The 57,671-nt window shown below is 74.2% G+C and carries 52 protein-coding genes and 1 tRNA gene (1 of these 53 running past the window's edge); 19 read left to right on the top strand and 34 right to left on the bottom strand.

The window, feature by feature from the left end:
• Both V6U79_RS00265 and V6U79_RS00260 read right to left on the bottom strand, forming a co-directional pair.
• Window positions 1-757: the 5' end (the start) of an acetoacetate--CoA ligase gene (locus V6U79_RS00265; protein ID WP_334613026.1), read on the bottom strand. Its footprint begins 1,235 nt before the window's first position; 757 of the gene's 1,992 nt are visible here — the first part of the coding sequence; it begins with the start codon at window positions 755-757; the stop codon falls past the left edge of the window.
• Between the two features lie 155 nt (window positions 758-912).
• The gene (locus V6U79_RS00260) at window positions 913-1,431 is read right to left on the bottom strand and encodes an acyl-CoA thioesterase (protein WP_334519843.1); all 519 of its coding nucleotides are present in this window, start codon (window positions 1,429-1,431) and stop codon (window positions 913-915) included.
• Window positions 1,432-1,454: 23 nt separating this feature from the next.
• Here V6U79_RS00260 and V6U79_RS00255 point away from each other — a divergent pair, with 23 nt between their 5' ends.
• Window positions 1,455-2,114 (top strand): hypothetical protein, encoded by a 660-nt coding sequence (locus V6U79_RS00255; RefSeq protein ID WP_334519846.1) that lies wholly within the window; start codon window positions 1,455-1,457, stop codon window positions 2,112-2,114.
• A gap of 52 nt (window positions 2,115-2,166) precedes the next feature.
• On the opposite strand, the gene V6U79_RS00250 is transcribed toward V6U79_RS00255, so the two are convergent.
• Both V6U79_RS00250 and V6U79_RS00245 read right to left on the bottom strand, forming a co-directional pair.
• Window positions 2,167-2,355: a hypothetical protein gene (locus V6U79_RS00250; RefSeq protein ID WP_334613025.1), complete on the bottom strand. Its 189-nt coding sequence runs from the start codon at window positions 2,353-2,355 to the stop codon at window positions 2,167-2,169.
• Window positions 2,356-2,622: 267 nt separating this feature from the next.
• Complete coding sequence (locus V6U79_RS00245; RefSeq protein WP_334519861.1) at window positions 2,623-3,786, bottom strand: acyl-CoA dehydrogenase family protein; 1,164 nt, start codon at window positions 3,784-3,786, stop codon at window positions 2,623-2,625.
• 248 nt (window positions 3,787-4,034) lie between these two features.
• On the opposite strand from V6U79_RS00245, the gene V6U79_RS00240 reads away from it, so the two are divergent.
• Window positions 4,035-5,462, top strand: coding sequence for a UDP-glucose dehydrogenase family protein (locus V6U79_RS00240; RefSeq protein ID WP_334613024.1), 1,428 nt, complete (start codon window positions 4,035-4,037; stop codon window positions 5,460-5,462).
• A gap of 156 nt (window positions 5,463-5,618) precedes the next feature.
• Window positions 5,619-10,529, top strand: coding sequence for an SCO7613 C-terminal domain-containing membrane protein (locus V6U79_RS00235; RefSeq protein ID WP_334613023.1), 4,911 nt, complete (start codon window positions 5,619-5,621; stop codon window positions 10,527-10,529).
• A gap of 28 nt (window positions 10,530-10,557) precedes the next feature.
• Here V6U79_RS00235 and purE read toward each other — a convergent pair whose 3' ends face one another.
• The 3 genes from purE to V6U79_RS00220 all read right to left on the bottom strand — a co-directional run bounded on the left by purE (window position 10,558) and on the right by V6U79_RS00220 (window position 14,566).
• Entirely contained in the window at window positions 10,558-11,049 is a 492-nt protein-coding gene (gene purE / locus V6U79_RS00230; protein WP_334519869.1) for a 5-(carboxyamino)imidazole ribonucleotide mutase, read from the bottom strand.
• A 95-nt stretch (window positions 11,050-11,144) separates the two neighbouring features.
• On the bottom strand, window positions 11,145-12,317 hold the full coding sequence (locus V6U79_RS00225) for a 5-(carboxyamino)imidazole ribonucleotide synthase (protein ID WP_334519872.1): 1,173 nt from the start codon (window positions 12,315-12,317) through the stop codon (window positions 11,145-11,147).
• A gap of 155 nt (window positions 12,318-12,472) precedes the next feature.
• Window positions 12,473-14,566: a thioredoxin domain-containing protein gene (locus tag V6U79_RS00220; protein ID WP_334613022.1), complete on the bottom strand. Its 2,094-nt coding sequence runs from the start codon at window positions 14,564-14,566 to the stop codon at window positions 12,473-12,475.
• A 133-nt stretch (window positions 14,567-14,699) separates the two neighbouring features.
• Between V6U79_RS00220 and V6U79_RS00215 the strand changes: the two genes are divergently transcribed.
• Window positions 14,700-15,731: a phosphatidylinositol-specific phospholipase C domain-containing protein gene (locus V6U79_RS00215; RefSeq protein WP_334613021.1), complete on the top strand. Its 1,032-nt coding sequence runs from the start codon at window positions 14,700-14,702 to the stop codon at window positions 15,729-15,731.
• 234 nt (window positions 15,732-15,965) lie between these two features.
• Here V6U79_RS00215 and V6U79_RS00210 read toward each other — a convergent pair whose 3' ends face one another.
• The 3 genes from V6U79_RS00210 to mca form a co-directional block, all read right to left on the bottom strand.
• Entirely contained in the window at window positions 15,966-18,434 is a 2,469-nt protein-coding gene (locus tag V6U79_RS00210) for a putative bifunctional diguanylate cyclase/phosphodiesterase (protein ID WP_442933736.1), read from the bottom strand.
• A gap of 238 nt (window positions 18,435-18,672) precedes the next feature.
• Window positions 18,673-18,966 carry a hypothetical protein gene (locus V6U79_RS00205; RefSeq protein WP_334519882.1) on the bottom strand — a complete coding sequence of 98 codons (294 nt, stop codon included), beginning with the start codon at window positions 18,964-18,966 and terminating at the stop codon, window positions 18,673-18,675.
• A gap of 48 nt (window positions 18,967-19,014) precedes the next feature.
• On the bottom strand, window positions 19,015-19,896 hold the full coding sequence (mca, locus tag V6U79_RS00200) for a mycothiol conjugate amidase Mca (RefSeq protein WP_334519885.1): 882 nt from the start codon (window positions 19,894-19,896) through the stop codon (window positions 19,015-19,017).
• Window positions 19,897-20,099: 203 nt separating this feature from the next.
• Here mca and V6U79_RS00195 point away from each other — a divergent pair, with 203 nt between their 5' ends.
• Window positions 20,100-20,534, top strand: a complete 435-nt coding sequence (locus V6U79_RS00195; protein ID WP_334519888.1) for a DUF4307 domain-containing protein — start codon at window positions 20,100-20,102, stop codon at window positions 20,532-20,534.
• A gap of 142 nt (window positions 20,535-20,676) precedes the next feature.
• A complete protein-coding gene (gene greA, locus V6U79_RS00190; protein WP_334519891.1) occupies window positions 20,677-21,177 on the top strand; it encodes a transcription elongation factor GreA in 501 nt (166 codons plus the stop codon).
• Between the two features lie 71 nt (window positions 21,178-21,248).
• Here greA and ilvA read toward each other — a convergent pair whose 3' ends face one another.
• From ilvA to V6U79_RS00175, 3 genes are all read right to left on the bottom strand, one after another.
• Window positions 21,249-22,469, bottom strand: coding sequence for a threonine ammonia-lyase (gene ilvA / locus V6U79_RS00185; protein ID WP_334519894.1), 1,221 nt, complete (start codon window positions 22,467-22,469; stop codon window positions 21,249-21,251).
• Window positions 22,470-22,572: 103 nt separating this feature from the next.
• Window positions 22,573-23,982: an amidase gene (locus V6U79_RS00180; RefSeq protein WP_334519897.1), complete on the bottom strand. Its 1,410-nt coding sequence runs from the start codon at window positions 23,980-23,982 to the stop codon at window positions 22,573-22,575.
• 16 nt (window positions 23,983-23,998) lie between these two features.
• A complete protein-coding gene (locus V6U79_RS00175) occupies window positions 23,999-25,141 on the bottom strand; it encodes a cystathionine gamma-synthase (protein WP_334519899.1) in 1,143 nt (380 codons plus the stop codon).
• A gap of 95 nt (window positions 25,142-25,236) precedes the next feature.
• Here V6U79_RS00175 and V6U79_RS00170 point away from each other — a divergent pair, with 95 nt between their 5' ends.
• From V6U79_RS00170 to V6U79_RS00135, 8 genes are all read left to right on the top strand, one after another.
• Window positions 25,237-25,413 carry a hypothetical protein gene (locus tag V6U79_RS00170; protein ID WP_334613020.1) on the top strand — a complete coding sequence of 59 codons (177 nt, stop codon included), beginning with the start codon at window positions 25,237-25,239 and terminating at the stop codon, window positions 25,411-25,413.
• A 108-nt stretch (window positions 25,414-25,521) separates the two neighbouring features.
• On the top strand, window positions 25,522-25,944 hold the full coding sequence (locus tag V6U79_RS00165) for an HIT family protein (protein WP_334519902.1): 423 nt from the start codon (window positions 25,522-25,524) through the stop codon (window positions 25,942-25,944).
• A gap of 74 nt (window positions 25,945-26,018) precedes the next feature.
• Window positions 26,019-26,681 (top strand): peptide-methionine (S)-S-oxide reductase MsrA, encoded by a 663-nt coding sequence (gene msrA / locus V6U79_RS00160; protein WP_334613019.1) that lies wholly within the window; start codon window positions 26,019-26,021, stop codon window positions 26,679-26,681.
• A gap of 203 nt (window positions 26,682-26,884) precedes the next feature.
• Window positions 26,885-28,669 carry an N-acetylglutaminylglutamine amidotransferase gene (locus tag V6U79_RS00155; protein WP_334613018.1) on the top strand — a complete coding sequence of 595 codons (1,785 nt, stop codon included), beginning with the start codon at window positions 26,885-26,887 and terminating at the stop codon, window positions 28,667-28,669.
• A gap of 2 nt (window positions 28,670-28,671) precedes the next feature.
• Window positions 28,672-30,507: an N-acetylglutaminylglutamine synthetase gene (gene ngg, locus V6U79_RS00150; protein ID WP_334613017.1), complete on the top strand. Its 1,836-nt coding sequence runs from the start codon at window positions 28,672-28,674 to the stop codon at window positions 30,505-30,507.
• Window positions 30,504-31,688 (top strand): osmoprotectant NAGGN system M42 family peptidase, encoded by a 1,185-nt coding sequence (locus V6U79_RS00145; RefSeq protein ID WP_334519912.1) that lies wholly within the window; start codon window positions 30,504-30,506, stop codon window positions 31,686-31,688. The genes ngg and V6U79_RS00145 overlap by 4 nt, the downstream gene beginning before the upstream one ends.
• Window positions 31,689-32,017: 329 nt before the next feature.
• Window positions 32,018-32,947, top strand: a complete 930-nt coding sequence (locus V6U79_RS00140; RefSeq protein WP_334613016.1) for a ribonuclease Z — start codon at window positions 32,018-32,020, stop codon at window positions 32,945-32,947.
• Window positions 32,944-33,453: a GNAT family N-acetyltransferase gene (locus V6U79_RS00135; protein ID WP_334613015.1), complete on the top strand. Its 510-nt coding sequence runs from the start codon at window positions 32,944-32,946 to the stop codon at window positions 33,451-33,453. The genes V6U79_RS00140 and V6U79_RS00135 overlap by 4 nt, the downstream gene beginning before the upstream one ends.
• 134 nt (window positions 33,454-33,587) lie before the next feature.
• Here the strand turns inward: V6U79_RS00135 and V6U79_RS00130 are convergent, their stop codons facing one another.
• Together V6U79_RS00130 and V6U79_RS00125 are read right to left on the bottom strand one after the other, a co-directional pair.
• A complete protein-coding gene (locus V6U79_RS00130; protein ID WP_334519921.1) occupies window positions 33,588-34,958 on the bottom strand; it encodes a cystathionine beta-synthase in 1,371 nt (456 codons plus the stop codon).
• 80 nt (window positions 34,959-35,038) lie between these two features.
• A complete protein-coding gene (locus V6U79_RS00125; RefSeq protein WP_334519924.1) occupies window positions 35,039-35,395 on the bottom strand; it encodes a YkvA family protein in 357 nt (118 codons plus the stop codon).
• Between the two features lie 195 nt (window positions 35,396-35,590).
• Between V6U79_RS00125 and V6U79_RS00120 the strand changes: the two genes are divergently transcribed.
• The 4 genes from V6U79_RS00120 to V6U79_RS00105 all read left to right on the top strand — a co-directional run bounded on the left by V6U79_RS00120 (window position 35,591) and on the right by V6U79_RS00105 (window position 40,947).
• Window positions 35,591-36,622: an SGNH/GDSL hydrolase family protein gene (locus V6U79_RS00120; RefSeq protein WP_442933255.1), complete on the top strand. Its 1,032-nt coding sequence runs from the start codon at window positions 35,591-35,593 to the stop codon at window positions 36,620-36,622.
• Window positions 36,619-37,422, top strand: a complete 804-nt coding sequence (locus V6U79_RS00115; protein ID WP_334613014.1) for an SGNH/GDSL hydrolase family protein — start codon at window positions 36,619-36,621, stop codon at window positions 37,420-37,422. The genes V6U79_RS00120 and V6U79_RS00115 overlap by 4 nt, the downstream gene beginning before the upstream one ends.
• 722 nt (window positions 37,423-38,144) lie before the next feature.
• Complete coding sequence (locus V6U79_RS00110; RefSeq protein WP_334613013.1) at window positions 38,145-39,407, top strand: acetyl-CoA C-acetyltransferase; 1,263 nt, start codon at window positions 38,145-38,147, stop codon at window positions 39,405-39,407.
• Between the two features lie 40 nt (window positions 39,408-39,447).
• Window positions 39,448-40,947 (top strand): CYTH and CHAD domain-containing protein, encoded by a 1,500-nt coding sequence (locus tag V6U79_RS00105; protein WP_334613012.1) that lies wholly within the window; start codon window positions 39,448-39,450, stop codon window positions 40,945-40,947.
• An 11-nt stretch (window positions 40,948-40,958) separates the two neighbouring features.
• On the opposite strand, the gene V6U79_RS00100 is transcribed toward V6U79_RS00105, so the two are convergent.
• The 4 genes from V6U79_RS00100 to V6U79_RS00085 form a co-directional block, all read right to left on the bottom strand.
• The gene (locus V6U79_RS00100; protein WP_334534088.1) at window positions 40,959-41,279 is read right to left on the bottom strand and encodes a hypothetical protein; all 321 of its coding nucleotides are present in this window, start codon (window positions 41,277-41,279) and stop codon (window positions 40,959-40,961) included.
• Between the two features lie 29 nt (window positions 41,280-41,308).
• On the bottom strand, window positions 41,309-42,064 hold the full coding sequence (locus V6U79_RS00095) for a Bax inhibitor-1/YccA family protein (RefSeq protein ID WP_334534086.1): 756 nt from the start codon (window positions 42,062-42,064) through the stop codon (window positions 41,309-41,311).
• Window positions 42,065-42,207: 143 nt separating this feature from the next.
• The gene (locus V6U79_RS00090) at window positions 42,208-43,029 is read right to left on the bottom strand and encodes a Bax inhibitor-1/YccA family protein (protein WP_334613011.1); all 822 of its coding nucleotides are present in this window, start codon (window positions 43,027-43,029) and stop codon (window positions 42,208-42,210) included.
• A 109-nt stretch (window positions 43,030-43,138) separates the two neighbouring features.
• Window positions 43,139-43,219: transfer RNA gene (locus tag V6U79_RS00085), tRNA-Leu, on the bottom strand.
• A gap of 102 nt (window positions 43,220-43,321) precedes the next feature.
• On the opposite strand from V6U79_RS00085, the gene V6U79_RS00080 reads away from it, so the two are divergent.
• The gene (locus tag V6U79_RS00080) at window positions 43,322-45,157 is read left to right on the top strand and encodes a hypothetical protein (RefSeq protein WP_334613010.1); all 1,836 of its coding nucleotides are present in this window, start codon (window positions 43,322-43,324) and stop codon (window positions 45,155-45,157) included.
• Between the two features lie 86 nt (window positions 45,158-45,243).
• On the opposite strand, the gene V6U79_RS00075 is transcribed toward V6U79_RS00080, so the two are convergent.
• The 15 genes from V6U79_RS00075 to V6U79_RS00005 all read right to left on the bottom strand — a co-directional run.
• On the bottom strand, window positions 45,244-46,572 hold the full coding sequence (locus tag V6U79_RS00075; protein ID WP_334534079.1) for an NAD(P)/FAD-dependent oxidoreductase: 1,329 nt from the start codon (window positions 46,570-46,572) through the stop codon (window positions 45,244-45,246).
• 102 nt (window positions 46,573-46,674) lie between these two features.
• Window positions 46,675-47,238 carry a hypothetical protein gene (locus tag V6U79_RS00070; protein WP_334613380.1) on the bottom strand — a complete coding sequence of 188 codons (564 nt, stop codon included), beginning with the start codon at window positions 47,236-47,238 and terminating at the stop codon, window positions 46,675-46,677.
• Window positions 47,239-47,302: 64 nt separating this feature from the next.
• Entirely contained in the window at window positions 47,303-48,676 is a 1,374-nt protein-coding gene (locus V6U79_RS00065) for a DUF58 domain-containing protein (RefSeq protein WP_334613378.1), read from the bottom strand.
• Complete coding sequence (locus V6U79_RS00060; protein WP_334613009.1) at window positions 48,673-49,680, bottom strand: AAA family ATPase; 1,008 nt, start codon at window positions 49,678-49,680, stop codon at window positions 48,673-48,675. Before V6U79_RS00060 ends, V6U79_RS00065 begins: the two co-directional genes overlap by 4 nt.
• A complete protein-coding gene (locus V6U79_RS00055) occupies window positions 49,680-50,267 on the bottom strand; it encodes a hypothetical protein (protein ID WP_334613008.1) in 588 nt (195 codons plus the stop codon). Before V6U79_RS00055 ends, V6U79_RS00060 begins: the two co-directional genes overlap by 1 nt.
• On the bottom strand, window positions 50,264-51,007 hold the full coding sequence (locus V6U79_RS00050; protein WP_334613377.1) for a DUF4129 domain-containing protein: 744 nt from the start codon (window positions 51,005-51,007) through the stop codon (window positions 50,264-50,266). Before V6U79_RS00050 ends, V6U79_RS00055 begins: the two co-directional genes overlap by 4 nt.
• Before the next feature lie 20 nt (window positions 51,008-51,027).
• Window positions 51,028-51,795, bottom strand: coding sequence for a uracil-DNA glycosylase (locus V6U79_RS00045; protein WP_442933400.1), 768 nt, complete (start codon window positions 51,793-51,795; stop codon window positions 51,028-51,030).
• A 19-nt stretch (window positions 51,796-51,814) separates the two neighbouring features.
• The gene (locus V6U79_RS00040; RefSeq protein WP_334534071.1) at window positions 51,815-52,501 is read right to left on the bottom strand and encodes a dienelactone hydrolase family protein; all 687 of its coding nucleotides are present in this window, start codon (window positions 52,499-52,501) and stop codon (window positions 51,815-51,817) included.
• Between the two features lie 202 nt (window positions 52,502-52,703).
• Window positions 52,704-53,315, bottom strand: a complete 612-nt coding sequence (locus V6U79_RS00035) for an LppU/SCO3897 family protein (protein ID WP_334534068.1) — start codon at window positions 53,313-53,315, stop codon at window positions 52,704-52,706.
• 108 nt (window positions 53,316-53,423) lie between these two features.
• Window positions 53,424-54,488: an HAAS signaling domain-containing protein gene (locus V6U79_RS00030; protein ID WP_334534065.1), complete on the bottom strand. Its 1,065-nt coding sequence runs from the start codon at window positions 54,486-54,488 to the stop codon at window positions 53,424-53,426.
• A complete protein-coding gene (locus V6U79_RS00025) occupies window positions 54,485-54,817 on the bottom strand; it encodes a PadR family transcriptional regulator (RefSeq protein WP_334534062.1) in 333 nt (110 codons plus the stop codon). The genes V6U79_RS00030 and V6U79_RS00025 overlap by 4 nt, the downstream gene beginning before the upstream one ends.
• A 194-nt stretch (window positions 54,818-55,011) precedes the next feature.
• Window positions 55,012-55,941 carry a Ppx/GppA phosphatase family protein gene (locus tag V6U79_RS00020; protein ID WP_334534095.1) on the bottom strand — a complete coding sequence of 310 codons (930 nt, stop codon included), beginning with the start codon at window positions 55,939-55,941 and terminating at the stop codon, window positions 55,012-55,014.
• Window positions 55,942-56,026: 85 nt separating this feature from the next.
• The gene (locus V6U79_RS00015) at window positions 56,027-56,539 is read right to left on the bottom strand and encodes an amino-acid N-acetyltransferase (RefSeq protein WP_334534059.1); all 513 of its coding nucleotides are present in this window, start codon (window positions 56,537-56,539) and stop codon (window positions 56,027-56,029) included.
• Between the two features lie 2 nt (window positions 56,540-56,541).
• Window positions 56,542-57,099: a DUF501 domain-containing protein gene (locus V6U79_RS00010; RefSeq protein ID WP_334534056.1), complete on the bottom strand. Its 558-nt coding sequence runs from the start codon at window positions 57,097-57,099 to the stop codon at window positions 56,542-56,544.
• Window positions 57,100-57,133: 34 nt separating this feature from the next.
• Window positions 57,134-57,671 (bottom strand): FtsB family cell division protein (locus V6U79_RS00005; protein ID WP_334613007.1); only part of this gene is annotated, 538 nt, incomplete at its 5' end.

Here is a 57,671-nt window from a genome sequence, read left to right as displayed (position 1 = left end):
GCTCGTCGGTCGCCGCGGCCAGCTCGTCCCAGGCCAGCGCGCCCGCCGGTGGGGCGCCGGCCGGGTCGAGGTACGCGATGCCGACGGTGTGCGTCAGCGAGGGCAGGGCGGCCCGGATGGCGGCCACCTCGGCCCGCCGGTCCACCGGCTTGTCGCCGTACCGGTAGCCGTCGACGGCGACCAGGACCTTGGGCTCGATCTGCTGCCAGCGGTCGGTCACGCTGCGGGTACCGAACTCCGGCGCGCAGGACGAGAAGATCGCGCCGAGGCTGCTCGTGGCGAGCAGCAGCACGTACGTCTCGGGGATGTTCGGGGCGTACGCCGCCACCCGGTCCCCGGCGGTCACGCCGAGCCGGCGCAGCCCGGCCGCCACCCGGCGGACCTGCTCGCGCAGCTGCGCGGCGGTCAGGGTGACCGGCGGGCGGGTCTGGCCGTGCGCGACCACCACCGGGTCGTCGTCGGCCCGGCCGGGCATCCGCAGCACGTTCTCGGCGTAGTTGAGGGTGGCGTCGGGGAACCAGCGGGCGCCGGGCATCGCCGGGTCGTCCAGGGTCGCCGTCGGCGGGGTGTGCGCGACCACCTCGAAGTGGTCCCAGATCGACCGCCAGAACGCGTCCAGGTCGGTGACCGACCAGCGCCACAGCGCGTCGTAGTCGGTGAAGTCCAGCCCCCGGTGCTCCCGCAGCCAGCGCAGGTAGCTCCCGATCCGGGACCGCTCGCGTACGTCCGCCGGCGGCGTCCACAGCACGTCACCCACTGCTCCACCCCTCCCTGAGGCCCGCACGACACTGTGCATGGGCCGTGGCGCCATCTTGCCCTACCTCGAAGCGCCATTCTCCGCACCGGCCGCCGGTGACGGGGCGTGGCCGGCCCACACGCCCGACCCGTCGGCTGTGTGGGCCGGCGTACATCTCAGCCGGCGCGGTGGGCCTGGATCGCGCGACGCCGGGCGAGCCGGTGCGCCCGGCGGATCTCCGCCTCGCGGAACCGGCGCTCGTCGTCCGGGGTCTCCGGCAGCACCGGCCGGACCGGGCGGGGCGCCCCGCCCAGGTCGACGGAGACGAAGACCAGGTACGCGGTGGCCACCCGGACCGGCTCCTCCTCGGCGGAGTCCCAGCGCTCGGCGACCACCCGCACCCCGATCTCCATCGAGGTGTGTCCGGTCCAGTTCACCTGCGCGTGCGCGTGCACCAGGTCACCGACCCGCACCGGCTCGGAGAACACGATCTCGTCGATCGACGCGGTGACCGCCGTGCCACCGCTGTGCCGGGCCGCGGCCGCTCCGGCCACGTCGTCGACGAACTTCATCAGCACCCCGCCGTGCACGGTCCCGTACAGGTTGACATCGACGGCGGTCATGATGCGGCTCAGCGTGACCCGGGAGTACGAGGTCGGCTTGCCCGGCAGTGCGGTGGAGGGGTGCTCGGTCATGACGGAAACGGTACGGTGCGCGGATGCGACATCTCTGGAGCTTCCTCGCCGGGTTGGTGGTGGCGCCGATCACCTGGGTGCTGGTCACCCTCGGGCAGGACGGGTCGGGCCGGACCGTGAACCGCTGGGTGGAGATCGGCACGTACAGCACGCCCAACCTGATCGAGCCGGCCGTCTACCTCGGCGTCGCCGGCATCCTGCTCGGCCTGCTCGGCACGCTGCGCATCTCCCCGCTCGGCCCCCTCGTCGCGGGGCTGCTGCTGATCACCCCGTACGTCGGGATGTTCATCGCCCCGTTCACCGTGCTCGACCGGATCCCGAACGGGTGGAAGGTGCTCGGGGACCCGCTGCCGCTGCGTGAGCCGGTGCAGGACGGCACCCTGTTCCTGATCGGCCTGCTGCTGCTGATGGCGGTCTTCAGCGTGCAACGGTGGCGGCCCTGGCCGGCACCCGCGACGACCGGGGCGGAGCTGACCCCGGCCGACGACACCACGCAGGAGAACAGCTTCACCCTCGGTGACTGGCCGCCGGCCGGCGGGCGGAGCGAGCAGGACACCGCTCCGCTCAGCCTCGGCTATCCGGAGCCCGCCACCGAGCCGCTGCCCCGCCGCACCGAGTCGGAGTCGCCGTGGTCGGCGCCGCCGCGCTACGGGGCCAAGCCGGAGAGCACCGAGAACCGTTGACGGTCGCGGGCGGGCCGGGAGACCGGCCCGCCCGCCCTATCCGTACGCCAGGTCAGCCCCTGGCCGCGGCGACCAACTCCGACGCGACCTCCCACAGCCGCTCGGCGTTGCCGGGGTCGATGGCGTACGGTGCGACACCGGCCCACTCAGCCGTACGCTCGGTGACGACCGCAGCCTCGGCGCAGTCCTCGAAGTAGCGGCCGCCCACGCCCTCTAGAAGTGGGGACGCGGCGAGCAGCACGGAGGTGGGCGGCAGCCTGCTGCGGGGTCTTGTGCTTCCCCCGGGGGCTGCGCAGACCGCCGGTGCCTCGAGACGCCGGCGCCACGACCCGCAGATCAGCGCATTGCCGCAGGTACCTGGTCGCCGAGAATCAGGCTCGTCCGAGCCCACGGTGACCGATCCGCGTGACCGCCAAGCCGCCGTCAACCGCCGAGTGGGCGCACAGCCACGGAATGGCCGGGCCGACCGGCCCGGCCACATCCGCGACGAACTGAGAAACAGCCCCGATCAACCCTTCAGGAGCTGACGGGCCATGACGATCCGCTGCACCTGGTTCGTGCCCTCGTAGATCTGGGTGATCTTGGCGTCCCGCATCATCCGCTCGACCGGGTAGTCGCGGGTGTAGCCGTAGCCCCCGAGCAGCTGCACCGCGTCGGTGGTGATCTCCATGGCGGCGTCCGAGGCGAAGCACTTGGCCGCCGCCCCGAAGTAGGTCAAGTCGGCGTCGCCGCGCTCGGACCGGCCGGCGGCGGCGTAGGTCAGCTGCCGGGCCGCCTCCAGCTTCATGCCCATGTCGGCGAGCATGAACTGGATGCCCTGGAACTCCGCGATCGCCTTGCCGAACTGCTTGCGCTCGGCCGCGTACCCCTTGGCGTAGTCGAGCGCGCCCTGCGCGATGCCGACGGCCTGCGCGGCGATGGTGACCCGGGTGTGGTCCAGGGTCTTCATCGCGGTGGCGAAGCCGGTGCCCTCGGCGCCGATCATCCGGTCCGCCGGGATCCGGACGTTGTCCAGGTAGACCTCGCGGGTCGGGGAGCCCTTGATGCCGAGCTTCTTCTCCGGGGCGCCGAAGCTGACCCCGGCGTCGCCCTTCTCCACCACGAAGGCGGAGATGCCGCGCGAGCGCGCTGTGGGGTCGGTCACAGCGAAGACGGTGTAGTACTCCGAGACGCCCGCGTTGGTGATCCAGCGCTTGACGCCGTTGAGCACCCAGTGGTCGCCGTCCCGGACCGCCCTGGTGGTCATCGACGCGGCGTCGCTGCCGGCCTCCGGCTCGGAGAGGCAGTAGGAGAACATCGCGTCACCGGCGGCGACCCGGCTCAGGTACTTCCGCTTGAGCTCCTCGGAGCCGGCCAGGATCAGCGGCATGGTGCCGAGCTTGTTGACCGCCGGGATCAGTGAGGACGAGGCGCACGCCCGCGCCACCTCCTCGATCACGATGGCCGTGGCCAGCGCGTCCGCGCCCGCGCCGCCGTACTCGACGGGAATGTGCGGTGCGTGGAAGTCCGCGGCCCGCAGGGCGTCGTACGACGCCTTGGGGAACTCGCCGGTCTCGTCCGCCTCGGCGGCGTTGGGGGCCACCTTCGCGGCACAGACCTCACGGACCGCCTCGCGGATCGCCTCGTGTTCCTCAGGCAACCGGTAGACGTCGAACGACTGCTCTGCGGCCATGTCGGCCCTCCCCTTCCACCGCTATCATGCGCAGTCTGTGGCGCCCGGAGGCCGCCGACTGCCGCAGACTTGAGGATAGCGACCACGGTCAGAGCGGACCCTACCGGCGGGTAGGCTCGCGCCCGACAGCCGCCGACCCGGCACAACTACCCTCACACCAGACGACGAAGTTCCCTCGGTGCCCGGCCATGGCGCCCCAGCGATTGCGACGCAACGAAGCGACGCCAGTGCGAGCGGAGAAGACAGGCGTGACGATCCCGTACCCGAACATCCAGCCGGTGCCGGCCATCACCCCGGTGACGCCCCCGTCGGGTGCGCCCCGCCCCCGGGTGACCTTCCTGGGCACCGGTTACCTCGGCGCGACCTACGCCATCTGCTACGCCGAGCTGGGCTACGAGGTTCTCGGGTTCGACGTCGACGTCGAAAAGATCGCCAAGCTCAACGCCGGCGAGGTGCCGATCCACGAGCCCGGCCTCGACGAGCTGCTCAAGCGCAACCTGGCCGCCGGCCGGCTGCGGTTCAGCACCGACATCGCCGAGACCGCCGAGTTCGGCGACGTGCACTTCATCTGCGTGGGCACCCCGCAGCGCGCCGACGGCATGGGCGCCGACCTGTCGTACGTCGAGGCGTCGGTGACCGCCCTGGCCCAGCAGCTGACCCGCAAGGCGCTGATCGTCGGCAAGTCCACCGTCCCGGTCGGCACCGCCGAGTGGGTGGAGCAGCTGGTCGGCAAGCACACCCCGGCCGACCTGGGCGTCGAGGTGGCCTGGAGCCCGGAGTTCCTCCAGGAGGGCTTCGCCGTCGACGACGTGCTGCGCCCCAACCGGATCGTGGTGGGCGTCAAGAGCGAGTGGGCCAACGGCATGCTCTACGCCGCCCACAAGGGCGTCTTCGACCTGGCCGCCACCGAGGACCGCGAGGTCCCGCTGGTGGTCACCGACTTCGCCACCGCCGAGCTGGTCAAGGTCGCCGCGAACGCCTTCCTGGCCACCAAGATCTCGTTCATCAACGCGATGGCCGAGGTCTGCGAGGTCGCCGGCGGCGACGTCACCCAGCTGGCCCGGGCCATCGGGTACGACCCGCGCATCGGCAACCGGTTCCTCCAGGCCGGTCTCGGCTTCGGCGGCGCCTGCCTGCCCAAGGACATCCGCGCCTTCCAGGCGCGCGCGCAGGAGCTGGGCGCCGGTGAGGCGCTGCGCTTCCTGCACGAGGTCGACCTGATCAACCTGCGCCGCCGTACCCGGGTCCTCCAGCTCGCCGCCGACCTGCTCGGCCGCCGCTCCGGCCCGGCCGGCCCGGACTTCTCCGGCACCCGGATCGCCGTGCTGGGCGCCACCTTCAAGCCCAACACCGACGACGTCCGCGACGCCCCGGCGCTCGCCGTCGCCGCGCTGCTGGCCAAGGCCGGTGCCGACGTGCGGGTGTACGACCCGCAGGGCACCGAGAACGCCCGCCGGGTGGCCCCCGAGCTGACCTACGAGGCCAGCATGAACGACGCGGTGACCGGCGCCGACCTGGTCTGCGTGCTCACCGAGTGGGCCGACTTCCGCAACGCCGACCCGATCGCCCTCGGCGAGCTGGCCGCCGGCCGCAAGGTGGTCGACGGGCGCAACTGCCTCGACTCGGCACTGTGGACGCAGGCCGGCTGGGAGTACCGGGGCATGGGCCGCCCCTGACGACGACGCGCTGCGGCGCCGGCCGGGAAGCACCGCTTCCCGGCCGGCGCTTTTTTGTTGCCCCGACGGAGCGCCAGGTGTCGAAATCCGCGCCGGCTCAGGGCATGCTGCCAGGAGTGGGAGTCCACAGTGCGGGCGGCCGGGTGGAGGGGTGTCGTGCAGACCTTTCAGTGCTCCTCGTGCGGCCAGGAGATCAAGCCGGCCGTACGGTGCCCGCACTGCGGCGCCGAGCAGCCGCAGTGGCGCGAGCACCTCGCGGAGATCGAGCGCTCCATCGCGGACATGAAGGCCCGCGACGCCGAGATCGCCCGCGAGCAGCGGCAGATCGCCGCCAAGATGCAGGCCGCCCTCTTCCAGCGGGACATCCTCGCCCACGCCGGTGAGGAACGGGTCCGGCAGGCCACCCGCCCCCGCCGGGTGCTGCGCCGGCGGCCCGGCCGCCGGCCGCCGACCGCGACCACCGGCGCCCCACCCCGGGTGCCCCGGCAGGGCACCCCGCCATCCGGGCCCGCCGACCCGCCGCCGCCCCGGGCCACCGCCACCTGGCTGGACGCGGACGACCCGGAGCATCCGCCGGAGGCGTCCTCCCGGGAGGTGCAGAACATCCCGCTCGGGCTGGGCGCGCTGCTGCTGGCCGTTGCCGCGGTGGTCTTCGCCGCGGTGGCGACCAGCTCGATGGACGCCCTGGCCCGGCTGGGCATCCTGCTGGTCGCCACCGTGCTGCTGCTGCTCGCCCCGCCGGTGCTGGCCCGGCGCGGGCTCACCTCGACGGCCGAGACGATCGCCACGGTCGGCCTCCTGCTCGTGCCGCTGGCCGGCTACGCCCTCTGGGCGGTGGACACCATCGGCGACGGTGGGGCCTCCGGTGCGCTCTTCTCCGCCGCGATCTTCGCGATCACCACCGCCGTGGCGCTGGGCTACGCCCGCGGCACGGGGCTGCGCGCACCCCGCTTCGCCGCCGTGCTCGCCGCCCAGCCGGTGGTGCCGCTGCTCGCCTACGAGCGGGTCACCGGCCCCGGCGGCTGGGCGCTCGCGCTCACCGTGGTCGCTGTGCTCGACCTCTGGCTGGTCCGCTCCACGGTGGTCCTGGAACGTCCGGTCCGGGAGGACCTCCCCCCGAGCCCGCCCGGCCCGCCGAGCGCGCCCCGGCAGCGTACGGCCACCGAGAGCCGCCCCGAGGCGGCGCCGGAGGAGTCCGGCGAGGTGGTCGACGCCGCCCCGACCGCCCCGACGCCCACCGACGTCGTACGCCCGGTGCCGTGGCTGCCCCAGCTGGCCTGGCTGCTGCACGGGGCGTCGGTGGCGCTGGCCCTGGCGTACGCGGTCACCGCGCTGCTGCGCGCGAGCACCGTACCGGCGGCCGTCGGGGCGGGCGCGGTGCTGCTGCTGGCCGCCGCCGTGGCGCTGGCCGGGACGCTGGTGCTGCGCCGCCCGCCGCTGCCCGACGTGGGCGCCGGCATCTTCACCCTGGCGTTGATCGGCGCGCTGGGACGGATCGCCTCGGTCGCCCTTCCCGGCCGGGCGCTGCTGCTGATCGCGGCGGTCATCGCGCTGACCGGGCTGGCCGTGCGGGCCGTACCCGAGGCGGCCCGGCGCGGGCCGCAGTTCGCCTCGGCGGCGGCGCTGACGGTCAGCGGTTTGGTGGTGGCCGGCGGCGCGCTCCGCGCCGGCCTGGCCCCAGCCCAGGCGGCGCTGCCGGCCTGGTCGGCCGACCTGAGCCGGTTCCCCGCCGAACTCGCCGCGGCGGCCGGCCCGGCGGGCTGGCAGCTCGCGGCCAGCGCCCTGCTGCTCACCGTCGCGGCGGTGCTGGCCCTGCCCCCGGAGATCCGGCGGGAGTTCGCGGTGGTCGGCGCCGGGCTGACCGCGCTCGCCGTACCGGCCTCCCTCGGCCTGGGCTGGGCGGCGGCGCCCTGGCCGATGGTGCTGGCGGCGGTCGGCATCGGGGTGCTCGGCCTCGCCGCGCCCATCGCCCGCACCGCGCTGGTGCACGCCGTCACCGCGACGGTCGTCGGCGTGATCGGTGCCGGGGCGGCGCTGAGCCGGCCCGCGCTGACCGCCGCCGCGCTGATCACGCTGACCGTGGCGGGGGCGTTGGCGGCGTTCGCGCCCCGGGTGCGGATCGCCCCGGCGGCGGCCGACACGCTCTCCGCCTGGGCGGCCGGCGGGGCGGCGTTCGCGCTGCCCGGGGCGGTGGCGGCCTTCGTCGCCGCCACCGAGCCGGCCGGCCCGGCGCCGACCCCGGCGGTGCTGCGGGAGCTGACCGTCCCGATCCTCGCGGCGAGCTTCCTCGCCGTCTGCGTCACCCTCGGCTACGCCGCCCTGGTGCAGGTCTCCCAACGGCATCTCACCCTGCCGCACGCGGTCGGCACCGGGCTCGGCGCGCTCGCCGTCGTCGGCGCCGCCTTCTTCGCGCCGGGCCGGACCGCCGCCGACGCCTGGGTGGGCGCGCTGCTGCTGGTCGCCACCCTGCTGGTGGTCTTCGCCGGCCAGGTCGACGCGGGACGCCGCTCGGACGCCACCCTCGACGGCTCCGACCTGGCCGCCGCCGCGGTCACCGCCGCCCTGATCGCCACGCTGGCCCGGATCGCCGCGGTGATCTCCCCCGGTGGGCAGCTCGTGGTGGCCGCCGCGCTGGTGCTGCTGGTCGCGGTCGCCGCGCGGGCGATGCCGGAGGAGTGGCGCCGCGGGCCGATCCTCGGGATCGCCGTCGGCGGCGCCCTGATCGGCCTGCTCGCCGGCGCGTCGGCCCTGCGCGGCGGGATCGGCGCGCTGGCGACTCCCGGCCCGATCTGGGCCGGCGACCTGACCGGCTGGCCGGCCGCCCCGACCGGCGGCGACACCTGGCAGGCACCGGTCACGCTGGTGCTGCTCGCGGTGGCCGCGGGGATCCTGCTGGCGACGCCCTGGAAGTACGACGTCGCCGGTGCGGCCGTGGTGCTCGCCACCATCGGCGCGCCCGCCGCGTTCGACCTGCCCTGGTGGTCTCCGGTGCTGGTCGGGCTGGCCGTCGCCACGGCCTTCGGGATGGCCGCGGTGGCCTCGGTCGACCCGCGGGCCGGGCTGTCCCGGGCCACCGTCGCCGGGGCGGTGGCCCTGCACGCGGCCGGAGCCGGCCTGGTCCGGCCCTGGACCACCGCGCTGGCGCTCGGGGGCATCGCGTTGATCGGGCTGGCGGTCGCCGGCCTGGCCCGGACGCTGGCCCCGTCGCTGGTGGAGGACGTCGAGACCGAGGGGATGCCGCCGCACCTGGTGCAGATCGGCGGCGCGGCGGCGGGCGCCGCCCTGCTGGCGCTGCCCGGCGCGGTGGCCGCCCTGGCCGCCGAGTTCGGTCACTCCGCCCAGGTGGTGCTGACCGCCGCGCTGGCCACGTCCAGTGTCACGCTGGCCGCAGTCGCCGCGGTCCGCCGGCAGGTGCCGCAGTACCTGCCGTACGCGAGCGCGGCGATCGTCGGCGCGGCGACCGTGAGCGCACTCGCCGCGATCTTCGCCCGACTCCCCTCCGGGGTGTACGCCGCGGCGGCGGCGCTGCTCGGGGTGCTCGCCGAGCTGGTCCGGGCGGCCACCGTCCCGCCCGCCGGCTCCGCGCAGCCGGTGCGGCGCTGGTCGGTGCTGCTGGACGGGGCGCTGCGCCGGCTGCCCGACGACGGCACCGCACGCCGCTGGCGGGTCAGCCCGGCGCTCGGGGCGCTCGCCGCGGCGGCCCTGCCGACCCTGCTGGCGTTGGCCTCACTGGCCCCGCTGCTCTACATCGCCCTGGTCGAGCCGCACCGGATGCTCGCGCACGTCTGGCAGGGACCACCCCCGGAGCTGCGCACCCCGCCCCCCGAGGCGGTCGACGCGACGCACGTGCTGACCGCGCTGCTGCTCACCGCGACCGCGGCGCTCGCCGCCACCGGGTTCAGCGGCGGGCGGCGGTCCCGGGCCGTACCCGTGGTGCTGCCCGGGCTCGCGGTGACCCTGCTGATCACCCCGGTCGCCCTCGGCCGGGCCTGGCCGGAGAACGCGCTGGCCGCGCTCTCGGTCTTCACGATCTCGATGCTGGGGCTCGCGCTGACCGCGCCGCCGCCGCTGGCCGAGCGGGCCCGCTCGCTGCGGGTGGCCCGGGTGCTGGTCTTCGTCGTCGGGTTGGCCGCCGGCGGCGCCGGCCTGGCCGGCGGCCTCCCCGACCGCGGCCTGACCCTGTTCACCCTCGGTGGCGCGGTCGGCGTCGGCGCGGTCGCCGCGATCTTCGGCACCACCCAGCGGGCCCGCATCCTCGGTTGGCTCTTCGCCTCGCTGATGGCGCAGCTCTTCGTGCTCACCGTCGGCCTGGTGGCCGGGCTGGCCGCGGTCTGGTCGGCGTTCGGGGTGCTCGCGGTCGGCGCGGCGTTGCAGGTCTTCGCGGCGACGCTGCCCCGGCTGCGGCGGCCGGAGGCGCAACGCGAGGCGGCCACCGTGGAGTGGAGCGGGTACGCCGCCGCGCTGATCGCCCTGGCGCTCGCCTTCGACTCGCCACGGCACATCGCCGCCCTGCTGGCCGCCTGGGGCGCCGTCCTCGGGGTGGCGGCGGCGCGGCCCGGGCGCCGGCCGGTGGAGCGGCAGATCCTGTTCTGGGCCGTGGTGGCCTGCGAGATCACCGCCTGGTGGACCCTGATGCGGGTGGCCGACGTGGCACTGCCCGAGGCGTACACGTTGCCGTTCGCGGCGCTCGCCCTGCTGGTCGGGGTGATCGAGCTGCGGCACCGGCCGGACCTGTCGAGCTGGGTGGCGTACGGGCCGGCGCTGGTCGCCGCGTTCGTGCCCACCCTGGCGATCGTGCTGGCCACCGAGTCCAGCACGCTGCGGCAGGTGCTGCTCCTGCTCGGCGCGGTGGCGGTACTGATCTTCGGGTCGAGCAGCCGTCAGCAGGCACCGGTGATCGTGGGCGCCACGGTCACCGCGATCGCCGCGGTGCACGCGCTGTTCAGCCTGGGGCCGTGGCTGGTGCTGATCCCGGTCGGGCTGGTCCTGCTGGTGCTGGGGGCGAGCAACGAGCGCCGCCGCCGCGCCCAGGAACGGTTGCAGACCGCGCTACGCGGCATGAGGTGAGGCGGAGGGTCCCTGCGGCGTGAGTGGGTCAGGTGAGGGAGGCGCGGAGGGCGGCGTCCTTCTCGGCCACCAACTCCTCCAGGCTCGCCTGGAAGGCGGTCATCCGTTCCAGCAGTGCCGGGTCCGAGGCGGCCAGGATGCGGACGGCGAGCAGCCCGGCGTTGCGGGCGTTGCCGATCGACACGGTGGCCACCGGCACGCCGGCCGGCATCTGCACGATGGAGAGCAGCGAGTCCATCCCGTCGAGGTGCTTCAGCGGCACCGGCACGCCGATCACCGGCAGCGGGGTCACCGAGGCGACCATGCCCGGCAGGGCGGCCGCGCCACCCGCCCCGGCGATGATCACCTTGAGCCCCCGGTCGGCGGCGTCGCGGCCGTACTCGATCATCTTGACCGGGGTCCGGTGCGCCGAGATCACCGCGACCTCGTAGGGCACCGCGAACTCGTCCAGCGCCTCGGCGGCGGCCTTCATCACCGGCCAGTCCGAATCGCTGCCCATGATCAGTCCGACGGTGCTCACGTGCAGCTTCCCTTCGTTCGCGACCGCGGGGCTCGCAAGCTCACTCCTCGCGCTCACGCGGCTTCCCTTCGTTCGCGACTGCGGGGCTCGCAAGCTCACTCCTCGCGCTCACTGTGCCCCTCCCGCAGCCAGCGGGCGGCCCGCGCCGCCCGCGCCCGTACGTCCGCCAGGTCGTCACCGAGGACCGTGACGTGCCCGATCTTGCGGCCGGGCCGGACCTGCTTGCCGTAGAGGTGGACCTTGGCGCCCGGCTCGGCGGCGAAGAGGTGGTGCAGCCGCTCGTCGATGGAGATCCCGCCCGGCTCGCCGCCGAGCACGTTCGCCATCACCACGACGGGCGCGGTCAGCGAGGTGTCCCCCATCGGGTAGTCGAGCACCGCCCGCAGGTGCTGCTCGAACTGGGAGGTACGGGCGCCCTCGATGGTCCAGTGCCCCGAGTTGTGCGGGCGCATGGCCAGCTCGTTGACGACGAGACCGGCGTCGGTCTGGAACAGCTCCACCGCCAGCAGACCGACCACGCCCAGCGCGGTGGCCAGGTCGATGGCGAGCTGCTGGGCGGCGACCGCCAGCTCCTCCGACAGGCCGGGAGCCGGGGCGAGCACCTCGACACAGATGCCGTCGCGCTGCACCGTCTCCACCACCGGGTACGCGGCGACCTGCCCGAACGGCGAGCGGGCCACCTGCACGGCCAGCTCCCGGCGCAGCGCCACCCGCTCCTCGACGATCAGGAGGGTGCCGCCGGCGAGCAGCGTGGCGGCCAGCTCGGCGGCCTGGGCCGCGTCGTCGACCATCCAGACACCCCGGCCGTCGTATCCGCCGCGGGCGGCCTTGAGCACCACCGGCCAGCCCTGTTCGTCGCCGAACGCGACCAGGTCCTCCGGGGTGGCGACCGGGCGCCAGGCCGGGTTCGGCGCGCCCAGCTCGGCCAGGCGCTCCCGCATGACCCGCTTGTCCTGCGCGTGCAGCAGCGCGTCGGCCGGCGGGAAGAGTTTCACCCCTTCGGCGGCGAGGGCGCGGATGTGCTCCGTCGGCACGTGCTCGTGGTCGAAGGTGACCACGTCGCAACCCTTGGCGAAGGTGCGCAGCGCGGCGAGGTCGGTGTGGTCGCCGTACTGCACGTCGGCGGCGACCAGGGCCGCGCCGTCGTCGGGGGCGAGCGCCAGCACGCGGAGCGACTGGCCGAGGGCGATGGCGGCCTGGTGGGTCATCCGGGCCAACTGGCCGCCGCCCACCATGCCGACGACGGGCAGACCGGTACGGGAATCCATAGCGCCGCCAGCCTATCCGGGCGGTCGACGGCCCCGACCCGGAGGGCCGGCACCCAAGCCCGGCCGTCCCTCAAGATCGTGCTGGATCACGGAAGCAGTGGCCGCCACGACGGCAGGAGGCTCCTCTCTCCTGGTTCCAGCACGATCTCGGGGGCTCAGGTGAGCTGGGCGACCAGGTCGTCGACCGAGGTCACCGGCCGCTGGCAGACGAAACCCCGGCAGACGTACGCGGTGGGCCGTCCGTCGACCAGCGGCCGGTCCGCCAGCAGCGGCACCCCCGGCTGGTCGGGCCGGCCGGCGACCACCACCGCGCCGGGCGGGGCGTGCCGGTGGGCGGCGGCGACCAGCGGATCCCCTGCCGGGTCGTCGGTCGCCACCGCGATCTCGTACGGCCCGGAGAGCAGCGCCTCCCCCGCGGCAGCCGCGTAGCCGGTGAACCGGGCGTGCCGGCCGACGATCGGCGCGACGGTCGACAGGGCCGCCTCGGCCGCCTCCCGGTACCGGCTCTCCCCGGTCAGCGCGGAGTACGTCACCAGCGCCGCCACGATCGCCGAGCGGCCGGACGGGGTGGCGTTGTCGGTGGGATCGGCCGGGCGGGCGACCAGCCGCTCGGCGTCGTCCGCGGTGTCGTAGAAGCCGCCGTCCGGGGCGGCGAAGCGGGCCAGCGCGGTGTCGAGGAGCTGTCCGGCCAGCTCCAGCCAGCGTCCCTCGCCGGTCAGCTGGTGCATGGCGCAGAACGCCTCGGCGACGCTGCCGTGGTCCTCCAGCACCCCGGCCGGCTCGCCGACCACGCCGTTGCGGGAGGCGCGGCGCAGCCGTCCGTCCACCAGGTGCACCCGGGCCAGGTGCTCGGCGGCGTCCCGCATCGCCCCGTCGGCGACGATGGTGACGCCCTCCATCAGGTTCGCGTCCTCGTCGTCGGGAGACGCGTACAGGGCGGCGACCTGGAGGAACTCGGTGATCGCGGTGATCGCCAGGCCGTTCCAGGCGGCCACCACCTTGTCGTCGCGGGCCGGTTGGGGCCGGGCGTCGCGGGCGGCCAGCAGCCGCCCCACGACCTCCTGCCAGCGGCGGCGCACGTCGGGGTCGGCGTCGTCGACGTCCCGGGCCAGCCTCAGCACGCTCGTGCCGTGCTCAACGCCCCTCCTTCCGTCCGGAGTGCCGTCTTGCGGCGCGGAGGCGGAATGAGGGGCGAAGGTGCCCTCCTCGGTCACGGCGAACAGGTCGGCGGCCCACCGGCCGTCCTCCTCGCCCAGCGCCTCGACCAGCTGGGCCGGCGTCCAGGCGTAGGTGAGCCCCTCGACGCCCTCGGTGTCGGCGTCGAGCGCGGAGGCGAAGCCCTCCCCCGGCTTGTGCAGCTCGTCGGCGAGGAACCGGACGGTGTCCCGGGCCACCCGCCGGGCCAGCGGGTCCCCGGTGAGCCGCCACAGCTGGGTGTAGACCCGCAGCAGCAGCGCGTTGTCGTAGAGCATCTTCTCGAAGTGCGGCACCGTCCAGTGCCCGTCCACGGAGTAGCGGGCGAAGCCCCCGGCGAGCTGGTCGTAGATGCCGCCGCGGGCCATCGCCTCGCAGGTGTGCCGGACCATCTCCAGGCTGCGCTCCGCGCCGGTGCGCCGGTGGTGGCGCAGCAGGAAGAGCAGGTTCATGTGCGGCGGGAACTTCGGCGCCCCGCCGAAGCCGCCGTTCGTCGCGTCGTACTCCTCGGCGAGCTGGTCGGCGGCGGTGTCGAGCAGTTCGGCGGTGAGCGGGGCGGTCGGGCCGCCGACGGCCTGGGCGCCGCCGATCGCCTCGACCACCGCGGCGCCCTGGCGCAGCACGGCCTCCCGCTGGTCCCGCCAGGCGGTCGCCACCGACTCGAGCAGCCGGACGAAGTTGGCCCGCGGGAAGTAGGTGCCGCAGAAGAACGGGGTGCCGTCCGGGGTGGCGAAGACCGTCATCGGCCAGCCGCCCTGCCCGGTCATCGCCTGGGTGGCGGTCATGTAGATCGCGTCGACGTCCGGCCGCTCCTCACGGTCCACCTTGATCGCCACGAAGTCGTCGTTGAGCAGGGCGCCGACGTGCTCGTTCTCGAACGACTCGTGCGCCATCACGTGGCACCAGTGGCAGGCCGCGTAGCCCACCGAGATCAGCACGGGCACGTCCCGCCGCTTCGCCTCGGCGAACGCCTCGTCGCACCACGGCCACCAGTCGACCGGGTTGTCGGCGTGCTGGAGCAGGTACGGCGAGGTGGCCTGAGCGAGTCGGTTCACCCGACGACCATATCCAGCTCCGCGTCCGCCCACCGGTCGGACCAGCGGCATCCCGGGGTCTTCCCCCGTTCACGTTCCTACATTTATATCTGTGCATGTCCGGCGACGACCGCCGGCGCCCGAGGAGGCACACATGCGCGGAACCCGTCCCCTGTCAGCCCTCACCTGCACCGCGGTGCTCGCAGCGGTGCTCGCCGGCCAGCCGGCGTCGGCGGCCGTGGAGCCGACCGTCCGGGTCTCCGCGACCACGGTCGTCGGCACCCACAACGCCTACGAACGCGGCACCTACACCTACCTGGCGCAGTCGCTCGACGCCCGGCCCGGCCTGATCGAGCTGGACGTCTGGCCGGACGTGTTCGCCCGACAGTGGCGGGTCAGCCACTCGAACCCGGTGGGCAACGACAACAACTGTGTCGCCGCCACCAGCGCCACGCAGCTCTACACCGGCACCCGCAACAAGAACCTCGAACACTGCCTGGACGACATCCGGCTCTGGCTGGGGGCCCACCCGGACGCCGGGCCACTGATCCTGAAGCTCGAACTGAAGACCGGTTTCAGCTCCCGTACCGGGCAGGGACCGGCGCAGCTCGACGCGCTGCTCGCCGCCCGCCTGGGTGACCGGGTGTTCCGCCCGGCCGACCTCAAGGGTGGGTACGCGTCGCTGGACGCCGCCGCCCGGGCGGACGCCTGGCCGACCCGGCAGCAGCTCGCCGGCAAGGTGATCGTCGAGCTGATCCCCGGCACGGTCGAGGAGGGCAACCCGACCGACACGCTGCGCACCGACGTCGAGTACGCGCGCCACCTGTCCGCCCTGGCGGCGGCCGGCACCCTGGTCCGGGCGCAGGCCTTCCCGGCCGTGCACAACGCTCAGGCCGGCGACCCCCGCACCCGCTACACCGAGGTCAGCCTCCGGCCCTGGTTCGTCGTCTTCGACGGCGACGCCAGCGCCTACGTGACCGGCGGCATCGACACCGCCTGGTATCACGCCAACCACTACCTGCTGGTGATGACCGACGCGCAGAACGTCCCGCCGGCGGTGGGGAACACCGACCCGGACGCCGCCCGCGCCCGCGTCGCCGAACTCGCGGCGGCGCACGCCAGCGTCACCTCGGCCGACTGGGCGGCCCTGCCCGCCGTGGTCGGCGAGGTCCTTCCCCGCGGCTGACCCGCGGCCGGGCCCGGTTCGCGGCCGGGCCCCGGTTCGCGGCCGGGCCCCGGTTCGCGGCCGGGCCCCGGTTCGCGGCGTGTCGGGGTGTTCCGCCGCCCGGACACCCCGACACGCCGCATCTCGCGGTCGGCAGCGCACCCGCGACGGCGCAGCTCGCAGCCGGGCCGCGCGGGGGCGGCCCGGGACCGCATGAAAGAGGGCACCGCGGAGCGGGCGAAGAGGGCCCGGCGGTCAGGAGGCGCCGTCGGCGCGCAGCGGAAAGACGTTCGAGCCGGCGGCGCCGCGCAGCGAGCCGAGCACCGCGCCGATCTTGTCGGCGGGCATCGGCTTGAAGAAGTGGTAGCCCTGGGCGGCGGTGCAACCCAGCTCGGTCAGGGCGAGCCGCTGCTCGGCGGTCTCGACGCCCTCGGCGACCACCCGCAGGCCCAGCTCGTGGGCGAGCCCCACCGTCGTCCGGACGATCGCCGCCGCCTCCGGCGAGTCGGCCATCCGGATCACGAACGACCGGTCCACCTTCAACTCGTCCACCGCGATCCGGGTGAGGAAGGTCAGCGACGAGAAGCCGGTGCCGAAGTCGTCGACGGCCAACTGCACCCCCATCGACCGCAGCGTGGCGAGCACCTCGTCGATGACCTCCAGCTCGCTCATCACCACCGTCTCGGTGATCTCCAGGACCAGCCGGCGCGGCGGCACCTGGTGGCGGCGCAGCGCCTCGGCGATCTCGCTCGGCAGTCGGGTGTCGAGCAGGCTGCGCGCCGACAGGTTCACCGAGATGGGCACGTCCAGGCCGTCGCGGGCCCACTCGGCGGCCACCGAGAGCGCCTTGTCCAGCACGTACCGGGTGAAGGTGCCGAGCTGCTCGCTGTTCTCCACCGGCCGGATGAAGTCCGCCGGGTTCAACCAGCCGCGCCGCGGGTGCCGCCAACGGATCAGCGCCTCCACCCCGGTCGGCGCGCCGGTCGCCAGGTCCACCGCCGGTTGCAGCGCCAGCACCAGCTGGTCGTCGGCCTGGAGGGCCTCCCGCAGCTCGGCGAGCAGGGCCAGCTGGTCGGTGCTGGCGGCGTCCCGGGAGCTGTCGTACGCGGCGACGTTGCCGCCGCCCTCCTTCGCCTGGTACATGGCGATGTCCGCCCGGCGCAGCAGCTCGGTCAGGTCGGCCGTGCCCGCGTCGGCGACCACCACCCCCACCGAGACCTCGACCGACATCCGCACCCCGGCCACCTCGGTCGGCGCGGCGAGCCGCTCGGCGATCTCCCGCGCCTGGCGCAGCGCGTACGCCATCGGGGCGGTCCGGTCGCCGATCACCGGCACCGAGGTCAGCAGCAGGGCGAACTCGTCGCCGCCGAGGCGCCCGAGCAGGTCGCCGGGGCGGGCCAGGGTGCCCAGCCGGTTGGCGGTCAACCGGAGCAGCTGGTCGCCGGCGGCGTGCCCGAGCGTGTCGTTGACCTCCTTGAACTGGTCGATGTCGAGCAGCAGCAGCGCCACCGGGTGGTCGTGCGGGAGCTGGCGCAGCGCCTGGTCGCCCTTGCCGAGCATGGCGGCCCGGTTGACCAGCCCGGTCAGCGCGTCGTGCACCGCCTCGTACGACGACCGCGCGTTGACCAGCCGCAGCTCCCGGTGGGTGGCGGCGTCGTGCAGCGCGGCGGCGAGCGCGTCGGAGAAGGCCGCCACGCCGTCGCGTTCGCGGGCGCTCGGCGGCGCGGAGGCGGGGAACCGGACCCGCAGCTCGCCCACCTCGACGTCGCCGACCGCGAGCCGGCGGACCAGCTCGTGCTCCCCGGTCGGGGCGAGCGCCGGCGGGCCCACCTCCCGATCGCGCACCTGGCCGGAGGCGTCGCCCCGGTAGCGCCGCCACCGGCCCTCGCCGCGGGCCACGTCGACGTCGACCAGCTCGGCGCCGAAGAGGGTCAGCGCGCCGGCCACCGCGGCGGTCGCCACGCCCCGCTCGTCGAGCTGGTTGAGCGCCGCGGTCGCCTCGGCGAACGCCCGCCAGGTACGCCGCTCCTGGTCGGCGCGGAGCCGGTGCCGGTAGGTCTGCTGGAGCAGCCAGAGCAGCGGCGGCAGGAGGAGCAGCCACCGGCCGTCGACCTCGAGCAGCGCGACCACGGCGAGGCCGACCGCCACGTTGCCCACGAACATCAGCAGCTTGCCGCGGAGCGCGGTGAACACCGGCGGGCCGAGCGCCACCCCGTGCCGCAGCGCCAGGGTGGCGCCGCCGAGCCCGGCGGTGGCGAGCAGGTACGCCACCGAGCCGGCGATCAGGGCCGACGCGAGCCCGGGGGTGGGCGCCGCCAGCAGCGGCTCGCCGAGCGCGGAGGCGACGGCGACGCCGAGCGCGGTGGCGGCGGTGATCGACGCGGCGATCCGCAGCACCTCGACCGGGGGCCGGCGGTCGGCCACCACCGACATCGCCGTCCAGGAGAGCCCGACGCCGAGCAGCGCCGCGGCCGGCAGCCAGCCGGCCGGCGCCAGGTAGAGACAGACGATGAGCGCGGCCTCGCCCCAGGTGATGCTGACCATGCCGGTGGCGGTGCGGAACCGCAGCCGGGCCAGTTGGGCGACCGAGAAGGCCGCGACCGCGATGCCGAACCGGGCCGGCGCAGGAAGCGGATCGTCGGGGGGCAGGACGGCCGGGACGCTCAGCCCGAGCGCGACCGCCGCCACGGCGGTGAGGGTGACCGCGGCGGTCAGCAGGAGCACCCGTGGCGGCGTGTCACGGGTGTCGGGCGGGCCGGCGACGCCGTCGGCCCTGCCGGAGGTCACCGGCCCGCTCCGTCCGCCGTCCGACCGGTGGCGGGGACGCGCGCTGTCGCGACGGTCATGGCGCCCCCTCCCGCGCACGGCTCAGGGACTTTCGGTCCCCCCGGCGGAAGGCTAAGCCAATCCGGGTGGCCGCAACAGGGGGCGACGACCCGGATCGGCGTGAATCCGGCTCCGACTACCCGTTCCGGCGCTGCTGGCGGCCGTTGGGGGCGTTCGTACGTGATTCCTGCGGCGTGGGGTCGTCCGCCGGATCCACGGCCGACGTGTCGGCCCGGCCGAGGTCGTCGGCCGGGCCCTGCGCGGGGAACCGGTCGGGCAGCCGGCGCAGCCGGGAGTTCATGTTGCGGATCAGCAGGACGGTGGCGGTGGCCAGGAGCAGGATGAGGAGCAGGCCCGTCGGTCCGGCCAGCCCACCCGTGCGGGTGTCACCGAAGTTGTTCTCCGCGAGGACCTGGGCGGCGGTCAGCATGGTGTTTCTCCGATGTGCGGTGGGCTTTCAGCGTAGCCCTCGCCACGGTCAGCAGGCATGGGCCGTCTCGCGGACCCCGGCGAAGAGGTCCGACTCGGGCAGCGGGCTGTCGACCAGCGAACGGACCAGTTGGAAGTCCTCCGTGGGCCAGGCACGCCGCTGGAGCTCCATCGGCACGTGGAACCAGAAGCCGTCCGGGTCGATCTGGGTGGCGTGGGCGCGCAGCGCGTCGTCGCGGACGGGGAAGTATTCGGCGCACTCGACCCGGGTGGTGATCCGGGGCCCCTTGTCGGGGCGGTCCTCCCAGCGCTCGAGCCACTCCCCGTACGGCGAGGCCAGGTCGGCGGCGAGCATCGCCTCGTGCAGCGCCAGGATCTTGCCCTTGGAGAAGCCGATGTCGTAGTAGAGCTTCAGCGGCTGCCAGGGGGCGCCCAGCTCGGGGTACCGCTCCGGGTCACCGGCCGCCTCGAAGGCCGCCACGCTGATCTTGTGGGTCATGATGTGGTCGGGGTGCGGGTACCCGCCCTCCTCGTCGTACGTGGTGACCACGTGCGGGCGGAACTCGCGCATCAGCCGCACCAGCGGCCCGGCCGCCACCTCGACGTCCTGAAGGGCGAAGCAGCCCTCCGGGAGCGGGGGCAGCGGGTCGCCCTCGGGCAGTCCCGAGTCGACGAAGCCGAGCCAGGCCTGCTCGATGCCGAGGATGGCGCGCGCGGCGTCCATCTCCGCGCGGCGGATGTCGGCGATGTTGGCCCACACGTCCGGCCGGTCCATCTTCGGGTTGAGCACGCTGCCGCGCTCGCCCCCGGTGCACGTCACGACCAGTACGTCGACTCCCTCGGCGACGTACTTCGCCGTGGTCGCGGCGCCCTTGCTCGACTCGTCGTCCGGGTGCGCGTGCACGGCCATCAGACGCAGCTGCTCTGCCAACTTGGGCGCTCCTCCCCCGCTGACGGCCCGGCCCGGGCCGCCCGGCTGCACTGCCGACATATCTCCCCGGCGGGGAGCCGGTCACCGGGTGACCTGTCGGCGTGGCCGCCGACCTGCCATTCTTGGTTCAGCTCCGGGCTGGGAAGATGGACTCTGCCATTCTTGCCGATGCCGCCGACGACAATGCCAGGAGATACCCGCCGGTGACCGAGACGCACGCCACAATTCCCTCCGGCGCGCCGGTGTTCCCGGCCGGTCGGTACGGCCGCCGCCGCGAACCCGGACGCCGCCGGCCGCTGCTGGTCGGACTCCTGGTGGCCGCCCTGGTCGCCGGGTTGGGCCTGGCCGCGGCGCAGCTCTACGCCCGCTACGGCGATCCGGCGTACGACGCCCAGGTGATCACCTACACCGACATCGACGACTCCGGCGTACGGGTGGACTTCCGGGTCACCCTGCCCGAGGGCGGGTCGGGGGTGTGCCTGCTGCGGGCACGCTCCCACGACGGGGCCGAGGTGGGCCGGGCCGAGGTGGCGGTCACCGCGGCGGCCGGCGAGCGGCAGGTCGTCGCCCGACACCGGGTCACCACCACGGAACGGCCCTTCATCGGCGAGGTCCTACGCTGCCGGCCGGCCGCCTGATCCCGCCCGAGCAGCGGAAACGTCCGGTACGTCCGGTGCGGGCACCCGTACCGCGGGTGATCGGCGACACCTGCGGGTGTGCCGCACTGGTAACTTGGTAACTCACCTGTCAGCCAGTCCCGCACAACCGAGGAGTACGCCTGTGTCCACCAATGACAACAAGGCGCCCGCCACCTGGCTGTCCCAGGACGCGTACGACCGCCTGCAGGCCGAGCTCGACGAGCACATCGCCAACCGGCCGGTCATCGCCGCCGAGATCAACGCCCGGCGCGAGGAAGGCGACCTGCGGGAGAACGGTGGCTACCACGCCGCCCGCGAGGAGCAGGGCAAGGCCGAGGGTCGCATCCTCTACCTCAAGGAGCTGCTGCGCACCGCCCAGGTGGGCGAGGCGCCGACCGCCGACGCGGTGTCGCCCGGCATGGTGGTGACGATCTACTTCGACGACGACAAGGAAGACACCGAGACCTTCCTGCTCGGTTCCCGGGAGATCGCCGCCACCACCGAGCTGACCGTCTATAGCCCCGAGTCGGCGCTCGGCAAGGCGATCCTGGGCGGCCGCGCCGGCCAGACCTGCACCTACACGGCACCCAGCGGCGCCGACATCAAGGTGACCGTGGTCAGCTTCGAGCCGTTCTCCGGCTGAGGCCCATCCCGCCGGGTCCGCGACCCAGCGGGCCCGATCGTGTACGAACCGAGGCGTGGCACCCGTGGGTGTCACGCCTCGGCTGCGAAGACCACCTGGTAGCCGCTGGCCCGCAGGGCGCTGATCAGCGTGTCGGAGTGCTCCACGCCGCGGGTCTCCACCGACAGCGCCACCTCGACCTCACCGAGCCGCAAGTGCGGGTTGGCCCGCTGGTGCTCCACGTCGACCACGTTCGCCCGGTGCTCGGCGATCTCGGTGAGCAGCGAGGCGAGCTGGCCGGGCCGGTCCGAGCAGCGGACGGTGACCCGCAGGTACCGCCCGGCCGCGGCCAGCCCGTGCTCGATCACCCGCAGCATCAGCAGCGGGTCGATGTTGCCGCCGGAGAGCACCGCGACCACCGGCGCCTCCACCTCGACGACCCCGGCCAGCAGCGCCGCCACCCCGACCGCGCCGGCCGGCTCCACCACCTGCTTGCCACGCTCCAGCAGCATCAGCAGCGCCCGCGAGATGTCCTCCTCGGAGACCGTGACGATCTCGTCGACCAGCTTGCGGACGTGGGTGAAGGTGATCTCCCCGGGCCGGCCGACGGCGATGCCGTCGGCGATCGTCGAGAAGGCCGGCAGTCGGACCGGCTCGCCGGCGACCAGTGAGGGCGGGAAGGCGGCCGCGCTGGCCGCCTGCACTCCGACGATCCGCACGTCGGGGCGCAGCGCCTTGGCCGCCACCGCCATGCCCGAGATCAGCCCACCACCGCCCACACCGGTGATGATGGTTCGCACGTCCGGGCACTGTTCGAGGATCTCCAGCGCCACCGTGCCCTGACCGGCGATGACGTCGGCGTGGTCGAAGGGGTGGATCAGCACCGCGCCGGTGCGCTCGGCGAAGGTCTGCGCGGCGACCAGGGACTCGTCCACGGTGTTGCCGACCAGTTCGACCTGGGCGCCGTACCCCTTGGTGGCGGCCACCTTGGGCAGCGGCGCGTTCACCGGCATGAAGACGGTCGCGTGGGTGCCCACCAGGCCGGCTGCGAGCGCCACCCCCTGCGCGTGGTTGCCGGCGCTGGCCGCTACCACGCCACCGGCCCGCTCCTGCGCCGACAGCCGGGAGATCCGCACGTACGCGCCGCGCACCTTGTACGACCCGGCGCGTTGCAGGTTCTCGCACTTGAGCCAGGCCGGGCCGCCGAGCGCGGCGCTGAGCGGCCGGGAGGGCTCCAGCGGGGTGGTCCGGGTGACGCCCGCGAGCAGCTCCCGCGCGGCCTGTACGTCGGCGAGACCGACCAGTTCCGTCATGCCCCGATCGTGCCATCCGCCCCCGGTGGGACCGGCGGCGACGCCGGGGGCGCGCCGGCCGGCACCTGCGGCGACGGTACGGTCACCGGCTGCTGCGGGACGGTCATGCGATCGCCGGCGACCCCGTGCCGACCCGGGGATAGCCCGGGGCGTGCCGCGACCACGGGGCCTGCAGCTCGAACTCCCCGGCGACGGCGAGCAGCAGCAGCTCCGAGCCGGGCGGGCCGATCAGCTGCGCGGCGACCGGCAGGCCGTCCGGCCGGCGACCCACCGGCACCACCATCGACGGCAGGCCGGCGATGTTCCACGGTGCGGCGTACGGGGCGTACCGGATGTTGGCCTTCACGTTCGCCAGCCAGGAGCGGCCGGCCCAGTTGGCGGCCTCCGGCGGCGGGCCGGCCAGCGCCGGGGTGAGCAGCAGGTCGACCGAGTGGTCGGCGAAGAAGCCGATCGAGCGGTCCCGCCAAGCGGCCCGGTCGGACTCCCGGACGTAGCCGCGCCGCTGCGCCCACTCGCCGAGGGCGACGTGCCGGCGACTGCGCCGTTGCAGGCCGCGCCGGTCCAGGCCGGCGGCGCGCACGTCGGCGGCGGCGGCCGCGAACCAGGTGGCGATGCCCTGCAACCCGAGCGCGGTCGGGTAGACCGGGTCGGCGGGGACCGTGTCGTGTCCGGCGGCGGCGAGCAGCCGGCCGGCGGCGGCCACCGCGTCCCGGTTGGGCTCGTCCGGCGAGACGCCGCGCACCGGGGAGCGCAGCGAGACGCCCACCCGCAGCCGGGGCGGCGGGACCAGCTTCTCCGGGCGACGGCCGGCGAGCACCTGGAAGCCGACCGCCGCGTCGGCGACCGTGGTGGTGAGCATCCCGTGCTCGGTCAGGCCGAACCAGTCCTCCGCCCCGAGCTGGCAGGGGACGACGCCGCGGCCCGGCTTGAGCCCGAGCAGCCCGCAGCAGGCCGCCGGGATGCGGACCGAGCCGAGGCCGTCGTTGCCGTGCGCGATCGGCACCAGCCCGGCCGCCACCGCGGCGGCGGCCCCGCCCGAGGAGCCGCCGGGGGTGCGCCGGGTGTCCCACGGGTTGCGGGTGACGGCGGTCTCGTCGTCGGTGCTGCCCCAGAGGCCGAGCTCCGGCATCCGGGTCGCCCCGAGGATCACCGCCCCGGCGCCGCGCAGCCGGCGGACCACCTCGTGGTCGGCCTCGGCCACCGGGGTACGCACCGCCGCCGAGCCGTTCCAGGTGGGCAGGCCCGCGACGGGGGTGTTCTCCTTGACCGCGACCGGCACCCCGGCCAGCGGGAGGTTGGCCAGGTCCTCCTGCTCGTCGACCTTCTCGGCCTCGGTGATCGCCTCCCCGCCGCGTACCACGCGGAACGCGGCGAGCTCGGCGTCGACCCGGGAGATGTGGTCCAGGTGGTCGGCCACGACCTGGGTGGCGGAGACGTCGCCGCGGCGTACGCCCCGGGCGATCTGCCTGGCGGTCGCCCCCACCCAGGTCGGCATGATGTCCTGCACGGCCACCCTCCCTCAGCAGCGGTCAGCCCAACGCCTGCTCCAGATCGGCCAACAGGTCGTCGACCGTCTCAATGCCGACAGACAGTCGCACGAGATCGCCGGGTACTTCAAGCGGCGAGCCGGCAGCACTTGCGTGTGTCATCCGGCCCGGGTGCTCGATCAGGGATTCCACGCCACCGAGCGACTCGGCGAGCACGAAGAGCTTCGTCCGGTTGCAGATCTCCACCGCGTGCTCCTCACCGCCGGCCGCGCGGAAGGAGATCATGCCGCCGAACCGGCGCATCTGCTTCGCGGCCACCTCGTGACCGGGGTGCGAGGGCAGGCCCGGGTAGAGGACCTGGCCCACCTTGGCGTGCCCGTCCAGGTACCCGGCGATCCGCTCGGCGTTGTCGCAGTGCCGGTCCATCCGGACCCCGAGGGTCTTGATGCCGCGCAGGGTGAGCCAGGCGTCGAACGGACCGTTGATCGCGCCCATCGCGTTCTGGTGGTAGCGCAGCTCGTCGCCGAGACCGGCGTCGGCGGCGATCAGGGCGCCACCGACCACGTCGGAGTGCCCGCCGACGTACTTGGTGGTGGAGTGCACGACCACGTCCGCGCCGTGCGCGATCGGCTGCTGCAGGTACGGCGAGGCGAAGGTGTTGTCCACCACCAGCAGCGCGCCGGCCTCGTGCGCGATGGCGGCGAGGGTGGCGATGTCGGCGATGCCGAGCAGCGGGTTCGTCGGCGTCTCCAACCAGACGATCTTCGTGCTGCCGGGGCGGATCGCGGCCCGGACGGCGTCCGGGTCGGAGACCTTCGCCGGGGTGAACGCCAGCCCCCAGCGCTCGGCGACCCGGGCGAAGAGCCGGTAGGTGCCGCCGTACGCGTCGTCCGGGATGACCACGTGGTCGCCCGGCTTGCAGACGGTCCGCAGCAGGGTGTCCTCGGCGGCCAGGCCGCTGGCGAAGGCGAGCGCCACCGGGCCACCCTCCAGCGCGGCGAGGCACTCCTGGAGCGCGTCCCGGGTGGGGTTGCCGGAGCGGCTGTACTCGTAGCCCAGCCGGGGCGCACCGACCGCGTCCTGGGCGTAGGTGCTGGTCTGGTAAATCGGTGGGATCACCGCACCGGTGCGGGCCTCCGGGTCCTGGCCGGCGTGGATGGCGAGCGTCTCGAAGCCGTGGTTCATTCCGCAGACGTTAGTCCGCCGGTCCGCCGGGGCGGGCGGAACCCGCCCGCGGGTCACGGCGGCGGCCTGTCGGAGGGGTGGGCGATACTCGCCCGGTGACCTCGGCCGCCCCGCTGCCGTCCCGCGTGAACGCGCGACACACGGTTGGCTTCTCCCTCGAGGAGCTGGCCGACCGACTGGGTGCCGTTGGTGAGCTGGACGATCAGACCTTTGCGTCGTACGGGCTCACCGATGAGCACATCCGCGCGTTGCACGCCTGGGCGGTGGAGTGACCGGGCCGACGGGGGTGGCCGAGAGCGAGTGGGACAGCTACCTCGAATCGCCATGACTGGGCGACGCAGCTCCGGCGGGCGGCTGGCGCAGGGCCTAGCCTTGGTCCCGTGAGCGGGTGCGTGTTCTGCGGGATCGTCGCGGGCGAGGTGCCGGCGTTCCGGGTGGCCGACGAGCCGGACGGCGTCGCCTTCCTGGACACCCGGCCGGTCTTCAAGGGGCACGTGCTGGTGGTGCCGCGCACCCACCTGATCACCCTCAACGAACTGCCGGCCGACGCGCTGCCCGGCTACTTCCGCCTGGTCCAGCGGCTCGCCGTCGCGGTGGAGTCCGGTCTGGGAGTAGGTGGAACGTTCGTGGCGATGAACAACCGGGTGTCCCAGTCGGTGCCGCACCTGCACACCCACGTCGTGCCCCGGACGAAGGGGGACGGCCTGCGCGGCTTCTTCTGGCCCCGCACCCGCTACGCCGACGACGCCGAGGCCCAGGGGTACGCCGACCGGCTCGCCGCCGCGGTGGCCGCACCGGCCTGAGTTCTTCCCGGGCGGGTAAGGAATGCGGGCCCGGCGGTGTTAGAGGCGGGGAAGAGGTACGAAAGGAGTTCCACGTGTTCCTTCGCCGCATGAAGGCCGAACTGCCCACCCCCGACCAGTCCCTGCCGGGCCGGCTGATCGCGATGCCGATCGCCGACCGGCACGAGGTGCTCAACTCCTCGCTGAAGGGCCCGTTTCCGGAGGGCGCCCAGGTCGCGGTCTTCGGCATGGGCTGTTTCTGGGGTGCCGAGCGGCTGTTCTGGACCCTGCCGGGTGTGATCACCACCTCCGCCGGCTACGCGGGCGGCATCACGCCGAACCCGACGTACGAGGAGGTCTGCTCGGGCGGGACCGGCCACGCCGAGGTGGTCCAGGTGGTCTACGACCCCACGATCATCCGGTACGAGGACCTGCTCAAGGTGTTCTGGGAGAACCACGACCCGACGCAGGGCATGCGTCAGGGCAACGACGTGGGCACCCAGTACCGGTCGGCGATCTACTTCACCACCGACGAGCAGCGGGCCACCGCCGAGGCGTCCCGAGACGCGTTCGCGCCGATCGTGGCGCAGGCCGGCAAGGGTGAGATCACCACGGAGATCGCCCCGCTGGGCAAGTACTACTTCGCGGAGGACTACCACCAGCAGTACCTCGCCCCGACGAAGAACCCGGACGGTTACTGCAACCACGGCCCCAACGGGCTGAGCTGCCCGGTCGGCGTGGCCCGTACCGCCGGCTGACCGAACTGGATCTCGCTTCCCGGGCCTGCGGTGTTTGTCACACCGCGGGCCCGGTCCCATTCGGGCACCCGCCCGGCCGGAGGCAGGAAAGCCGGCCTGGTGGGAGACTCTTCCGCAAGGACCGCGCATCCTAGCAAGGACGTAGCGCCGCCGACATCAGCTCAACAGGCGAACTGCAACAACCTCTGGCAGCATGGCCTGCCATGTGCGGACTTGCGGGAGAGTTCCGCCGTGACGGCTCACGCGCCGATGTCGGGGCGGTGGAGCGCATGGCGGCCACGATGAGTGACCGAGGGCCCGACGACAGCGGAGTGTGGTCCCAGGGCCCGGTCGCCCTGGGGCACCGCCGGCTGAAGATCATCGACCTGTCCGCGGCGAGCGGCCAACCGATCGTCGACGCCGCCGCCGGCCTGACCGGCGTCTTCAACGGGTGCATCTACAACTACCGTGAGCTGCGCGAGGAGTTGCAGGCCCGGGGTCACCGCTTCTTCTCCTCCGGCGACAGCGAGGTCGTGGTCAAGGCGTACGCCGAGTGGGGGACCGACTTCGTCGACCACCTGACCGGCATGTTCGCGGTGGCGATCAGCGAACGGGACAGTGGTCGGCTGGTGCTGGCCCGCGACCGGCTCGGCATCAAGCCGCTCTACCTGGCCGAGACGCCCGGCGTGGTGCGCTTCGCCAGCACCCTGCCGGCCCTGCTGGCCGGTGGCGGCGTCGACACCTCGATCGACCCGGTGGCGCTCGCCCACTACCTCAGCTTCCACAGCATCGTGCCGCCGCCGCGGACCATCCTGCGCGGCGTCGCCAAGCTCCCCCCGGCCACCGTCCGGGTCTACGAGCCCGACGGCCGCACCCACGAGCGGGTCTACTGGGATCCGGCCTTCGCCCGGGCCGCCGACCGGGCCGACTGGACCGAGCGGGACTGGCAGGACGCCCTGCTGGACTCGTTGACCACCGCGGTACGGCGCCGGATGGTCGCCGATGTGCCGGTCGGCGTGCTGCTCTCCGGCGGCCTCGACTCCAGCCTCGTCGTCGCGCTGCTCGCCGGCGAGGGACAGACCGGCCTGGCCACCTTCTCCATCGGCTTCGACTCCGTCGGCGGCCGGGAGGGCGACGAGTTCGTCTACTCCGACCTGGTGGCGAAGACCTTCGGCACCGACCACCACCAGCTCAAGGTGCCCACCGGCGACCTGCTGCCGCCGCTGGAGGCGGCGGTCGAGGCGATGAGCGAGCCGATGGTCAGCCACGACTGCGTCGCCTTCTACCTGCTCAGTCAGGAGGTGTCCCGGCACGTCAAGGTGGTCCAGTCCGGTCAGGGCGCGGACGAGATCCTCGGCGGCTACCACTGGTACCCGCCGCTGGCCGGCGTCGACCGGGAGCGGGCGCTCGACACGTACGCCAAGGCGTTCTTCGACCGGGACGCGGCCGGACTGGCCCGGGTGCTCAACCCGGCCTGGCTGGCCGACGGCGACCCGGCGCGGGAGTTCGTCGCCGCGCACCTGGGCCGGCCGGGCGCGTCGACCGCGGTCGACGCCGGCCTGCGGATCGACACCCAGGTCATGCTGACCGACGACCCGGTGAAGCGGGTCGACAACATGACCATGGCGCACGGGCTGGAGGCCCGGGTGCCCTTCCTCGACCACGAGTTCGTGGAGCTGGCCGCGAGCTGCCCGCCGGAGTTGAAGCTGGCCCAGGGCGGCAAGGGCGTGCTCAAGGAGATCGGTCGCCGGGTGCTGCCGCACGAGGTCATCGACCGGCCGAAGGGCTACTTCCCGGTGCCGGGCCTCACCCACCTGGAGGGCAAGCTCCTCGACCGGGTACGCGACGCGCTCAGCGCGCCGGCCGCCCGCCGCCGGGACCTGTTCCGCGCCGACTACGTCGACGCGCTGCTCGCCGATCCGAACGCCGAACTGACCCCGTTGAACGGAAACAAGCTGTGGCAACTGGGACTCCTGGAAATGTGGCTGCAGAGCCACGGAATCGACTGACCATGACGGAGACACTGGTGACCGGCGTGGCGCGGACCGACCGGGAGCGGGTGCTCGGCCGCCGCCGGGAACACGTCGGACCGGGCGGGGACCCGGTGGCCCCCGGCGCCGCCGAGCCGCGCCGGACCGAGCCCACCCCGCCGTCCGACGGCGTGGTGCTGGACTGCGGCTGGGGCCGGCTGGTCTTCGGCCAGACCTTCACCGACCAGGCCGCCGTGGCCGCCGTGCTGCGCTCCGAGGCGGCCGGTTCCCGGGACATCTGCATCTACCTGCGCGATCCGCACGTGCTGGTGTCCCGGCTGCCCGACGAGCTGTTCATCGACCCGTCGCTGACCTACCGGCTGCCGCTGGGCGAGCGGCGCCCCACGACGACCGACAGCGGTGACGAGGTCCCCGGACTGGTGATCCGGCCGCTGCGCGACGCCGACGACGCGGACGCGGTGAACCGGATCTACGCCCGCAACGGGATGGTCACCGCCCCGGTCGAGACGCTGGTCGACAACGCCGGCAGCGACCGTTTCCTGCACCTGGTGGCCGAGGCGGCCACCGGCGAGATCGTCGGCACCATCACCGGCGTCGACCACGTCGCCGTCTTCGCCGACCCGGAGAACGGCGCCAGCCTCTGGTGCCTGACCGTGGACTTCAACACCGCGCCGCCCGGCACCGGCCAGGCGCTGCTGACCGGGCTGGCCGACCGGCTGGACGAGCGGGGCCGCGCCTTCGTCGACCTGTCGGTGCTCGCCGAGAACTCCGGGGCGATCCGGCTCTACGAGCGGCTCGGCTTCCACCGCACCGCCACGCTCTGCGTCAAGCGCAAGAACCCGATCAACGAGCGGCTCTTCCTCCCCGCGACCCCGCCCGGGTACGACCAGCTCAACCCGTACGCGAAGATCGTCGCCGACGAGGCGATGCGGCGCGGCATCCGGGTGGAGGTCACCGACGCGCACTGGGGCGAGCTGCGGCTGAGCAACGGCGGTCGGACCATCCACACCCGCGAGTCGCTCTCCGAGCTGACCTCGGCGGTGGCGATGAGCCGCTGCGACGACAAGCGGGTCACCCGACGGATCCTCACCGAGGCCGGCCTGTCGGTGCCGCGCGGCCGGACCGCCACCGGCGAGCCGGCCGACCGGGCCTTCCTGGCCGAGGTGGGCCCGGTGGTGGTCAAGCCCGCCCGCGGCGAGCAGGGCAACGGCATCACCGTCGGGGTACGCACCCCCGAGGCGCTGACCGCGGCGGTGGAGCTGGCCCGGCGGTTCTGCCCCGACGTGCTGATCGAGGAGATGCGCGACGGCGAGGACCTGCGGGTGATCGTCATCGACCACGAGGTGGTCGCCGCCGCCGTCCGCCGGCCGGCCCAGATCACCGGCGACGGCGTGCACGACATCACCGAGCTGATCGAGCGGCAGAGCCGCCGGCGGGCCGCCGCCACCGGTGGCGAGTCCCGCATCCCGGTCGACGCGATGACCCGCGAGGTGGTGGCCGAGGCCGGGTACCGGATGGACGACGTGCTGCCCGAGGGCGAGGTGCTGGCCGTACGGCGCACCGCCAACCTGCACACCGGCGGCACGATCCACGACGTGACGGCCGACCTGCACCCCGCGATCGCCGAGGCGTGCGTGGCGGCGAGTCGGGCGCTGGACATCCCGGTGACCGGGCTGGACCTGCTGGTCCCCGCCCCCGACCGGCCGGAGCACGTCTTCATCGAGGCCAACGAGCGGCCGGGGCTGGCCAACCACGAGCCGCAGCCGACCGCCGAGCGCTTCGTGGACCTGCTCTTCCCCGGCACCAGAGCGCCGCAGCGGCTCTGGTCCCCAGCCGGCCCGGGAGGTGCCGCGTGAGCCCGAGGCCGTTGGAGATCGACCTGGACTACCTGCGCCAGGTGCTGGTGGAGCTGCTGGAGATCCCCAGCCCCTCGGGGCGTACCGACCACGTGCAGCAGTACGTGGGCGAACGGCTCTCCGCGCTCGGCATCTCCTCCACGCTGACCCGGCGCGGCGCGCTCAGCGCCTGCCTGCCGGGGCCCCGGCAGACCGGCGCCGACCGGGCGATCGTCGTGCACACCGACACCATCGGCGGGATGGTGAAGCGGCTGAAGGAGAACGGCCGGCTGGAGCTGAAGACCATCGGCACGCACAGCGCCCGGTTCGCCGAGGGCGCCCACGTGCGGATCTTCACCGACGACCTGGACCGGGTGATCACCGGCCAGGTGCTGCCGCTCAAGGCCAGCGGGCACCGCTACAACGACGACGTCGACCTGCAGGGCGTCGGCTGGCAGCACGTCGAGGTGCGGGTCGACGAGCCGGTCGACGACATCGCCGGGCTGCGGGCCCTCGGCATCGACGCCGGCGACTTCGTGGCGTTCCTGCCCGACCCGACGGTGACGCCGAGCGGGTACGTCAAGTCCCGCCACCTGGACGACAAGGCCGGCGTGGCGGCGGTGCTGACCGCCCTCAAGGCGATGGTCGACGCACGCGTCACCCCGGCGGTCACCGCGCACCTGCTGGTCACGGTCACCGAGGAGATCGGCCATGGGGCGAGCCACGGCCTGGACCCGGACGTCGCGGAGATCGTCTCGGTCGACGCGGCGGTGGTCGCCCCGGGGCAGCAGTCCCGGGAGGACGCGGCGACCCTGGCGATGGGCGACGGGGTGGGCCCGTTCGACTACCACCTGACCCGCAAGCTGGCCTCGATCGCCCGGGAACACGGGGTGGAGCTGGTCCGGGACGTCTTCGAGTACTACCGCTCCGACGTGGCGGCGGCCGTCGAGGCGGGCGCGCACGCCCGGGTCGCGCTGCTCGGTTTCGGGGTGGACGCCACCCACGGGCACGAGCGCACCCACCTGGACGGGCTGCGCCACCTCACCCAGCTGCTCTGTCTCTACCTCCAGAGCGACCTGGTCTTCCCCGAGTGGGACGCCGAGCCGGAGGGCGACCTGGCCGACTTCCCGTCGCTGGCGGTGCAGCCGGCCAGCGAGGAGGGGCCCCGCGAGGGCCCGATCGGGATCGCCGAAACCCCCTGACCGCTGCGCTGCGGCATTCCCCGCCGGCCTGTGATCGAAATCCGTTGCCGGGCCCCCGCAGAAGTCGATAGCGTGGCGGTACACGGGAAAGGAGGTGGTCCAGACTTGTATAGCAATCGGACTCGTGAGGTGGCTGTCCGCTAGCCGCTGTCCTCGACAGTAGAACTCGTCCGCCGCGAGGCGGGCACAGCACCATCGTCGAGACCGTGTGGCAGCGGTGCGGCGAATCCACGACAGCCACCCGACCCCCGGGGTGCCGGCCCAGTCCAGCCGGCCCGCGCGCCAGCGCGGAAGCCCCGGGGGTCGACCCTTTCCGAAACGAGACCAGCGTGTCGATGCGCGAGCTGGTGGTGCTCGGGACGGCCAGCCAGGCGCCGACCCGGCAGCGCAACCACAACGGGTACGTGCTGCGCTGGGACGACGAGGTCATCCTCTTCGACCCGGGCGAGGGCAGCCAGCGACAGCTGCTGCACACCGGCGTCACCGCGACCGACCTGACCCGGATCTGCGTCACCCACTTCCACGGCGACCACTGCCTCGGCCTGCCCGGCACCATCCAGCGGCTCTCCCTGGACCGGGTGCCGCACCCGGTGGCGGTGCACTTCCCCGGCGGCGGGGCCGAGTACTTCGCCCGGCTGCGCCACGCCAGCTCCTTCCACGAGACCGCCGAGCTGCGGGTCGAGCCGATCGAGGCCGACGGGCAGCGGATCACCCTGGGCGCCGGCACGCTGGAGGCCCGCCGGCTGCGGCACCCCATCGAGACGTACGGCTACCGGCTGGTCGAGCCCGACGGCTGCCGGATGCTGCCGGAGAAGCTGTCCGCGTACGGCATCGCGGGGCCGGCGGTCGGGGAGCTGCTGCGCGTCGGCCACCTGGACCTCGACGGGCGTCGCGTCACTCGGGACGAGGTGAGCGTGGTCCGACCGGGGCAGCGGTTCGCCTTCGTGATGGACACCGGCCTCTGCGACGGGGTGTACGCCCTCGCCGAACACGCCGACCTGCTGGTCATCGAGTCGACCTTCCTGGAGTCCGAGGCCGCCCTCGCCGCCGAGGTCGGCCACCTCACCGCGGCGCAGGCCGCGCGGGTGGCGGCCGAGTCCGGGGTACGCCGGCTCGTGCTCACCCACTTCTCCCAGCGGTACGCCGACCCGCGCCGCTTCCACGACGAGGCCCGCGCGCACTTCGACGGGGACCTGGTGATCGCCGAGGACCTGGCGACCGTGCAGGTGCCGCCGCGACGGGTAGCCTCGGCCCGATGACCGTCACCCTGCGCCCCGCCACCGAGGACGACCTGATGGCGGTGGGCGCCCTGCACCAGCGGTCCCGGGTGGCCGCGTACTCGTCGTTCCTGCCGCCGGAGGCGCTGGCCGAACCGGGCGAGGAGGCGATGGGGGCGTACTGGGTGGAGCGCTGGACCTGGGAACGCGACGACCACCGGATGACCGTGGCGGAGCGCGACGGCCGGCTGGTCGGCTTCAGCCACCTCGGCCCGGACGACGAGGGCGACCCGGCGACCGGCCTGCTCAACGCCATCCACCTCGACCCGGCGGAGCGCGGCCGGGGCACCGGCCGGGAGCTGATGATCGACGCGCTGGCGGCCATGCGGTCGCGGGGCTGGTCCGGCGGGGTGCTCTGGGTGCTGCGGGAGAACGCGTCCGCCCGCCGCTTCTACGAGCACGGCGGCTGGGCCCCCACCGGGCGGGTCCGGGACGAGCACATCGGCGCGGTGGAGGTCCCGCAGCTGCGCTACGCCCGCCCGCTCTGAATCAGGCGGCCGGCTCCCGGAAGCGTCATGGTCCCGGCCACGAGCGGGAGGAACTGCGGCCGACGGCGGGGCCCGACGTACGCCGAAGGGCCCTTACCCGGGGCGGGCAGGGCCCTTCGGCCGGAACGACGAGGTCAGCGAGCGCCGAGGTGGGCGAGCAGGTCCTGGCGGGTGAGCACGCCCTTGGGCTTGCCGTCGACCAGCACCAGGGCGGCGTCGGCCTTCTCCAGCATGCCGACCGCCTCGCTCACCGGCTGGCCGCCGCCGATCATCGGCAGCGGCTCGGCCATGTGCCGCTCGATCATGTCGTGCAGGTGCGCCTGGCCGGTGAAGAGCGCGTCCAGCAGGTCCTTCTCGGCGATCGAGCCGGCCACCTCACCGGTGACCACCGGCGGCTCGGCCTTGAGCACCGGCAGCTGGGAGACGCCGTACTCGCGCATGTAGTCGATCGCGTCACGCACCGTCTCGGTGGGGTGGACGTGCACCAGCTCCGGCAGGCCGCCCGGCTTGCTGGCCAGCGCGTCCGCCACGGTCGGCTCGGTGCCCGAGTTGTCCAGGAAGCCGTACCGGGCCATCCACCGGTCGTTGAAGATCTTGGACAGGTAGCCCTTGCCGCTGTCCGGCAGCAGCACCACGATCACGTCGTCCGGGCCGGCCTTGCGGGCGACCTCCAGCGCGGCCACCACGGCCATCCCGCACGAGCCGCCGACCAGCAGCCCCTCCTCGCGGGCCAGCCGCCGGGTCATCTCGAAGGACTCCTTGTCGGAGACCTCCACGATCTCGTCGGCGACACCCCGGTCGTACGTCTCCGGCCAGAAGTCCTCGCCGACCCCCTCGACCAGGTACGGGCGGCCGGTGCCGCCGGAGTAGACCGAGCCCTCCGGGTCGGCGCCGATGACCTTCACCCGGCCCTCGGAGGCCTCCTTGAGGTAGCGGCCGATGCCGGAGATGGTGCCGCCGGTGCCGACGCCCGCCACGAAGTGGGTCAGCCCGCCCCCGGTCTGCTGCCACAGCTCCGGGCCGGTCGTCTCGTAGTGCGAACGCGGGTTCGCCGGGTTGCTGTACTGGTTGGGCTTCCAGGCGCCGGGGATCTCCCGGGCCAGCCGGTCGGAGACGTTGTAGTAGGAGCGCGGGTCCTCCGGCGCGACCGCGGTCGGGCAGACCACCACCTCGGCGCCGTACGCCCGCAGCACGTCCTGCTTGTCCTGGCTGACCTTGTCCGGGCAGACGAAGACGCACTTGTAGCCCTTGAGCTGCGCCACCAGGGCCAGACCAACGCCGGTGTTGCCGCTGGTCGGCTCGACGATGGTGCCGCCCGGCTTGAGGATGCCCGCGGCCTCGGCGTCCTCCACCATGCGCAGCGCGATCCGGTCCTTCACGGAACCGCCCGGGTTGAGGTACTCCACCTTCGCCAGCACGGTCGCCTGGACGCCCTCGGTGACGTTGCGCAGCCGTACCAGCGGGGTGTTGCCGATCATGTCGACGACGTTGTCGTAGTACTGCACCTCGTTGTGCCCTTCGTCACGGCGCCGGCGGCGGTGCCGGGCAGATGGATCGCGTTCTCGCCCGCCCAGGGTACGTCGCCTCAGGGCGTCACATGCCCGGGGATGACGGAGCTGCGACGCGCCTCCCATTCCAGGAAGCGCTCCGTCTCCGCCAGCACGCTCCCGGCCAGCCAGGTGACCATGACCGCGTCGTCCACCAGACCGAAGACCGTCAGGAACAGCTCCGGCACCACGTCGACCGGCGAGACGACGTACGCGGTGGCCGCCGTCATCATGGCCAGCCGGAGGCCGCCGTCGTACTCGCCCCGGGCGGTGGCCCTGATCATCCGGGGCAGCGCCGCCAGCCGCTCCCCCAGCGACGGGCCACCCCGCGCACCGCTGGCCAGCGCCCGGACCAGCGCGGTGAACGCCGCTCTCCGCTTCAACGTCCTACCCATCGTCGAGCTCCTCTCCGCCGACCAGCGTGACGCGACCGCGCAAGCCGCCGACCTTCGCGGCGCGGCGCCCGGCCGCCTGTCGCGGGGACAGGTACCCAGAACGGTCGTACTCCAGCCACGAACCAGCCGTCGCGACGACAGCGGCGTGTCGTGCCGGCGCGATAATGTCGCGGTATGGGGGTCGCTGGTTCCGTCTTGCCCGAGGGTCGGTCCTGGCAGCGCGTGCGGCAGGTCGCCCGGGTGGCGGCGATCGGCACGGGTGCCGGCGCGGCGGCGGTCGTCGCGACCGGCGGCGTGCTGCTCGGGCAGGCCCGGCAGGCCCGGCGCACCATCCCGATGGCGGAGGCGCCCCCGCCCCGCTGCGACGGCGTCTACGGCCCGAAGCTCCCCGGCCGGCCGCTGACCATGGTGGTGCTCGGTGACTCCTCCGCAGCCAGCTACGGCGTGCACCGGCGACGGGAGACGCTGGGCGCGCTGCTCGCCACCGGGCTGTCCCGCCGGCTGCACCGGCCGGTCCGGGTGCGCCGCTTCGCCGTGGTGGGCTCCCTGTCGGCCGGGTTGAAGCCGCAGGTCGAGTCGGCGCTGGAGTGCGACCCGGACGTCGCGGTGATCCTGATCGGCGGCAACGACGTCACCAACCGCACCCCGCCCGGGCTCGCGGTGCGCTACCTCGTCGACGCGGTCCTGGCGCTCCGCGCCGCGGGCTGCGAGGTGGTCGTGGGCACCTGCCCCGACCTGGGCGCGATCCAACCGATCCAGCCGCCGCTGCGCTGGCTGGCCCGACGGTGGAGCCGGCAGCTGGCCGCCGCGCAGACCGTCGCCGTGGTCGAGGCGGGCGGTTGGACGGTCTCCCTCGGCGACATGCTCGGCCCCCGGTTCGCCGCCGAGCCGACCCGGATGTTCGCCTGGGACCGGTTCCACCCGTCCGCCGAGGGGTATGCGGTGGCGGCGGCGGCGCTGCTGCCCACCGTGCTCTCCGCCCTCGGCGCCGGTCCCGAACGCAAGCCTGTCCTGGCCCGGGGAGAAGGCGTACGGTCGTTGCCGCAGGCCGCCCAGGAGGCGGCCCGGCACGCCGGCACGGAGGTCAGCGGCACCCAGGTCCGGGGCCGCGACCGCGGACCGGCCGGCCGCTGGGCGCAACTGCGTCGGCGGGCGTTCTTCGGCGTCGGCGCGGTGCCGCAACCCGGTCCCGCCGCCGACTCACCCACACTGGAGGGATCGGCATGAGCGAGCGCACCTCGAGCACGGAGCTGGCACTCCGGCTCGGCCGGGCGGCAGCCCTCTCGCTGGTCGCCGGCACGATCGGCGGCGCCGCGGTGCTCGCCGGGCAGGCCGTCGCCGCACGGAACCGCACGTACGCCCAGCCGGAGCTGGGGCTGGCCCTGCGCGCCACGGTCGGCCGGGCCGGCGCCCCGCCACTACGGCTGGTGCTGCTCGGCGACTCCTCCGCCCTCGGCGTCGGGGTGGAACACTTCGACGAGACGGTCGGCGGGCGGCTGGCCCACCTGCTCTCCGAAGGGCCGACCGGGCGCAAGGTGCACCTGTCCAGCGTCGGGGTCTCCGGTTCCCGCTCCACGGACCTGGCCACCCAGGTGGCCCGGGCGCTGCTCGGCGACCGTCCCGACGTGGCGCTGATCCTGATCGGCGCGAACGACGCCACCGCCCTGCGCCGCCCGGCCGAGGCGGCCGCCTACCTCGGCGCGGCGGTCCGCCGGCTGCGCGAGGCGCGGGTCGAAGTGGTGGTCGGCACCTGCCCCGACCTCGGAGCGGTACGCGCCGTGGCGCAGCCGCTGCGCCAGGTGATCGGCTGGTCCGGGCGGCGGATCGCCCGGGCGCAGACCGGCGCCGTGCTCGACGCCGGCGGGGCCGTCGTGGACCTGGGCGCGGAGACCGGGCCGGTGTTCCGGGCCGACGCCGGGACGCTCTGCCGGGACGGCTTCCACCCCTCCGCCGACGGCTACCGGGTCTGGGCCCACGCCCTGCTGCCGGCGGTGGCCGCCGCCGCGAACGTCGCCTCCCGACACTGACCCGCCCACCACCCGCACGGCACCCGCTCCCGCTTCGCTCGGCCCCCATGCCTCACCCGCGCCCCAGGGCCTCGCGGCTCCGCGCCCTCACGCCTCGCCCGCGCCCTCACGCCGCGCCCGCGCCCTCACGCCGCGCAGCGCCGCGCCCACCCCGCCCGCGTCGCGCCCACCCGCCCCGCGCCACTCCACGCCCACCCCGCGCCGCGTCACCCCGCGCCACGCACGCCACGTCCGCGTCGCGCCCGCTCACCCGCGCCTGCCTGCGGCGCCACCCGCCAAGATCGTGCTCAATCCGGGAAGTAGTGGCCTCGAACCTACGAGGAAGCCACTACTTCCTGGATCCAGCGCGATCATGGCAGCGGCGCGTGGACCGCACGCGGGCGCGGACGGCGCGGGGCGCGCGCAGCGCGGGGCGCGCGCAGCGCGGGAACAACGGGCAGCGCCGCACGCGGGAGCATCAGGCGGTGCCGCGCACCGGAACACGCGGCGCTGCGCGGCAGCAATACGCGGCGCCCCGCGCGTGGGCCGTGGGCGAGGACAGCGCGGGACAGGGCCCGGGGCCAAGGGCGGGGCCGGCGGGCGGGGGCCAGGGGCGGGGACAGCACGCGAAGGCCGATGGGTGGGGACAGCGGGGGGATTGCGCGCGCTGCCCCCGCCAGGGTGACATTTCCCGTCGCTCGGGCTCCTTCCGCGCCAAGTTACCGGCGAGTTAACGTTGGTTCATGCCGATTGAGTCGTCCCGCGACGCTGTCATCGTCGCCACCGCCCGGTCCCCCATCGGCCGCGCGTTCAAGGGTTCGCTGCGCGAGGTCCGTCCGGACGATCTCGCTGCCACGATCGTCCAGGCCGCCCTGGACAAGGTTCCCCAGCTCGACCCGTCCCAGATCGACGACATGTACCTCGGGTGCGGCCTGCCCGGTGGTGAGCAGGGCTTCAACATGGCCCGGGTGGTCGCCACCCTGCTGGGCCTGGACGGCCTGCCCGGCGCCACGTTGACCCGCTACTGCGCCTCGTCGTTGCAGACCACCCGGATGGCGATGCACGCGATCCGGGCCGGCGAGGGCGACGTCTTCATCTCCGCCGGGGTGGAGATGGTCTCCCGGTACGCCCGGGGCAACTCCGACGCGCTGCCGCCGGAGGCGCAGGCGCTGGTCGGCGGGGGCTGGGAGAACCCGCGCTTCGCCGAGGCCCGGGCCCGGTCGGAGAGCCGCGCGCAGGGCGGCGCCGAGGTGTGGACCGACCCGCGGGAGGCCGGCCAGCTCCCCGACATCTACCTGGCCATGGGGCAGACCGCGGAGAACCTGGCCCAGGTCCACGACGTGACCCGCGAGGACATGGACGCGTTCGGCGTCCGCAGCCAGAACCTCGCCGAGAAGGCGATCGCCGACGGGTTCTGGGCCCGCGAGATCACCCCGGTCACCACGCCCGACGGTACGGTCGTCAGCACCGACGACGGCCCCCGGGCCGGGGTGACCCTGGAGGCGGTCGCCGGCCTGAAGCCGGTGTTCCGTCCGGACGGGCGGATCACCGCCGGCAACTGCTGTCCGCTCAACGACGGCGCCGCGGCCGTGGTGGTGATGAGCGCCCAGCGGGCGAAGGACCTCGGGCTCACCCCGTTGGCCCGGATCGTCTCCACCGGCGTCACCGCCCTCTCCCCGGAGATCATGGGCCTCGGGCCGGTCGAGGCGTCAAAGCAGGCGCTGGCGCGGGCCGGCATGACGGTCGACGACGTGGACCTGGTCGAGATCAACGAGGCGTTCGCCGCCCAGGTCATCCCCTCCTACCGGCAGCTGGGCATCCCGGAGGAGAAGGTGAACGTGATGGGTGGCGCGATCGCCGTCGGGCACCCGTTCGGCATGACCGGCGCCCGGATCACCGGCACCCTGCTCAACTCGCTGGAGTGGCACGACAAGACCATCGGTCTGGAGACCATGTGCGTCGGCGGCGGCCAGGGCATGGCGATGGTGCTGGAGCGGCTCAGCTGAGTGCCGGTTCGCCGGTCCGGCCCCCGGGTACCGGACCGTCATGGCGACGGTGGTGGAGCGGGAACGCAAGTACGCCGGGGGCGAGGGGTTCGTACTGCCGGACCTGACGGGGTGCGGTGGCGTCACGACCGTGTCGGACGCCACCGCCCTCGACCTGGACGCGGTCTATCTGGACTCCGCCGACCTGCGGCTGGCCCGCAGCGGGTACGCGCTGCGCCGGCGAACCGGCGGGCACGACGCGGGTTGGCACCTCAAGGTCGGCGCGGCCGGCGGCGCCCGCACGGAACACCAGTTCCCGGCCGGGCCGGACGACGTCGACCCGCCGGCCGAGCTGGTCGCGCTGTTCCGGGCCGCGGCCCGGGGCGCGCCGGTCGGGCCCGCGGCCCGGATCACCAACCACCGCGTGGAGCGGCGGCTGCTCGACGCGCGGGACCGGGTGCTCGCCGAGGTCGTCGAGGACGCCGTCGAGGGACGGGACCTGGTCACCGGCGAGGTCCAGCAGTGGCGGGAGATCGAGGTCGAGCTGGTCGACGGCGACGACGGCCTGCTCGACGCCGTGGAGTCGCGGCTGCGCGAGGCGGGCGCCCGACCGGTCCCCGTCTCGAAGTCGCACCGCGCCCTCGCCGCCCGGCTCGCCGCCACCGGGGCCGGGCCGACCGCCCCGGCCGTGGCGCCCGTCGTGGACTACGCCCTCGCCCAGCGTGACACGCTGATCGCGAACCATCCCGGGGCCCGGCTCGGTGACGAGGACGCCGTGCACGACATGCGCGTCGCCGCCCGCCGGCTGCGGGCGACCCTGCGGACGTTCCGCGGTCTCTGGGACCGGCGGGCGAGCCGGGCGCTCCGCGCGGAGCTCCGGTGGCTCGGCCGCCGGCTCGGGCCGGTCCGCGACGCCCAGGTGATGGCCGCCCGGCTCACCGACGCCGTGCACGCCGAACCCGTCGAGCTGGTACTCGGCCCGGTCCCGGCGCGGATCACCGAACGGTTCGCCGGCGACGTCGCCGCCGCCCTCGACGGGTTGCGCGAGGCGCTCGACTCCGACCGGTACATCGACCTGCTGACCGGGCTGGACCGGCTGCTCGAAGGGCCGCCCGCGCGGACCGTCGGCCCACGCTGGGTGACCCGCCGGGTGCGCCGGGCGGTGTCCCGGGCCGACGAGCGGCTGGACCGCGCCCTGGCGGGGCGGCCCGCGGCCGACTCCGGCGCCGAGGATGTCGCGCTGCACGAGGCGCGGAAGGCGTACAAGGCCGCGCGGTACGCCGTCGAGGTGCGCCGGCCGGCGGCCGGGAAGCCCGCCGTCCGACTGGCGCGGCGGCTCAAGGAGCTCCAGCGGCTGCTCGGCGCGCACCAGGATTCGGTGATCACGCGCGAGGTGCTGCGCCGGCAGGCGCTCCGGGCGTACGCCGACGGCGAGAACACCTTCACCTACGGGCTGCTGCACGCGCGGCAGGCCGCGGTGGCGGACCGGGACGTGCGGGCCGTCGCCGCCGCCCGGGACCGGGCCCGGCGACCGAAGGTGCGGCGCTGGCTGAAGGGGTGACCGGTAACCGGTCAGAGCGCCGCGCGGGTCGCCGTCACCTCGGCGGCCGCCCCGGCCAGCACCGCCTCCGGCGGCCCGGCCGCCACCAGGTCGGCCGCGACCACCCGGAGCTGGTCGGGCAGCGCCAGGTCGTTGTCCAACCGGGGTACGGTCCGGCGCGGCCCACCCTCGGCGTCGGCGGCCAGGTTCGCGATCTCCTGCACCAGCCGGTGCACCAGGTCGGCACGGGAGACGTTGCCGCCCGTCGCCACCGCCGCCCAGCGCGTCTGCTGCCAGTGCCCGACCTGACGGACCAGCAGCCCCACCGCCCGGTCCAACTCCGTTGCGCTCATCGCCGCCGAGTCTACGGACGGCGCTCCGCTCACCGCCGCAGGTAGCTGAGCAGGCGCAGGATCTGCCAGTACAGGAAGACCAGCCCGGTCAGCAGCCCGAAGGCACAGAGCCAGGCGTACCGGCGGGGCAGGCCACCGCGGACCGACCGCTCCACCTGGTCGAAGTCGAGGATGAAGCTGAGCGCGCCGGCGATGATCGCCACCCCGGAGAAGAGGTACGGCAGCCACCCGACCTGGCCGGTGAGGCTGTAGACCTCGACGCCCTGCCGGCCGGTGAACAGCCGGAAGGCCAGGTTGACCAGGCTGATGGCGAGGATCCCGATCAGCGTGCCGATCACCAGCCGGGCCAGCCGCGGGGTGGCCCGGATCAGCCGGGCCCGGTAGAGCAGCGCCATGCCGAGGAAGACGCCGAACGTGCCGACCACCGCCTGGGCGACGATGCCGGGGTAGACCAGCTCGAACGCCCGGCTGGCCACGCCGAGCAGCAGCCCCTGCAGCAGCGCGTACCCGATGATCGGCGCCGGGTGGGTGATGCCGCGCAGCGAGATCACCAGGACCAGCGCCACGCCGGCCAGCGCGGTGCCGGCGAGCGCCGCGGAGACCCAGGCCGCCTGCGGCACCACCACCCAGGCCACCGCCGCGGTCGCGCCGGTGAGCAGCAGCAGCCCGACGGTACGGACCACCACGTCGTCGACGGTCACCGCCTCCACGCCGCCGGCGCCGGGCAGCCGGTGCCCCCGGCTGGTGTCGTCCAGCCGGTCCAGTACCGGGTTGGCGCTGCGCATCCGTCACCTCCTCGCCGGCGTACCCCTGATGTCACTCTGCCCCGGACGGCCCGGCGGCGGCGGGGAAACGGCCGGGGCGGGCCCGGACACGACAGCGCCCGCCGCCGCGGGAAGCGGTGGCGGGCGCCGAGGGGCGGCGACGGTCAGTCGTCGCCCTGGAAGTAGCTGAGCAGCCGGAGCAGCTCCAGGTAGAGCCAGACCAGGCTGACCACGATGCCGAAGGCGGCCGTCCAGGAGTAGCGCTGCGGCAGCCCCATCCGGACACCGTCCTCGACCTCCTTGAAGCTGAGCACGAAGCTCAGCGAGGCCACCACGATGCAGACCAGGCTGAAGCCGATCGCCAGCGGGCTGCCGTCGCGCAGGCCGGTGTTCACGCCGAAGAGCGCGAGCACCAGGTTGATCAGCATGACGGCGAAGAGGCCCGCCATCACGGCGATCATGCCCTTGACGAACTTCGGCGTCGCCCGGATGACCCGCGCCTTGTAGAGCATCGTCATCACGAAGAAGACGCCGAAGGTGGCCACCACGGCCTGGAGGACGATGCCGTCGAAGCGCGCCTCGTACACCTTGCTGACCAGGCCCACGAAGGCGCCCTCGACGATGGCGTAGGCGATGACCAGCGCCGGGTTCGCCATCCGGGAGAACGAGATGATCAGGCCGAGCACCAGGCCGACCATCGCCGCGCCGATCCACGCCGGACCGAGGAGCGCGTCCGGGACCAGCACCCAGGCGGCCGCGGCGGAGACGCCGAGGATGCCCAGGAGGGCGACGGTCTTGACCACCACGTCGTCGATCGACATGGTCCCGGAGACCGTGGGGGCGGCCGGGAAGCCGGGCTGCCCCGGGTACTGCTGGGGAACTCCGGGCTGTCCGTAACCGTACGGCCCGGGCTGGGCGTACCCGGCGGACCGCTCCCGCTCGGCCGCTTGGCCGAGCCGGGCGAGCACCGGGTTCGAAGTCTTCACTGTCAGGCCTCCCTCAGGGGGTCGTCGCACGCGTAGCGTGCCCTCCAAGCGTAAACGGCCTGTCCACCGCGCGCCGCGCGGCGAGCTGTGGGAAAGCTGAGAGTGTGGGTGCCCGGGGCGGGGGTCGAACCCGCACGCCTTGCGGCAGCCGCTTTTAAGGCGGCCGTGTCTGCCGTTCCACCACCCGGGCGGGTGGCACCCGCGTGCCGACACGCGGCGGTGCAGTGTCACCGTAGCCGTTCCTCGGCGACCCGACGTACCCCGCCAAGAGTGCCGCACTAGGGTCGAGGCCGTGACCAGCCCAGCCCGTACGGCGTCCGACGCCGACCCCGACCTGGCTGTCGGCCTCGCCGAGCCGGCCACACCCGGATCCCGACCGGCCCGGTGGCCGGAGCTCACCGTCGGCAACCGCGCCGACCTGCTCGTCGGGGTGCTCTTCCTGCTGCTCGCCGGGTGGCTCACCCACGGGCTCTGGCCCGACCCGACCGGGCGCGTGCTGGCGCTCAACCCCGCGGACCAGACCCTCTACGAGTGGTTCCTGGCGGTCGACTCGCGCGCGCTGCTCGGCGACTTCGGCCTGCTCACCGAGCGGCTCAACGCGCCCGACGGAGTCAACCTGATGACCAACACCACGGTCATCGCGCTCGGGGTGCTCTTCTCCCCGGTCACCCTGCTCTTCGGCGCGCCGGTCACCTTCGCCCTGCTGGCCGGGGTGAACCTGGCCGGCACCGCGATCGCCTGGTACCTGCTCTTCACCCGTACGCTGCGGGCCCGGCGGCTCGCCGCCGCCCTCGGCGCCGGGCTCTGCGGCTTCGGCCCGGGGATGGTCTCGCAGAGCAACAGCCACCTGCACATGACCGCGCAGTGGCTGGTGCCGGTGATCGTGTGGCTGGTGGTCCGGCTGCTCCGCGCCGCCGACCCCGGCCCCGGATCGCTCGACGCGCCGGACCGCCGCCGGATCGTCACCTCGGCCGCCGGGCTGGCCGCCGCCGTCAGCGTCCAGGTCTTCGTCGGCGAGGAGGTGCTCTTCCTCACCGCGCTCACCCTGCTGGTGATGACCGTGGCGTACGCGCTGACCGACCGGGCGCTGCTGCGACGGGCGCTGCCCGGCTTCGCCGGCGGGATGACGCTCGCCACCGGACTGGCCCTCGTCGTGCTCGGCTACCCGCTCTGGTTCCAGTTCGCCGGACCGCAGGGCGTCGCCGACGGCATGTTCAGCCCGCACTACTTCTCGGCGGACCTGCGCAGCTGGTGGACGATCTCACCGCTGTCGGTGGTGGGCAGCGACTCGTCGGCCCGGCTCACCACCGGGCCCGCCGAGTACAACACCTTCCTCGGCCTGCCGCTGCTGGTGGTCGCCGTCGGCTGCGCGCTCTGGCTGGGACGCCGTCCGCTGGTCATCGCCGTGACCGGCGCGGCGCTGGTGATGGGCGCGCTCTCCCTCGGCCCCCAGGTGGTGCTCGACGGTGCGCGCAGCGCCGTGCCCGGGCCGTACGCCCTGCTGGCCGGTCTGCCGGTGATCGACGGCGCGTTGCCGATGCGGTTCGCGCTGGCCCTGCTCCCGCTGACCGGCACGCTGCTGGTCCTCGCGGTGGACCGGGCGCTGCGCGACACCGGGCGGGCCCGCCGGCTCGTCCCGGCCGCCGTCGGTGCGGCCCTGCTCACCGTCTTCCCGGCGCCGCTGCCGACCGCCGACCGCGCGCCGCTGCCCGAGTTCGTCACCGGCGGTCACTGGCGGGAGTGCGTGCCCACCGGTGGGGTGCTGGTGCCGGTGCCGGCGGCCACGCCGAAGGAGCCCTGGCCGATGGGCTGGGCGGCGGCGGCCGACGCCGCGTTCGGCATCCCGGAGGGGTTCTTCATCGGCCCGTACGGCCGGGGCGGCAGCGCCGCGATGGGCACCTTCAAGCAACCCACCTCGGCGCTGCTGGCCGACGTCGCCAGGCGGGGCGACGAGCCGGTGATCGGCGAGGAGCAGCGGCGGCAGGCCCGGCAGGACGCCGACTTCTGGGGCGCCTCCTGCGTGGCGGTCGCGGACACCGCGCCGCACGCGGAGAGCCTGCGGCGCACGCTGGTGCAGCTCTACGGTCCGGGCACCCGGATCGCCGACGCGTGGACCTGGCGGGTCTGACCCGCGCCCCGGCGGCGCGACCGGAACGTCGAAAGGGCCCCCGGCCGGACGCGAGGCGTCGGCCGGGGGCCCTTTTCGTCGATCGGTCAGACGCGCGGTCCGACGGGCTGGGAGGCCTCGACGAACTCCTCACGCGGGTCGTGCAGCTGCCCGAGGGCGACCACCTCACGCTTGAGGAAGAAGGCCAGCGACCAGTCGACCACGACCCGGACCTTGCGGTTGACCGAGGGGATCCGGCTCATGTGGTACGTCCGGTGCATGAACCACGCCGGCCAGCCGGTCATCTTCACGCCGTACACCTGGGCGACGCCCTTGTGCAGGCCGAGGCTGGCCACGCTGCCCGCGTGCTTGTGCTTGTAGTCGACCGGCTCGCGACCGCGGATCACGTTGGCGATGTTGTCGGCCATCCGGGCCGCCTGGCGCACCGCGTGCTGGGCGCTCGGCGAGCAGTAGTTGCCCGGCTCCTTGGTCAGGTCCGGCACGGCGGCGCAGTCGCCGGCGCTCCAGGCGCCCTCGATGACCCGGTCGCCGTCGACGACCTGGAGGGTCGGCAGGCAGGTGACCCGTCGGCGCTCGTCGCGCGGGAAGTCGGTCGCGTCGAGCATCGGCGACGGCTTCACCCCGGCGGTCCAGACGATGGTGTCGGACTGGAAGCTGTCACCGTCGGAGAGCTTGACCACCCCGTCGACACAGGACTCCAGCCGGGTGTCCAGCCGGATGTCCATGTTCCGCTTGAGCAGCTGCTGCACGGTGTAGGCGCCCATGTCCCGGTCGACCTCGGGGAGCACCCGCTGGGTCGCCTCGACCAGCACCCAGCGCATGTCCTCCGGCTTGAGCTCCGGGTAGTACTTCAGCGCGTCCCGGGCCATGTCCTCCATCTCGGCGAGCGCCTCGATGCCGGCGTACCCACCTCCGACGAAGGTGAAGGTCAGCGCCGAGCGGCGGACGTTCGGGTCGGCCGTCGAGGCCGCCACGTCGAGCCGGTCCAGCACATGGTTGCGCAGGTAGATCGCCTCGCCGATGGTCTTGAACCCGATGCCGTGCTCGTGCAGGCCCGGGATCGGCAGCGTCCGGGAGACCGAACCCGGCGCCACGACCACGTGGTCGTACGGGATCTCCCGGGCGGGGCCGCTGAGCGGCTGCACCACGGCGATCTTGCGGTCGTGGTCGATCCGCGTCACCGCACCCGCCACGACCTTGCACCTGCGCAGTTCCCGCCGCAGCGGCACCACCGAGTGCCGGGGCGAGATGTTGCCCGCCGCAGCCTCGGGGAGGAACGGCTGGTAGGTCATGTGCGGCTGCGGGTCGACGACCACGACCTCGGCCTCACGGGAGCTCAGCTTCTTGGACAGGCGCAGAGCGGCGTACAGGCCGACGTGCCCGGCACCCACGACAAGGATCCGCTTCGGATTCACGTCATCTATCTTTCCCCGGGCGGCTGGGCTAATCCCGCGCGAGACCCCCTTCTGTGACGGAGCACAACCCCTGTGACCTGCGCAACTTCCTACAGCACCCCGTTATCTGCGCCGCAGGAGCCAGCCCAGTAGCCCGCTCAACCCCACCGCCACCAGCAGTCCGGCCACTGTGGCGGCCTGGAAACCGTCATCGGTGCCGATCTCCCCCAACCAGGCCAGCACGACGCCGACCACCGACGCGGCCAGGACCACCGCGCCCGCCCGAGTGAGCCAGCTCACCAGCAGATTCGGGTCGACGACGCCGTCGTAGGGCAGCAGCGCCGCCAGCGCGCAGAGGGTGTGTCCCAGGTAGAGCAGGGCCGCCACGGCGAGAAGCCGCCACAGCGTGATCGACCGGTCGTAACCGGCCGAGGCGACCACCCACCCCCCGACAGTGACGAGCGCGGCGAAGGTGGGCCAGACCCGGCGCGGCCCGACCGCCGGCAGCAGCGCCACCACGGCCCACGCCAGCAGCGACCGCGCGGTGAACATCTCGACCGGGTACGCCAGCAGCAGCCCCGCCAGCACCACGGCGAAGATGCCGGCGCGCAGCAGCAGCGGGGTGAGGCTCACCCGGTTCACCGCCACGCGCAGGGCCCGGCCCCGCTCGACGGCCTGCCCGACCAGATCGCTCACGGGAGCCTGCCTTCGTTCGCGACTGCGGGACTCCGCTGCGCTGCGTTCCTCGCACTCACCGGCCACCGACCCGGGGGGCGGTGGCCAGGCGGGCCACGTCCCGCAGTACCTGGTCGAGGCTGCCCGCGCCGGCCCAGCGCACCACCGGCACCCCGTGCTCGCGGAGCTGGGCGATCATCGTGTCCCGGTCCAGTCGCCACAGCCGGTACGCCACCGGCGCCCAGCCGCGGTCACCCGGCGGGGAGAGGTCGGTGGGCAGGGTGTCCACCGCCACCACGAACCGTCCGCCCCGGGCCAGCCGGGCCAGCATCTGCGCCGACCGCTCGTCCAGCAGCGGGGTGAGCACCACCACCAGGGCGTCCGCGGAGAGCAGCTGCGGACCGAAGACCTGGTCGTACGGCTCGTGCGCGGAGGCGTCGGCCCGTACGTCGAGCAGCCACTCCAGGACGGTCAGGTACTGTCGCCGTCCGGTGGCCGGGCGCAGCCGGCGGGCCGCCGAGCCGTACTCCAGCATCGCCACCCGGTCGCCGCGGTGCAGATAGTGTTCGGCGATCGCGGCCGCGGCGCGGACCGTGGTGTCCAACACGGACGCGCTGCCCTTCACCCCGCCGGGCCGACCCGCCTCGGCGAGCACGTCCAGCAGGACCACCACCTCGGCGTCCCGGTCGGAAAGGGTGGCGGCCACGTGCAGCTGCCGGGCGCGCAGCGACACCCGCCAGTCGATGCGCCGCAACCGGTCGCCCGGCCCGAAGACCCGCACCCCGGCCAGTTCGCCGCCCTCGCCGGGCCGGCGCGAGCGGTGCGCGCCGACCAGTCCGGCGGCCCGGGGCATCTCCTCCACCGCCTCGAACGGCTCGGTCCTCGGATACACCCGCACCTTCACCGGTTCGGTGACCACGGCCCGGGAGCCCAGCAGGCCGTCGGCGGCGGCGACCCGGGCGCCGGCCGGGCCGATGCGGTGCCGGCCCCAGCGCAGCGCCGTGCCGGAGAGCTCCAGGTCGACGGCGGTCCGGGTCGGCAACGAGGTGACGAAGGGACGGTCGGTGCCGCCGGAGCGGCTCACGTCCACCGCGGTGCCGCCGAAACCGGCCCGCTCCACCCGTAGCCAGGGCGAGATCCGGGTACGCACCACCGCCACGTCGTACCCGACGGTGTCCGGGTTGCCCACGCCGATCGAGGTGGTCATCGCACCCCCCTCGACCAGTTGCGCGTCCCCGGTGAGGATCTCCAGGCGCGGGGCGGAGGTGGGCCGGCGGCGCAGCGCGTACGCGGTGCCGAGCGCGAACGGGGTGGCCAGCACGACCAGGTCCACCCGGCCGATCAGCACGGCGGCGATCAGCAGCAGGCCGGTGAGCAGCACCGCCCGGCCCAACGCCCAGGTGGGCGCCCAGCCCGCCGCCTCCGACGCTTCCTCGCTGGGCACGGTCAGCGTCCGGACCGGCCGGCCGCGTGGCTGGGCAGCGCGCCGCTGGCCGGGGCGGGGGTCTGCTCCAGCACCTCACCGACCACGAAGGACGGATCCACCCGGCGCAGCCACATCTCCGGACGCAGCGTGATCCGGTGCGCGAGCGCCGGCGCTGCCACCTCCTTGACGTCCTCCGGCACCACGTAGTCCCGGCCGGCGAAGACCGCCCGGACGCGGGCGAGCAGCAGCAGCGCGAGCGAGCCGCGGGGGGAGGCGCCGACCAGCACCGACGGGTGCTCGCGGGTGGCCGCGGTCAGGTCGACGATGTACCGGCCGACGGAGTCCTCCACCACCACGTCCTCCAGCGCGGCCTGCATGGCCCGCAGGGTGGCCGCGTCCACCACCGGCTTGATCTCGGACTCCTCGCGACGCCGGGCCATCCGCCGGCGCAGCACGTCCCACTCCTCCTCGCGCTGCGGGTAGCCGAACGACACCCGCAGCAGGAACCGGTCCAGCTGCGCCTCGGGCAGCGGGTACGTCCCCTCGTACTCGATCGGGTTGGCGGTGGCGAGCACGTGGAACGGCTCGTCGAGGCGGTAGGTGACGCCCTCGACGGAGACCTGCTTCTCCTGCATCGCCTCCAGCAGCGCCGACTGGGTCTTCGGCGGCGTCCGGTTGATCTCGTCGGCGAGCAGCAGGTTGGTGAAGAGCGGGCCGGCGCGGAAGGAGAAGTCACCGCTGCGCTGGTCGTAGAGGAACGACCCGGTGACGTCCGCGGGAAGCAGGTCGGGGGTGAACTGGAGGCGGCGGAAGTCCAGCCCGAGGGCTTGGGCGAAGCAGCGCGCGGTGAGCGTCTTGCCCAGCCCGGGAAGGTCCTCCAGGAGCACGTGCCCGCCGGCCAGGATGCCGGCGAGAACCAGTTCGAGGGACTCCCGCTTGCCGACCACGACCGTGCCGACCGCGTCCAGCACCGCCCTGGCCAGGTGGCCGACCTCCGTGGCGGCGATCCGGCGGTCCACGTCGTTCATCAGATCTTCTCCAGTTCGGCGACGATCGCCGCGAGGTCGCGCGGCGACGGGGTGCGGCGGGGCGGCGTGTCGAGGAAGGTCCAGAGCCGGTCGCCCAGCAGCGCGCGGGCGCGCGCCGGGTCCGACTCGCGGGTGAGGCCGTGACGCTGGCGCAGCCGCTCGTCGGCCAGCTCGGCCAGGCGCGGCAGGACCACCTTGCTGAATCGTTCGGGCCGGGTGGCCGACCAGTCCAACGGCACTTCCCAGCCGTTGATGGCGGCCCGCAACGCGTCCCGGGCGCCCCAGTTGTACGAACCGGGCTCCTCGCCGGCCGGCGCCCGGTACCCGCCCCGGGGCGGAGGCGGTGGGGAGAGCGCAGCGGTGACCCGGCGCACGGCGAGCACCGCCAGCACCCCGGCCACCACGATCCAGATGGAGACCTGGAGGCCGACCGCGCGCAGCCCGGCGAGGACCACCGCGGTCACCGCGGCGGCGACGACGACGGTCCGCAGCGCCGCCCGGGGCCGCCGACCCCGCTCCCGACCGGTACGGGGCGGCGCCTCCTCCTCGAAGGAGAACAGGTCGTCCAGACCGGTCCGCTCGCTCACGGCGACACCTCGGCCGGATCGGCGGCGAGGGCGGTCAGTTCACCGCGCAGCCGGCGCAGCGCCGACCGGGCCTGGTCGCGCATCCGTTCGTCGACGGTGTGGGTGGCGTACCGGGCCTCGCGGTAGACGTGGGCGAACTCGGCCAGCACGTCGGCGCTGGCGATGGCGGGCACCCCGGCCTCCGGATCGCCCCGGAGCAGCCGGCCGACCAGGTCGGTCGGGGTGTCCCCGGTCCGCCTCGACAGCCCGGCCTCGGTGGCGGCCTCCTCCAGGCGTACCCAGCAGGCGATCACCGCGGTCCGCGGGTCGGTGTCCCGGTCGTCCAGCTCGACCAGGCCGGCGTCGAGGGCGGCGACCACGTCCCGGGCGGTCCCCTCGGCGGTGCGCCGGGCCCGTTCGGCCGGGACGACCCGGGTGGTCCGGCGCAGCGCACCGCGCAGCATCGTCCAGGCCACGTAGCCGACGGCGACCAGCAGCCCCAGTCCCAGCAGGACGACGGCGGCCTGGGCGATCCACTGGGGAATGTCCGCCTGGGTCGCCTCCGCGTACTCCGCCGGTTCGATCGGGATGGACGGGGCCGGCTCGGCGGAGGGGTACTCCGGGACGTACGGGATGGTGTCGGAGGCCGGCGGGATGCGGCTGGCCCCGATCGAGGAGTGCCCGGCCGCGAGGGCGGCGACGGCGAGCAGGCCGGTCACCGCGAGGACGGGCCACCACCTGCGCAGCACGCCGAGGTCCATTGCCACCGCCCCACGCAGCCTCAGTCCACCCCGGCGAGCAGCTTCGCCCGGGCGAACACGTCGTCCAGCATCCCTGGTGTCAGCCGCCCCGTGAACGTGTTCTGCTGGCTGACGTGGTAGCAGCCGAGCAGGTCGGGGGCGGCGGTCCCGGACCAGTGTGCCCCATGGCCGAAGGCCGGTCGCGGGCTGGGCGGGCGGACGCCGTAGACGTCCCGCAGCACCGGCCACCACGCGGCCCAGGCGAAGGCGCCCAGCGCGACCACGACGCGCAGGGTGGGGCGGATCAGGCCGACCTCCCGGTGCAGCCACGGCGCGCAGGTGTCCCGCTCCGCCGGGGTGGGCTTGTTGTCCGGTGGCGCGCAGCGCACGGCGGAGAAGATCCGGGTGTCGCGCAGGGTGAGACCGTCGTCGGCGGCGACGCTGGTCGGCTGGTTGGCCAGGCCGGCGCGGTGCAGCGCGGCGAAGAGCACGTCACCCGAGCGGTCACCGGTGAAGATCCGGCCGGTGCGGTTGCCGCCGTGCGCCGCGGGGGCCAGGCCGAGGAGGGCGATCCGGGGGGCCGCGGCCGGCGTCGGCGCCGGTCCGCCCGATCCGCCGGGTCCGGTCCGGTTGTCGGGGGCGCCGAACCCGGGCACCGGACGACCCCAGTACTCCTGCTCCCGGAAGGCCGCCCGCCGGGTCCGGGCGACCTCCTCCCGCCAGGCGACCAGGCGCGGACAGGCGAAGCAGTCGCTGACCGCGCCGTCGAGGTCGGCCAGGTCGGTCGCCCGCGCGGCGCGGGCGACCACCTCGTCGGGGGTACGGGCCTCAGCCAAGCTTGGCCCGGAACAGTTCGAGGGTGCGGGCCCAGGCGGTGGCGGCGGCGCGCTGGTCGAAGTTCTCCGGCCGGTCCTCGTTGAAGAAGGCGTGCGCGGTGCCCGGGTAGTCGTAGGTCTGGCAGGTGCCGCCCGCGGTCTCGACGGCCCGGCGGACGGTCTGCACGCCGTCGGCGGCGGAGAGTCCGTCGGCTTCGGAGCAGTGGATGACCGCGGCCTTGCCCGCGTAGTCGGTCCACTCGGGGCGCATGCCCTCCCAGGGCAGCCTGGGATAGAAGGCGGCGGTGGCGACGATCCGCTCGGAGCGGGTGGCCGCCCAGAGGGCCAGGCTGGCGCCGGCGCAGAACCCGGCGCAGCCGACCTTGCCGGTGACCTCGGGACGGCTGGTGAGGTAGTCGGCCGCCACGGCGATGTCCGCCGCCGCCTCGTCCATCTGCGCGCTGTTCAGCATCTGCCGGGGCTCACTCGGCTTGCTGGCCGGCTGGCCGTGCCGGAAGTCCGGGGCGAGGGCGACGAAGCCCGCCTCGGCGAAGCGGTCCGCCACCGCCCGGACGTGGGGCACCAGACCCCACCAGTCCTGGATGACGATGACCGCCGGGCTGGCCGCACCGCCGGAGGGTATCGCGAGATACCCCTCGCGGGTTCCTCCGTTGCCGGTGAAGCTCACCATCTCGCCCATGTGCCCGTCCTCCTAGCGGTCAGTCATCGTTGGCTGGTCGCCCAGTGGTCTTACGTGCCGGTAGCCTGCCACGCCGTGAGCGCGCCGGGAAGACGGGAGAGCAGTGGCATATGCCTCCCGTTCACCGCATGGTGAACCCGGGTACACCGACGGCGGCGCGGGTGCTCCCCGCGCCGCCGTCCGATGGTGGTGGTCCGACCGGTCAGGCCTTCCTGGTCAGGCAGAGCAGGTAACCCGTGCGACCCGGTTCGATGCTGTAGAAGACGTACGCGTCCTGGGTGGGCGTCAGGTAGCGCTCGCACGCCTTGCCGGACCGGGCCTGCGCCTCGGTCTGGTCCTCCACCCGACCGGCCACCTTGTACACCGCGTCGCCGGAGGCGCAGGTGACCACCGCGACGTCGCGGACCGACCGCTCCTGCCCGCCGGTGACCTCGGGCAGCTCGGTGAGGCAGTCACCGGCCTTCGCCGTGCCGACCCGGTCGGGGTGGAGCAGCTCGTCGACGGCCCTGCCGACCCCGAACTTGAGACCGGCGACGACCAGCAGGGCGACGACCACGGCCACGATGCCCAGGACCGCCGCGACGCGGGCTCCGCTGCCCACCGGCTCGCCGGCGTCGTCCGCCGCCGGCTCGTCGCCGTGGTCCGCCGGCTCGTCGCCGTGGTCCGCCGCCGGCTCGTCGGCGCGGGCCGGCTCCGGCCCCTCGGCGCCGTCCGCCCCCGGTTGCCCGGGCGTCGCGGCCGACCCGGACTGCTCCGGGCCTGGCCCGGGCTGCTCGGTCTGCGGCGCGGGGGGCGATGCGACCTGCTCGGACAATGAGGTTCCTTCCGATGGCGTGAACGGGGAGACGACACCGTAGCCATCAAGATCGAAACGCGCTGTCCCGCCGACCTCCTCCGTTCAGCCATTTCCTCGTGTCGATCCTCACCGGGTGGGCTCCGGCGTTGGCCCGACGGGCGGCGCGGCCGGCCCGCCGGGCGCGGCGGCGGTCGGGCTCGGGGTGAGCGGCACCGCCGGACCCGGCGTCGGAGCGCCGCCGTTCGGCGCCACGGACTCGGACGGGCGGCCGGTCGGCGTCGGCGCGGCGCCGGTCGGTACCGGGCCGGGCGGGGCCGGGACGGCGGCCGGCGGTCGCGGCCCGAAGGGCGCCTCCTCCGGACAGTACGGGTAGGTGCGGCGCACCGGGCCCTCGTTCTCGGGCCGGACCGGGTCGACGCAGGTGGGCCAGCCGAGTTGGATCGGCACCCCGTTCTGGTCGAAGAGCCGGGCGTTCTCCACCAGCCGGCCCTCGCTGTCGTAGACGAAGACGTCCTGCACCTGGTCGTACGGATTCTGCACCGAGGTCGGGTCGTAGCCGTGCTCGTACTCCCACCGGGCCCGCTCGTCCACGTTGACCAGGGCGGCCAGCGCGAAGACGACCAGCACCAGGGTGCCGGCGTGCATCAGGCGACGCTGCCAGCGACCCAGCTCACCGGTGTGGCGGCCGAGCCAGATCGAGGCGAGCACGGCCGCGACCAGCAGCACGAGGCCGGCGAGCGCGTTGCCGTCGATCTGCGGAATCAGGGCCACCGGCTGACCGGTCAGCACGGTGAGCAGCAGGGCGGCGAGGTAGCCGCGCAGCACCCACCACGCCGGGCGGAGCAGCCGGAGGAACTCGCTCGCCGAGGCGTACCCGAGGATCGGGCCGAGCCGGGTGTCGACGCCGGACAGTCGGGCGCGCAGCCGGCCCGTGACGGCGTCGATCCGCTGGTCCAGGCCGCGCCGGCGGCCGGCCGGCTGGCCCGCGCCGGCGGCGGCGCGCAGCTCGACCGCGTACGCCTCCGGCTCGCCCAGCCGCTGCACGAGCGAGCCGTCGGTCTCGGCGGCGACCTCGGCGAGGTGCTCCGGCAGGTCCTCGGTCAGCTCGTCGCGGACCTCGGGCGGCAGGTCGGCCAGCGCGGCCCGGACCCGCTCCACGTAATCCGTGATCTCCTGCCCAGTGACGGTCATGCCGCCATCCCCCGATCGTCGAGCAGTCTGTCCATCGTGGTGGCGAACGAGCGCCAGGTCTTGCCGGAGCGGGTCAGCTGGTCCCGGCCGGCGGCGTTCAACGCGTAGTACTTGCGGTGCGGCCCGGACTCGCTCGGCACCACGTACGTGGTGAGCAGGCCGGCGGCGAAGAGCCGGCGCAGCGTGCCGTAGACCGAGGCGTCGCCGACCTCGTCGAGGCCGGCCTCGCGGAGCCGGCGCAGGATGTCGTAGCCGTAGCCGTCCTCCTCGCGGAGCACGGCGAGGACGGCGAGGTCGAGCACACCCTTGAGCAGTTGTGTGGTGTCCACGCTTCGCACACTACTGTGCAGTGCGAAGTACCGTCAAGAACACGCTAGTTGTGGCAGGTGAGAGCGCCGACTCACCCCATGATCGCGCTCGATCCAGGGAGTAGTGGCCTCGGCCGCCGGCGGAGGGGACTCTTTCCCGGTTCGAGCACGATCTCCCGCTCGGACCAGAGGCGGCCCCAGGGGGCCAGCGGCAGTCAGGCCAGGGACCAGGCGATGCCGTCGAGGATGTCGTGCTCGGAGGCGACCACCGAGGACATCCCGGCCCGCTCCATGATCACCCGGAGCACCAGCGCGCCCGCCCCGATCACGTCGGCCCGCCCCGGGTGCATCACCGGGGTCTCCAGCCGCTGCTCGCGGGTCTTCGCCAGCAGGTCGGCGGTCACGTCGGCGACCCGCTCGTACGAGACCCGGGCGTGGTGGATGCGCTCCGGGTCGTACTCCTTCAGGCCCTCGGCGAGCGCGACCACGGTGGTGACCGACCCGGCGAGCCCGACCAGCGTGGCGGCCTGCCGGCCCGGTACCGCCTCCAGCGCCCGGTCCACCGCCAGGGCGATGTCGGCCTGCGCGGCGGCGATCTCGTCCAGGGTGGGCGGGTCGCCGTGCAGGTGCCGCTCGGTCATCCGGACGCAGCCGATGTCCATCGAGATGGCCGCCTCGACCCCGCCCTCGCGGGTGCCGACCACGAACTCGGTCGAGCCACCCCCGATGTCGACCACCAGGTACGGCGGCTGCGCGTCGGCGGGCAGCCCCCGGACCGCGCCGGTGAAGGAGAGGCGGGCCTCCTCGTCGCCGGTGACCACCTCGGGGGCGACACCGAGGGTCCGCTCGACCATGGCGCGGAAGTCCCCGGCGTTCGCGGCGTCCCGGGAGGCCGAGGTCGCACACATCCGTACCCGCTCGGCGCCCAACTTCTCGATCTCCGCGGCGTACTCGGCGAGCGCCACCCGGGTCCGCTCGATCGCCTCCGGGGCGAGCCGGCCGGTCCGGTCGACCCCCTGACCGAGCCGGACGATCTCCATCCGCCGGGTCAGGTCGACCAGCGGCGCCTGCGCCCCCGCCGACGAGTCGGGCAGGTCGGCGACCAGCAGCCGGATGGAGTTGGTGCCGCAGTCGATGGCGGCCACGCGCGTCGTCACGGCAGCAACCCTACGGCAGCGCCCGGGCCGCGGGCGGGGGTAGCGGCAGCCACGGAAGCGGACGAGCGGAGCGCTAGAGGCGCAGCAGCATCCGGGTGTTGCCGAGGGTGTTCGGCTTGACCCGCTCCAGGTCGAGGAACTCGGCGACACCCTCGTCGTACGAGCGGAGCAGCTGCTCGAAGACCGGCTGCGGCACCGGCGCCCCGTCGATCTCGGTGAAGCCGAACGAGCCGAAGAAGGCGGTCTCGAAGGTGAGCACGAAGATCCGCGCCACGCCCAGCTCCCGGGCCGCGTCGATCAACTCGCCGACGATCCGGTGACCGATCCGCCGGCCCCGGCACGCCGGGTCCACCGCCACGGTGCGGATCTCGGCCAGGTCCTCCCACATCACGTGCAGCGCCCCGCAGCCCACCACGGCGCCGTCGCCGGTCACCGCGACCCGGAACTCCTGGACGTCCTCGTACAGGGTGACGGTGGCCTTGCTGAGCAGCCGGCGGTCGTCGGTGTAGGTGTCGACCAGCCGCCGGATGCCCCGCACGTCCCCGGTGCGGGCGCGGCGCACCGTCACGTCGTCGGTCAACTGCACGGTCACTCCGCCGCCGGCACGTCCACGCACGGCCCGGCCGCCCACCACTTCTCCACCAGGGCGAGGGTCTCGTCGCCGAACGGGTTGACCCCCGGCCCGGCGCCGAGCGCGTGCCCAAGGTGCACGTGCAGGCACTTGACCCGGCCCGGCATGCCGCCGGCGGAGATGCCGGCGATCTCCGGCACCTCGCCGATCGCCTCCCGGCGGGTGAGGTAGTCCTCGTGCGCGGCCCGGTACCGGGCGGCCAGCTCGGGATCCTCGGCGAGCCGGTCGGCCATCTCCTTCATCAGCCCCGCCGACTCCAGCCGGCTGCACGCCGCCGTCGCCCGGGGGCAGGTCAGGTAGAACAGCGTCGGGAACGGTGTGCCGTCGGCCAGCCGCGGCGTCGTCTCCACCACGTCGGGCAGCCCGCAGGGGCAGCGGTGGGCCACCGCGCGGGTGCCGCGGGGCGGGCGTCCGAGCTGCGCGGCCACCGCGGCCAGGTCGGCCTCGGTGGCCGGTTCCCGCTGCGGCAGGGGTACGGAATCCGCCGCCGGCTCCTGCGGTGGTACGACAGTCACGGTGCCCATCTCTCGTCCGGTGCTCAGGTGGTGCTCACTTGTCGGGGCGCTCGGCGTTGGCCGCGCGCACGCTCGACCACAGGGTGTCGTACCAGGGGTCGGGTGCCTTCGGCGGGGCCGGCGGCGCGCCCGCGCCCGCGTCCCTGGCGGCGCCCTCGGGGTCGGAGAGCACCACCAGCAGGGTCTCGCCCGGCTTGCCCATGAAGAACCGCTCCCGGGCCTGCGTCTCGATGTACGCCGGGTCCTCCCACTTGGCCGCCTTGGCGGAGAGTTCGTCGATCAGCTTGCGCTGGTCGGCCTGGGCGGCCTCCATCCGCTCGATGTCGACCTGCTGGTCCAGGTAGACCCGGACCGGATAGGTGTACGCCAGGGCGAGCGCGATCAGCACCGCGAAGAGCACGGTGGCGCGCCCGGTGAAGCGTCGGGGGTGGGGTGCGGTGAGCCGCCTGATGGTGCCGCCGGCCGCCGTGCGGCGGGCCGCGGCGGGACGGCTGCCGGACCGTACCCCGTCGGCGCCCCGCGCCCGGACGGCGCCGGCGCGCGCCTCCGCGCGGACCCCAAGTCGGATCGTA

Origin of the sequence: Micromonospora psammae, from assembly GCF_036902725.1 — a bacterium.
Lineage (GTDB): Bacteria > Actinomycetota > Actinomycetes > Mycobacteriales > Micromonosporaceae > Micromonospora.
This window is presented reverse-complemented; position numbering and strand designations above follow the sequence as displayed.

What these genes read in the sequence shown, in the direction of transcription:
- V6U79_RS00155 (WP_334613018.1), top strand. Translation starts at nt 26,885, where the DNA reads ATGTGCGGACTTGCGGGAGAGTTCCGCCGTGACGGCTCACGCGCCGAT.
- V6U79_RS00060 (WP_334613009.1), bottom strand. Translation starts at nt 49,680, where the DNA reads ATGAACGACGTGGACCGCCGGATCGCCGCCACGGAGGTCGGCCACCTG.
- V6U79_RS00225 (WP_334519872.1), bottom strand. Translation starts at nt 12,317, where the DNA reads ATGGATTCCCGTACCGGTCTGCCCGTCGTCGGCATGGTGGGCGGCGGC.
- V6U79_RS00115 (WP_334613014.1), top strand. Translation starts at nt 36,619, where the DNA reads ATGAGCGAGCGCACCTCGAGCACGGAGCTGGCACTCCGGCTCGGCCGG.
- ngg (WP_334613017.1), top strand. Translation starts at nt 28,672, where the DNA reads ATGACGGAGACACTGGTGACCGGCGTGGCGCGGACCGACCGGGAGCGG.
- V6U79_RS00050 (WP_334613377.1), bottom strand. Translation starts at nt 51,007, where the DNA reads ATGGACCTCGGCGTGCTGCGCAGGTGGTGGCCCGTCCTCGCGGTGACC.
- V6U79_RS00100 (WP_334534088.1), bottom strand. Translation starts at nt 41,279, where the DNA reads ATGAGCGCAACGGAGTTGGACCGGGCGGTGGGGCTGCTGGTCCGTCAG.
- V6U79_RS00125 (WP_334519924.1), bottom strand. Translation starts at nt 35,395, where the DNA reads ATGGGTAGGACGTTGAAGCGGAGAGCGGCGTTCACCGCGCTGGTCCGG.
- V6U79_RS00110 (WP_334613013.1), top strand. Translation starts at nt 38,145, where the DNA reads ATGCCGATTGAGTCGTCCCGCGACGCTGTCATCGTCGCCACCGCCCGG.
- V6U79_RS00135 (WP_334613015.1), top strand. Translation starts at nt 32,944, where the DNA reads ATGACCGTCACCCTGCGCCCCGCCACCGAGGACGACCTGATGGCGGTG.
- V6U79_RS00215 (WP_334613021.1), top strand. Translation starts at nt 14,700, where the DNA reads ATGCGCGGAACCCGTCCCCTGTCAGCCCTCACCTGCACCGCGGTGCTC.
- V6U79_RS00040 (WP_334534071.1), bottom strand. Translation starts at nt 52,501, where the DNA reads ATGGGCGAGATGGTGAGCTTCACCGGCAACGGAGGAACCCGCGAGGGG.
- V6U79_RS00105 (WP_334613012.1), top strand. Translation starts at nt 39,448, where the DNA reads ATGGCGACGGTGGTGGAGCGGGAACGCAAGTACGCCGGGGGCGAGGGG.
- V6U79_RS00095 (WP_334534086.1), bottom strand. Translation starts at nt 42,064, where the DNA reads ATGCGCAGCGCCAACCCGGTACTGGACCGGCTGGACGACACCAGCCGG.
- V6U79_RS00030 (WP_334534065.1), bottom strand. Translation starts at nt 54,488, where the DNA reads ATGACCGTCACTGGGCAGGAGATCACGGATTACGTGGAGCGGGTCCGG.
- V6U79_RS00205 (WP_334519882.1), bottom strand. Translation starts at nt 18,966, where the DNA reads ATGCTGACCGCCGCCCAGGTCCTCGCGGAGAACAACTTCGGTGACACC.
- V6U79_RS00245 (WP_334519861.1), bottom strand. Translation starts at nt 3,786, where the DNA reads ATGGCCGCAGAGCAGTCGTTCGACGTCTACCGGTTGCCTGAGGAACAC.
- ilvA (WP_334519894.1), bottom strand. Translation starts at nt 22,469, where the DNA reads ATGACGGAACTGGTCGGTCTCGCCGACGTACAGGCCGCGCGGGAGCTG.
- V6U79_RS00255 (WP_334519846.1), top strand. Translation starts at nt 1,455, where the DNA reads ATGCGACATCTCTGGAGCTTCCTCGCCGGGTTGGTGGTGGCGCCGATC.
- V6U79_RS00260 (WP_334519843.1), bottom strand. Translation starts at nt 1,431, where the DNA reads ATGACCGAGCACCCCTCCACCGCACTGCCGGGCAAGCCGACCTCGTAC.
- V6U79_RS00175 (WP_334519899.1), bottom strand. Translation starts at nt 25,141, where the DNA reads ATGAACCACGGCTTCGAGACGCTCGCCATCCACGCCGGCCAGGACCCG.